General features: G+C 66.9%; 40 protein-coding genes and 1 tRNA gene. 24 read left to right on the top strand and 17 right to left on the bottom strand.

The genetic code is table 11. The features are described from left to right. The 6 genes from ACFQ27_RS13530 to ACFQ27_RS13505 form a co-directional block, all read left to right on the top strand. Positions 1-462, top strand: a 462-nt coding sequence (locus tag ACFQ27_RS13530; RefSeq protein ID WP_377353954.1) for an HlyD family secretion protein, incomplete at its 5' end; no start/stop codon positions are given. Next, on the top strand, positions 459-1,382 hold the full coding sequence (locus ACFQ27_RS13525) for an ABC transporter ATP-binding protein (protein ID WP_377353953.1): 924 nt from the start codon (positions 459-461) through the stop codon (positions 1,380-1,382). The genes ACFQ27_RS13530 and ACFQ27_RS13525, both read left to right, overlap by 4 nt. After that, on the top strand, positions 1,379-2,509 hold the full coding sequence (locus ACFQ27_RS13520; RefSeq protein WP_377353951.1) for an ABC transporter permease: 1,131 nt from the start codon (positions 1,379-1,381) through the stop codon (positions 2,507-2,509). The genes ACFQ27_RS13525 and ACFQ27_RS13520 overlap by 4 nt, the downstream gene beginning before the upstream one ends. A gap of 40 nt (positions 2,510-2,549) precedes the next feature. Beyond that, positions 2,550-2,792 carry a type II toxin-antitoxin system ParD family antitoxin gene (locus ACFQ27_RS13515; RefSeq protein ID WP_377353950.1) on the top strand — a complete coding sequence of 81 codons (243 nt, stop codon included), beginning with the start codon at positions 2,550-2,552 and terminating at the stop codon, positions 2,790-2,792. A gap of 2 nt (positions 2,793-2,794) precedes the next feature. After that, positions 2,795-3,088 carry a type II toxin-antitoxin system RelE/ParE family toxin gene (locus ACFQ27_RS13510; RefSeq protein WP_377353949.1) on the top strand — a complete coding sequence of 98 codons (294 nt, stop codon included), beginning with the start codon at positions 2,795-2,797 and terminating at the stop codon, positions 3,086-3,088. Positions 3,089-3,178: 90 nt separating this feature from the next. Then, complete coding sequence (locus ACFQ27_RS13505; protein WP_377353948.1) at positions 3,179-5,017, top strand: DUF885 domain-containing protein; 1,839 nt, start codon at positions 3,179-3,181, stop codon at positions 5,015-5,017. Positions 5,018-5,219: 202 nt separating this feature from the next. Here the strand turns inward: ACFQ27_RS13505 and ACFQ27_RS13500 are convergent, their stop codons facing one another. Together ACFQ27_RS13500 and ACFQ27_RS13495 are read right to left on the bottom strand one after the other, a co-directional pair. Further along, positions 5,220-6,743, bottom strand: coding sequence for a M20/M25/M40 family metallo-hydrolase (locus tag ACFQ27_RS13500; RefSeq protein ID WP_377353947.1), 1,524 nt, complete (start codon positions 6,741-6,743; stop codon positions 5,220-5,222). Positions 6,744-6,809: 66 nt separating this feature from the next. Then, positions 6,810-8,603, bottom strand: coding sequence for a methyl-accepting chemotaxis protein (locus ACFQ27_RS13495; RefSeq protein WP_377353945.1), 1,794 nt, complete (start codon positions 8,601-8,603; stop codon positions 6,810-6,812). 167 nt (positions 8,604-8,770) lie between these two features. Between ACFQ27_RS13495 and mtnN the strand changes: the two genes are divergently transcribed. The 9 genes from mtnN (at position 8,771) to ACFQ27_RS13450 (ending at position 18,220) form a co-directional block, all read left to right on the top strand. Then, a complete protein-coding gene (gene mtnN / locus ACFQ27_RS13490) occupies positions 8,771-9,502 on the top strand; it encodes a 5'-methylthioadenosine/S-adenosylhomocysteine nucleosidase (RefSeq protein ID WP_377353944.1) in 732 nt (243 codons plus the stop codon). A gap of 55 nt (positions 9,503-9,557) precedes the next feature. Further along, positions 9,558-12,113: a helicase-related protein gene (locus ACFQ27_RS13485; protein ID WP_377353943.1), complete on the top strand. Its 2,556-nt coding sequence runs from the start codon at positions 9,558-9,560 to the stop codon at positions 12,111-12,113. Beyond that, a complete protein-coding gene (locus ACFQ27_RS13480; protein ID WP_377353942.1) occupies positions 12,110-12,391 on the top strand; it encodes an RNA-binding S4 domain-containing protein in 282 nt (93 codons plus the stop codon). The genes ACFQ27_RS13485 and ACFQ27_RS13480 overlap by 4 nt, the downstream gene beginning before the upstream one ends. A gap of 197 nt (positions 12,392-12,588) precedes the next feature. Further along, positions 12,589-15,000 (top strand): penicillin acylase family protein, encoded by a 2,412-nt coding sequence (locus ACFQ27_RS13475; protein WP_377353941.1) that lies wholly within the window; start codon positions 12,589-12,591, stop codon positions 14,998-15,000. A 64-nt stretch (positions 15,001-15,064) separates the two neighbouring features. Further along, on the top strand, positions 15,065-15,406 hold the full coding sequence (gene fdxA, locus ACFQ27_RS13470; RefSeq protein ID WP_374348317.1) for a ferredoxin FdxA: 342 nt from the start codon (positions 15,065-15,067) through the stop codon (positions 15,404-15,406). Positions 15,407-15,894: 488 nt separating this feature from the next. Further along, positions 15,895-16,404 carry a CarD family transcriptional regulator gene (locus ACFQ27_RS13465; protein WP_374348320.1) on the top strand — a complete coding sequence of 170 codons (510 nt, stop codon included), beginning with the start codon at positions 15,895-15,897 and terminating at the stop codon, positions 16,402-16,404. A 70-nt stretch (positions 16,405-16,474) separates the two neighbouring features. Further along, positions 16,475-16,984, top strand: coding sequence for a 6-pyruvoyl trahydropterin synthase family protein (locus ACFQ27_RS13460; RefSeq protein ID WP_374348322.1), 510 nt, complete (start codon positions 16,475-16,477; stop codon positions 16,982-16,984). A gap of 211 nt (positions 16,985-17,195) precedes the next feature. Then, the gene (locus tag ACFQ27_RS13455) at positions 17,196-17,507 is read left to right on the top strand and encodes a TFIIB-type zinc ribbon-containing protein (RefSeq protein ID WP_377353940.1); all 312 of its coding nucleotides are present in this window, start codon (positions 17,196-17,198) and stop codon (positions 17,505-17,507) included. A gap of 53 nt (positions 17,508-17,560) precedes the next feature. Beyond that, positions 17,561-18,220, top strand: a complete 660-nt coding sequence (locus tag ACFQ27_RS13450; RefSeq protein WP_377353939.1) for a GNAT family N-acetyltransferase — start codon at positions 17,561-17,563, stop codon at positions 18,218-18,220. Between the two features lie 45 nt (positions 18,221-18,265). Here the strand turns inward: ACFQ27_RS13450 and ACFQ27_RS13445 are convergent, their stop codons facing one another. After that, entirely contained in the window at positions 18,266-18,649 is a 384-nt protein-coding gene (locus ACFQ27_RS13445) for a nuclear transport factor 2 family protein (RefSeq protein WP_377353937.1), read from the bottom strand. Then, the gene (locus ACFQ27_RS13440; RefSeq protein ID WP_377353936.1) at positions 18,646-19,476 is read right to left on the bottom strand and encodes an enoyl-CoA hydratase-related protein; all 831 of its coding nucleotides are present in this window, start codon (positions 19,474-19,476) and stop codon (positions 18,646-18,648) included. Before ACFQ27_RS13440 ends, ACFQ27_RS13445 begins: the two co-directional genes overlap by 4 nt. Positions 19,477-19,604: 128 nt before the next feature. Between ACFQ27_RS13440 and ACFQ27_RS13435 the strand changes: the two genes are divergently transcribed. Then, complete coding sequence (locus ACFQ27_RS13435; RefSeq protein ID WP_374348333.1) at positions 19,605-20,222, top strand: glutathione S-transferase family protein; 618 nt, start codon at positions 19,605-19,607, stop codon at positions 20,220-20,222. A 7-nt stretch (positions 20,223-20,229) separates the two neighbouring features. Here ACFQ27_RS13435 and ACFQ27_RS13430 read toward each other — a convergent pair whose 3' ends face one another. Next, the gene (locus tag ACFQ27_RS13430; RefSeq protein ID WP_377353935.1) at positions 20,230-21,531 is read right to left on the bottom strand and encodes a dicarboxylate/amino acid:cation symporter; all 1,302 of its coding nucleotides are present in this window, start codon (positions 21,529-21,531) and stop codon (positions 20,230-20,232) included. 61 nt (positions 21,532-21,592) lie between these two features. On the opposite strand from ACFQ27_RS13430, the gene ACFQ27_RS13425 reads away from it, so the two are divergent. Beyond that, positions 21,593-21,669: transfer RNA gene (locus tag ACFQ27_RS13425), tRNA-Arg, on the top strand. A 572-nt stretch (positions 21,670-22,241) separates the two neighbouring features. Here ACFQ27_RS13425 and ACFQ27_RS13420 read toward each other — a convergent pair. From ACFQ27_RS13420 to ACFQ27_RS13405, 4 genes are all read right to left on the bottom strand, one after another. After that, a complete protein-coding gene (locus tag ACFQ27_RS13420) occupies positions 22,242-23,885 on the bottom strand; it encodes a recombinase family protein (protein ID WP_377353934.1) in 1,644 nt (547 codons plus the stop codon). After that, the gene (locus tag ACFQ27_RS13415; RefSeq protein ID WP_377353955.1) at positions 23,882-24,292 is read right to left on the bottom strand and encodes a DUF2924 domain-containing protein; all 411 of its coding nucleotides are present in this window, start codon (positions 24,290-24,292) and stop codon (positions 23,882-23,884) included. Before ACFQ27_RS13415 ends, ACFQ27_RS13420 begins: the two co-directional genes overlap by 4 nt. A gap of 178 nt (positions 24,293-24,470) precedes the next feature. After that, on the bottom strand, positions 24,471-26,000 hold the full coding sequence (locus tag ACFQ27_RS13410; protein WP_377353933.1) for a DNA primase family protein: 1,530 nt from the start codon (positions 25,998-26,000) through the stop codon (positions 24,471-24,473). Positions 26,001-26,126: 126 nt separating this feature from the next. Further along, complete coding sequence (locus tag ACFQ27_RS13405; RefSeq protein ID WP_377353932.1) at positions 26,127-26,630, bottom strand: DUF3489 domain-containing protein; 504 nt, start codon at positions 26,628-26,630, stop codon at positions 26,127-26,129. Between the two features lie 300 nt (positions 26,631-26,930). Between ACFQ27_RS13405 and ACFQ27_RS13400 the strand changes: the two genes are divergently transcribed. Together ACFQ27_RS13400 and ACFQ27_RS13395 are read left to right on the top strand one after the other, a co-directional pair. Then, entirely contained in the window at positions 26,931-28,397 is a 1,467-nt protein-coding gene (locus ACFQ27_RS13400; protein WP_377353931.1) for a site-specific DNA-methyltransferase, read from the top strand. Next, entirely contained in the window at positions 28,394-28,870 is a 477-nt protein-coding gene (locus ACFQ27_RS13395; protein ID WP_377353930.1) for a DUF5681 domain-containing protein, read from the top strand. The genes ACFQ27_RS13400 and ACFQ27_RS13395 overlap by 4 nt, the downstream gene beginning before the upstream one ends. Here the strand turns inward: ACFQ27_RS13395 and ACFQ27_RS13390 are convergent. Continuing rightward, the gene (locus tag ACFQ27_RS13390; protein WP_377353929.1) at positions 28,867-30,087 is read right to left on the bottom strand and encodes a hypothetical protein; all 1,221 of its coding nucleotides are present in this window, start codon (positions 30,085-30,087) and stop codon (positions 28,867-28,869) included. The genes ACFQ27_RS13395 and ACFQ27_RS13390 overlap by 4 nt on opposite strands. Before the next feature lie 69 nt (positions 30,088-30,156). Between ACFQ27_RS13390 and ACFQ27_RS13385 the strand changes: the two genes are divergently transcribed. Beyond that, entirely contained in the window at positions 30,157-30,366 is a 210-nt protein-coding gene (locus ACFQ27_RS13385; RefSeq protein WP_377353928.1) for a helix-turn-helix domain-containing protein, read from the top strand. Between the two features lie 5 nt (positions 30,367-30,371). On the opposite strand, the gene ACFQ27_RS13380 is transcribed toward ACFQ27_RS13385, so the two are convergent. Beyond that, entirely contained in the window at positions 30,372-30,626 is a 255-nt protein-coding gene (locus ACFQ27_RS13380; RefSeq protein ID WP_377353927.1) for a hypothetical protein, read from the bottom strand. Between the two features lie 261 nt (positions 30,627-30,887). Between ACFQ27_RS13380 and ACFQ27_RS13375 the strand changes: the two genes are divergently transcribed. Continuing rightward, positions 30,888-31,535 (top strand): hypothetical protein, encoded by a 648-nt coding sequence (locus tag ACFQ27_RS13375; protein WP_377353926.1) that lies wholly within the window; start codon positions 30,888-30,890, stop codon positions 31,533-31,535. Between the two features lie 529 nt (positions 31,536-32,064). Here the strand turns inward: ACFQ27_RS13375 and ACFQ27_RS13370 are convergent. The 5 genes from ACFQ27_RS13370 to ACFQ27_RS13350 all read right to left on the bottom strand — a co-directional run bounded on the left by ACFQ27_RS13370 (position 32,065) and on the right by ACFQ27_RS13350 (position 39,106). After that, on the bottom strand, positions 32,065-34,620 hold the full coding sequence (locus ACFQ27_RS13370; RefSeq protein ID WP_377353925.1) for a hypothetical protein: 2,556 nt from the start codon (positions 34,618-34,620) through the stop codon (positions 32,065-32,067). Between the two features lie 8 nt (positions 34,621-34,628). After that, complete coding sequence (locus ACFQ27_RS13365; RefSeq protein WP_377353924.1) at positions 34,629-35,171, bottom strand: AAA family ATPase; 543 nt, start codon at positions 35,169-35,171, stop codon at positions 34,629-34,631. After that, on the bottom strand, positions 35,168-35,845 hold the full coding sequence (locus ACFQ27_RS13360) for a hypothetical protein (RefSeq protein ID WP_377353923.1): 678 nt from the start codon (positions 35,843-35,845) through the stop codon (positions 35,168-35,170). Before ACFQ27_RS13360 ends, ACFQ27_RS13365 begins: the two co-directional genes overlap by 4 nt. After that, on the bottom strand, positions 35,842-38,292 hold the full coding sequence (locus ACFQ27_RS13355) for an ABC-three component system protein (RefSeq protein WP_377353921.1): 2,451 nt from the start codon (positions 38,290-38,292) through the stop codon (positions 35,842-35,844). The genes ACFQ27_RS13360 and ACFQ27_RS13355 overlap by 4 nt, the downstream gene beginning before the upstream one ends. 481 nt (positions 38,293-38,773) lie before the next feature. Further along, positions 38,774-39,106, bottom strand: coding sequence for a hypothetical protein (locus ACFQ27_RS13350; protein WP_377353920.1), 333 nt, complete (start codon positions 39,104-39,106; stop codon positions 38,774-38,776). 464 nt (positions 39,107-39,570) lie between these two features. Here ACFQ27_RS13350 and ACFQ27_RS13345 point away from each other — a divergent pair, with 464 nt between their 5' ends. Together ACFQ27_RS13345 and ACFQ27_RS13340 are read left to right on the top strand one after the other, a co-directional pair. Next, positions 39,571-42,084: a hypothetical protein gene (locus ACFQ27_RS13345; RefSeq protein ID WP_377353919.1), complete on the top strand. Its 2,514-nt coding sequence runs from the start codon at positions 39,571-39,573 to the stop codon at positions 42,082-42,084. After that, complete coding sequence (locus ACFQ27_RS13340; RefSeq protein ID WP_377353918.1) at positions 42,074-43,528, top strand: hypothetical protein; 1,455 nt, start codon at positions 42,074-42,076, stop codon at positions 43,526-43,528. Before ACFQ27_RS13345 ends, ACFQ27_RS13340 begins: the two co-directional genes overlap by 11 nt. A gap of 3 nt (positions 43,529-43,531) precedes the next feature. On the opposite strand, the gene ACFQ27_RS13335 is transcribed toward ACFQ27_RS13340, so the two are convergent. Continuing rightward, the gene (locus ACFQ27_RS13335; protein WP_377353917.1) at positions 43,532-44,398 is read right to left on the bottom strand and encodes a TIGR02391 family protein; all 867 of its coding nucleotides are present in this window, start codon (positions 44,396-44,398) and stop codon (positions 43,532-43,534) included. Between the two features lie 123 nt (positions 44,399-44,521). Here ACFQ27_RS13335 and ACFQ27_RS13330 point away from each other — a divergent pair, with 123 nt between their 5' ends. Then, the gene (locus ACFQ27_RS13330; protein ID WP_377353916.1) at positions 44,522-48,292 is read left to right on the top strand and encodes a hypothetical protein; all 3,771 of its coding nucleotides are present in this window, start codon (positions 44,522-44,524) and stop codon (positions 48,290-48,292) included. Positions 48,293-48,957 lie beyond the last annotated feature (665 nt).

The following is a 48,957-nucleotide window of genomic DNA, read 5'->3' as shown; positions in this document are numbered from 1 at the left end:
CTCGGCGCCCGCGAGGGCCAGATCCGCGCCGCCGACGCCCAGGTCGCACAGGCCCGCGCGGGCCTTGCGGCCACGCAGGCCCGCCTGACCGACATCGCCCCCAAGGCGCCGGCCGCCGGCCGCATCGAGGATGTCTTCTACCAACCCGGCGAATGGGTCCCGGCCAACCAGCCGATCCTGGCCCTGCTGCCCGACGACCGGGTGCGCCTGCGCTTCTTCGTGCCGGAACAGGCCCTGTCGGCCTATGGGCCGGGCAAGACCGTCCGCTTCGCCTGCGACGGCTGCGCAGCCGGCCTCACCGCCCGCATCACCTACATCAGCCCCCGGCCCGAATTTACTCCGCCGGTGATCTACAGCCGCGAGGCCCGCGACCGGCTGGTGTACCTGGTTGAGGCCCAGCCCAGCGTGCAGCTGAACCCCGGTCAGCCGGTGGACGTCACCCCTCTGGAGCGCGCCAAGTGAATGAGCCCCTGGCCATCGACGTCCGGGGCCTGAACAAGAGCTTCGGCGACAAGCGCGTGGTCGCCGATGTCGATATCCAGGTGCCCACCGGCCGCATCTGCGGGTTCCTAGGTCCCAACGGCTCGGGCAAGACCACCACGCTTCGGATGCTCTGCGGCCTGCTCACCCCGGACAGCGGGACGGGAACCTGCCTGGGCCTCGACATCATCCGCGACGCCGCCGCCATCAAGCGCCGGGTCGGCTACATGACCCAGAAGTTCTCACTCTATGACGACCTGACCATCGCCGAGAACCTGATGTTCGCCGCCCGCGTCCACGGCCTCGACCGCCGCCGCGAACGGGTCGACCAGGCCCTGGAGCGCCTGGGCCTCGCCGGCCGCCGGGACCAGTTGGCCGGGACCCTGTCCGGCGGCTGGAAGCAGCGGATGGCCCTGGCCGTCGCCACCCTGCACGAACCCCGGCTCCTGTTGCTGGATGAGCCCACCGCCGGGGTCGACCCCAAGGCCCGCCGCACGTTCTGGGACGAGATCCACGAGCTGGCGGGTCAGGGCCTGACCGTGCTGGTCTCCACCCACTACATGGACGAGGCCGAGCGCTGTCACGAGATCGCCTACATCGCCTATGGCCACCTGATCGCCCGCGGCACGGCGGACCAGGTCGTCGCCGGCTCGGGCCTGGTCACCTTCAACGGCGAGGGTCCGGGGATCGACCGCCTGGCCCATGAGATCGCCGCCCGGCCCGGCGTCGCCATGGCCGCCCCGTTCGGCGCATCCTTGCATGTCTCCGGGACCGACCGCGCCGCCCTGGAGGCCGCCATCGCCCCCTGGCGGCGCGAGCCCTTCATCTGGACGCAGACCGCCCCCAGCCTGGAGGACGTGTTCATCCGGCTGATGGACCAGTCACAGGACAACTTCCAATGAGCGGGATCTCGGCCACCCGCATCGCCGCGGTTCTGATCAAGGAGTTCAAGCAGCTCACCCGGGACCGGCTGACCTACGCCATGATGCTGGCCCTGCCGGTGATCCAGCTGCTGCTGTTCGGCTACGCCATCAACGCCGAGCCCCGCCACCTGCCGACCGCCGTCCTGGTCCAGGAGGACAGCGCCTTCGCCCGCTCCATCGTCACCGCGCTGAAGACCAGCGAGTTCTTCGACCTCACGGTCCAGGCGCGCAGCGTCGCCGAACTGGACGACCTGGTCCGCTCTGGCGAGGTCCAGTTCGCCATCACCATCCCTGGCGACTTCACCCGCCGCGTGGTGCGCGGCGACAAGGCTCAGATCCTGGTCGAGGCCGACGCCACCGACCCCACGGCCACCAACGGCGCCGTCGCCGCCCTGTCGGCCCTGCCAGCCCAGGCCCTGTCGCGGGACCTGCGCGGCGCCCTGGCCCAGCGCCAGGCCAGGAGCCCGTTCGAGGTGGTGGTTCACCGCCGCTACAATCCCGAAGCCGTCACCGCCTACAATATCGTGCCCGGCCTGCTGGGCGTGATCCTGTCCATGACCCTGGTGCTGATGACCTCGCTGTCCATGACCCGCGAGGCCGAGCGCGGCACCATGGAGAGCCTGCTGTCGACGCCGGTCGAGCCCATCGAGGTGATGATCGGAAAGCTCGCGCCCTATGTGGCCGTCGGCCTCATACAGACCGTGATCATCCTGATCATCGCGCGCACCCTGTTCCAGGTGCCGATGGAAGCGCCGGGCCCCGGTCTCGGCCTGGGGATCGCCCTGTTCATCCTGGGCTCTTTGGCCCTGGGTTTCCTGATCTCCACCGTGGCGCGCTCGCAGCTGCAGGCCATGCAGATGAGCTTCTTCTACATCCTGCCCTCGATCCTGCTGTCCGGCTTCATGTTCCCCTTCCGCGGCATGCCAATCTGGGCGCAAGTCCTCGGCGAGGCGATCCCGGTCACCCACTTCCTGCGCGTGGTCCGCGGCGCCCTCCTGAAAGGCCAGGCCCTGCCGGACATGTGGCGCGAACTCGCGGCGCTCACCGCCTTCGTCTGCGTCGTCACGGCCCTGGCCATGGCGCGGTATCGCCGGACGCTGGACTAGGCGGCATTGCGCGAATACCAGTTTTTGGTATCAGTCTCGCATGAGCAAGAGCACATCGTTCAGCCTCGGCGATCACTTCAGCAGCTTTATTGAGCAGGAGGTCGCAACGGGCCGCTACGGGTCGGCAAGCGATGTCGTGCGGGCTGGCCTGAGGTTGCTTGAGGAACGGGAGCTTCGCCTCGAGGCTCTGCGGTCTGCGCTGGTCGCGGGCGAGGAAAGTGGCCCCGCGACGCCCTTCGACTTCGACGCCTTCCTCGACCGCAAGGCTGGACGAGGCGCCTGACCGTGACGCCGTCCTATGTCCTCACACCGCGTGCGCAGTCGGACATTGAGGACATTTGGGACTTCACAGTTGAGAGATGGGGCGTAGCCCAGGCCGAGCGCTATGTCCGCCAGCTGCAGCGGACCCTTGAGGGCGTCGCCGCACGTCCCCGGCAAGGCCGCGCCTGCGATGACATCCGGCCTGGCTACTTCAAGATCGGCTCAGGCTCCCACCCGGTCTTCTACAGGCTGACCTCCGACGGCATTGAGGTCGTGCGCATCCTGCACCAGAGCATGGACATCGACAGCCACCTCTGAGCCCGCCTTACGACGATTTAAGGTCACAGGCCGCCCGCCCTGGCGTAACAGGTGTGACAAACTGCGCACGCCCAGGGGACCAAAGACCACATGCACAGCCGTCGCGACCTTCTCGCCACCGCCGCCGCCTTCGGCGCCGCCGCCGCCCTGCCCAAGGCGGCCCTGGCCGCCGCCGCCGCCAAGCCCACGGGCGAGGCCGCCAAGATGTACGCCATGTTCGACCGGGCCATGGCCGAGTCGTTCCGCCGCTCGCCCGAGCTGCCGACATATCTCGGCATCGACAACGGCGTGCTGGCCTGGACCAAGTCCGAGCTGTCGGACTTCTCCCTGACCGCCCTGGCCGAGAACAAGGCCAACACCGCCAAGCAGATCGCCGAACTGCGGGCCATCGACCGCAAGCAGCTGTCCGGCATGGACGCGGTCAACTATGACACCGTGCTCTTCACCCTGGACGTCCAGGACGAGGGCAACCGCAAGTTCGAGTACGGCGGCCAGGGCGCAGGCGCACCCTATGTCCTGTCCCAGCTGACCGGCTCCTACCAGTCGATGCCGGACTTCCTGGACAACCAGCACGTCCTGGAGACCAAGTCCGACGCCGACGCCTATATGGCCCGCCTCGAGGCCTTCGGCCGTCTGATGGACCAGGAAGCCGAGGTGGTCCGCCACGACGTGGGCCTGGGCGTCACCCCGCCCGACTTCGTGCTCGACAAGGCGCTCACCCAGATGAACGCCTTCCTGGCCTACGCCCCCGCCGACGCGCCGGTGGTCAAGAGCATCGTGCGCCGCACGGCCGAGAAGAAGATCGACGGCGACTGGGCCGCCCAGGCTGAGGGCCTCTACGCCGAGAAGGTCCGCCCCGCCCTCCAGCGGCAGGCCGACCTGCTGAAGTCCCTGCGCGCCAAGGCCACCCACGACGCCGGCGTCTGGCGCCTGCCCAAGGGCGACGAGTACTACGCCACCTCCCTGCGCCAATACACGACCTCCAACATCACCCCGGAGGAGGTCCACAAGCTGGGCCTGGAGCTGTGCAAGAGCCTGGGCGCCCAGGCCGACGCCCTGATGAAGAAGGCCGGCTACACCAAGGGCAGCGTCGGCGAGCGCTACCGGGCCATGTACGAGGATCCCAAGCAGCACTACCCGAACACGGACGCGGGCAAGGAGCAGCTGCTGGCCCACCTGAACGAGCAGGTGAAGATCATCTCGGCCAAGCTGCCCAAGTACTTCGGGCAGTTGCCCAAGGCTCCGTTGGACATCCGCCGCGTGCCCCCGGCCATCGAGGCCGGGGCGCCGGGCGGCTACTACAATTCGCCGTCGCTGGATGGGAAGCGCCCGGGGATCTACTGGATCAACCTGCGCGACACGGCCGAGAACCCGTCCTGGACCCTGCCGACCCTGACCTATCACGAGGGGATTCCGGGCCACCATCTGCAGCTCGCCCTCAACAACGAGGCCGGCGACCTGCCGCTGATCCGCAAGGTGATCGGCTTCTCGGGCTATTCCGAGGGCTGGGCGCTCTACGCCGAGCAGTTGGCGGTGGAGATGGGCATGTACGACAACGACGTGCTCGGCCACATCGGCATGATCCACGACGCCATGTTCCGGGCCGTGCGCCTGGTGGTCGATTCCGGCATGCATTCCAAGAAGTGGAGCCGCGAGCAGGCGCTGAAGTTCTTCATCGACACCATCGGTGACAACGAGGCCAGCGCCATCACCGAGGTCGAGCGCTACTGCGTGTGGCCGGGCCAGGCCTCCAGCTACATGGTCGGCAAGATCACCTGGCTGAACGGCCGCGAGCGCGCCAAGAAGGCCCTGGGCCGCAAGTTCGACATCCGCAAGTTCCACGATGCGGGCCTGCTCGCCGGCGGCACCCCGCTGACCGTCCTGGACCAGGTGATCGACAACTACATCGCCAGCGCCAAGAAGGGCTGAGGCCGAAAGGCTCCTCCCCCTCTGGGGGAGGTGGCCCAGAGGGCCGGAGGGGGCGGCTTGCGCCAGCAAGCGGTAGCCGTCTCAGCAGTCCGTCCCTGCGGGCCGGCCCCCTCAGTCGCTCCGCGACAGCTCCCCCAGAGGGGGAGCAACTTGGCGCTCTAGCTCCTCCCCCGCGTTGCAGGGGAGGATGAAGCGCCGCCCCCTACCGCGTCGAGGCCAGCTGGTAGAGGAACTCCACATAGGACTGGGTCGCCCCGTCCATGCCCTCGACCTTCGGGTTCGAGCTTTCGATCACATAGTATTCGTTGGGCGCATGCGCGCCCGAGCCATGGCCCAGTCCGAAGTGACCGGCGGGCTTGGACACCGGCGCGCCGGTGAAGATGTAGCCCGGCCAGGAGCCCGCGAGCCGGGGGTTCATCAAGGGCGTCAGGCCTCGGCGACGATAGACCGCCAGCTCCGACTGGATCAGGCCTGACGTCTCCTCGGTCTGGGTCGGGTCATAGCCCCCCGTGACCTTCACCTCGATATCCCCGAACCCGCGCTTGGCCAGGTGCGCCTTCAGCTTGGCGATGCAGTCGGCCGCGGTCTGGTCGGGCACCAGACGCAGGTCGATCTTGGCCACCGCACGGCTCGGCAGGATGGTCTTGCCGCCCACGCCCGTATAGCCACCGACAAGACCCTGGATGTTCACCGTCGGCTCCGCGGCCAGGCGCTCCATCGCCGCCTGGTAGGGCAGGTCGCGCACCCAGTGCTGCACGCCCATCTGCTTCATGACTTCCTTCTCGTCCTGGGCCGCGACGGCCTGGGCGATGAGCTCTTTCTGGCGGGCGGTGAGCGGCTTCACGTGCTCGTACCAGCCGTCGATGGCCGGGTCGTTACCGTCCGCCGAGACCAGGGTGGTCAGCGCCTGCACCAGATGCCAGGCCGGGCTGTCCAGCACCGCCTTCAGGCTGGAATGGATGTCATTGGCCGGCCCACGGCCCCACTTGGCGCCCGTGGAGATCAGCTCCAGCTCGACCGCCCCCTTGGCGCCCAGGTTGATGCCGACCGAGCCGTCCGGGTCCTGGCCCGCCATGGGCATCCAGACCTCGCCGCACTTGGACAGGGCCTTCAGCACCTCGGGCCGGCGCACGACCTGCGGGAAATGCGGCGAGGCGATCTCCTCCTCGCCCTCGGCCACCAGCACCAGGTTCACCGGCAGCTTCTTGCCGGCCCCGCGGATGGCGTGCAGGGCGGCCAGGAAGGTCGCCTCCGGCCCCTTCTGGTTCACGGCGCCGCGCCCATAGAGCACCTTGCCGAAGCCCGGCTTGTCCATGAGGTTCGCCTCGAAGGGCGGCGAGATCCACTCGGCCGGGTTCACCTGCTTCACGTCGTACATGAAGTAGAGCCCCACCGTGCGCGGTGCGCCCGCGTCCAGGGTCGCGAAGATGCCCGGCGCGCCATCGGTGGGCATGCGGGTCACGGACTGGAAGCCCGCGTCCTTCAGCATCTCCATGGTCAGCTTGCAGCCTTCCTCCATGCCCACGCCCTCGGCGCAGATGGAGGGCTGGCGAATCCAGGTCTGCAGCCGCTGGACCGCCTCGTCGTGACGCTTGTCGATCTGGGCGCGGATCGCCTTCAGGTCCGGCGTCGCGGCGCTCGCCCGTCCCCCGAGCGTCAGCATCGCGCCCCCGGCCGCCGCCCCGGCCAGCAGGCCCCGCCGATCCATCATACCTGCGCGCATCATGATCATTCCCCTCAAGCGATCCGGAGCGGAAGGCTAGGAGACTTCAGGCGCGGCGGAAAGCCGGCTTCAGGCCGCCAGCTGCGAAGCCCGGCCATTGGTGCGGAAACGGTCCATCAACTGCTTCAACAGGCTGGCGTCCTTGGACAGGGCGTCGCTGGCGTGGGCCGCGTCGGTGACCTGGGCGGCGGCCTGCTGGGTGGCGATGTCCATCTGGCTGACCGCCTGGCTGACGCTGGACAGGCCGGCGGCCTGCTCCGCGGCTGAGCGGGTGATCTCCCGCATCAGGGTGTCCATCCGCGCGACCTGGGCGGCGATGCCGGCCAGGGTGTCGCCGACGGCGGCCACCGAGCCGACGCCCGCCTCGACCTCGGCGGCGGCGCTCTCCACCAGCGCCTTGATCTCGCGCGCCGCATCCGCCGAGCGCTGGGCCAGCGCCCGGACCTCGGAGGCCACGACCGCGAAGCCCTTGCCGCTCTCCCCGGCCCTGGCGGCCTCCACGCCGGCATTGAGCGCCAGGAGATTGGTCTGGAAGGCGATCTCGTCGATGACGCCGATGATCTGGCCGATCTGGCCCGACGACGCGCTGATCCGCTGCATGGCCTGGACGGCGTTTTCCGCCACCGCGCCGCTGGCCTCGGCCTGGGCGCGGGCCGCGTCGGCCACCCGGTTCGCGGCCTGGGCGTTCTCGGAGCTGGCCTTCACAGCCGAGGAAATCTCCTCAAGCGCCGCCGCCGTCTGCTCCAGGTTCGCCGCCTGGGCTTCGGTGCGCCGCGAGATCTGGTCCGAAACGGTGCGCACGTCCTCCGCCTCCGCGCCCACGGCGCCGGCGATCTCGGCGACCTCGCCCAGGGTCTGGCTCAATGCATGGGCCGCGGCGTTGAAGTCGGCGCGCAGCGCCTCGAAGGCCTCCGGAAAGGCCTCGTTGAGGCGCTGGGTCAGGTCGCCCTTCGCCAGCCGCGACAGGCCTTCGGCGAGACGCAGCATCACCGCCTCGCGAGCCTGCGCTTCGGCTTCGCGCGCCGCCGACAGCCGGCGCTCGGCCTCGCTCTCGTTCTCCGCCCGCAGGCGGGCGGCCTCGGCTTCGCGGGCCACGACCCCGACCTTGAAGGCGTCGATGGAGCGCGCCACCTCGCCCACCTCGTCCGGGCGCTTCATCGAGGGGGAGCGCAGGTCGAACTCGCCTGCGGCCAGGCGCTGGGTGAAGGTCGACAGGTCGACGATCGGGGCCAGCACCCGCGTGCGCAGGATCATGATCCCGGCGCCCAGCAGGGCGTAGAGCACCAGGCTCATCACCACCATCGCGCCCAGGATCTCAAGGATCTCCGTGCGGGCCAGGGCCTCGTTGCGGCCCACATGGGCCACGGCCGCGCTCACCAGGGCGTCCACGGCCCGGCGATGTTCGAGATAGGCGCCGCGTAGCCCGACCACCGCGGCCCGCGCGGTCTCGGCGTCGCCGCGCTTCAGGGCCGGCAGGAGACGGTCGCCGCAGGCCGCCCAGAACCGGTCCGCCGACGGCAGCACCCCATCGCGCAGCAGGCCGCGGACATCCTTCGGCAGGTCGACCTTCTCCCAGTAGCCGACCCGCTGGTCGTAGTCCTGCCTGAGCCGGGTCAGCTTGGCGTCGGCGTCCTGGGGCGTCAGGTCGCCGCCGGCGGCTTCGCGCGCCGTCAGATAGGCTTCGATGAGATAGAGAGGCGGCGGCAGCACATCGGCCACCAGGTCCTTGCTGTCGACGATCTGCCGATAGAGCGGACCCTCGACCCGCAGGCGGGCGAGGCTCACGCCCCCGACGATCATGGCCGCGGTGATGACAACTAGAAGTGCTAGCGCAAAGCCGTTGATGCACGCCTTGATCGTCATGCGTGTAACCCCTGAAGTTCGCCCCCTGGTGGAACCTTAACCCTGTGCGGGTCGGCGACAACAAGCTTGGCCTTTGGTAGACGTTTTGTCGCAGCGCCGACCCCGCCGACCCTTGACGCCAGAAGGCTTTGAGCGGCTTTAGGCCGGGTTCAGAACGGAGCCCGCCCGTGTACGGCATTCTCTGCGCCACGCCCGAGGAGCGGGACGCCCTGCGGGCCCGCTTCCACACCGAGGATCCGCCCCGCACCTTCGGCCCGACCCAGGTCTGGACCGGAACCCACGACGGCCAGGCGATCGCCGTCGCCCTCTCCGGCATCGGCAAGGTCAATGCGGCGGCCGCGGCGACCCTGCTGCTCTCCGTCTACGAGGCCAAAACCCTGATCTTCTCGGGCGTCGCCGGCGGCCTGAACCCCGCCTATGGGGTCGGCGCCGTCCTGTTGGGCGAACGGCTGGGGATCCACGACTACGGCCTGGTGGCCGGCGAGACCTTCATCCGCACCCTGTCCGGCGGCATTCCAGTAGGCGCTGACGAACTCACCGCCCTGGCGCCCGTCTCAGCCGAGGTCCGCGCCCGGCTCGAGGCCCTTCGTGACCACCTCGCCCCGCGCCTGGACGCCCCCGTGGCCCTGGGTGGGATCACCACCGCCGACCACTTCCTGAACTGCGCTACGACCCGCGACACCCTCCACGCCGCGCTCAGCGCCGACGCCATAGACATGGAGAGCGGCGCCGTCGCCCAGATCGCCGAGGAGTGGGGCGTCCCTCTCTATGTGATCCGCACCCTGTCCGACCTGGCCGGCGAGGACAGCCACCTGACCTATCCGCAGATGGCGGCCATGGCGGCGCGCAATTCCGCCCTCTGCGTCGTCGAACTGCTGGACATCCTGGCGCAGGCTTGAGGATTTCACGCGGCCGCGCTTGTGGCCGGCCGAATCCCGTCCCACTTTCGAGCCCATGAGTGACCGCCCGTCCGGCGCGGCGCCGCCACGGCTCGTGGCGGTCCTGGGGCCGACCAATACCGGCAAGACCCACCTGGCCGTGGAGCGGATGCTCGGCCACGCTTCGGGCATGATTGGCCTGCCGCTGCGCCTGCTGGCCCGCGAGATCTACGACCGGATCGTCAAGGCCCGGGGCGCCAGCCGCGTCGCCCTGATCACCGGCGAGGAAAAGATCGTCCCGCCGCGCGCGGTTTATTTCGTCTGCACCGTCGAGGCCATGCCCCTGTCCCGCCAGGTCGAGTTCCTGGCCGTAGACGAGATCCAGCTGTGCGCCGACCCCGAGCGCGGCCACGTCTTCACCCACCGCCTGCTGCACGCGCGCGGCACCTGCGAGACCATGCTGATGGGCGCCGCGACCATGGCGCCCCTGGTCCGCCGCCTCCTGCCCAAGGCCGAGATCGTCAGCCGCGAGCGGTTCTCGAACCTTTCCTATTCCGGCTCCAAGAAGCTGACCCGCCTGCCCCGCCGCAGCGCCATCGTCGCCTTCAGCGCCGACCAGGTCTACGCCATCGCTGAGCTGATCCGCCGCCAGCGGGGCGGCGCCGCCGTGGTGATGGGCTCGCTCAGCCCGCGCACCCGCAACGCCCAGGTCGCCCTCTACCAGTCCGGCGAGGTCGACTTCCTGGTGGCCACCGACGCCATCGGCATGGGCCTGAACATGGACGTCGACCATGTGGCCTTCGCCGGCCTTCGCAAGTTCGACGGCAAGCGCAACCGCTACCTCCACCCGCAGGAGGTGGGCCAGATCGCCGGCCGCGCCGGGCGCTTCCGCACCGACGGCACCTTCGGCGTCACCGGCGATTGCGACGAGATGGACGAGGACCTGGTCGCCGCCGTCCAGGACCACCGATTCGAGCCGGTCACGGCGGCCGAGTGGCGCAACGCCGACCTCGACTTCTCCAGCCTGCACAACCTGATGCGGTCGCTTTCCCGCCCGCCGGAGCGCGAGGGGCTGAAGCTCTCGGCCGAGGCCCTGGACGAGATCACCCTGCGCCAGCTGTCCTCGGACCCGGAGGTCGCCGATCGCTGCCGCGACCGCCAGGCCCTGATGCGCCTGTGGGACATCTGCCAGACCCCGGATTTCCGGAAGACCAGCCAGGAAGAGCACATCCGCCTGCTGCGCGACCTGTTCGGCTTCCTGACCCGCCGCGACCGCCGCATTCCGCCCGACTGGATGGAGGGCCAGATCCGCCACCTCGACCGGCTGGACGGCGAGATCGACACCCTCTCCAACCGCCTGGCCAATGTCCGGACCCTGGCCTACGCCGCCAACCGCCCCGACTGGCTGTCCGACGCCGCCGGCTGGCAGGGTCGCACCCGCGCCCTCGAAGACAGGCTCTCCGACACCCTGCACGAAAAGCTGATGGCGAGGTTCGTCGACCGGCGGACCAGCGCCCTGATGCGCGGCCTGCGCGTGCGCGAGGACATGCTGGCCGGGGTCTCGGGCGCCGGCGACGTCACGGTGGAGGGCCAGCATGTGGGCCGGCTCACCGGCGTCGCCTTCCAGCCCGCCCGCGGCGCCTCCATGCTGGAGGAAAAGGCCCTGCGCGCCGCCGCGGTCGCCGCGGTGGGACCGGAGATCGCCAAGCGCCTGGGCCAGCTGGCCGCCGCCTCGGACGACGCCTTCAAGCTGCAGCCCGACGGGGTGATCCTGTGGCGCGGCGAGGCCACGGCGTCCCTGGCGGGGGGCTCGGCCTTCCAGCCCCGTGTGCGGCTCTATGGCGAGCTCGGCCACGGCGCCGCACGCGAACGCGCCGCCCGCCGCATCGAGGCCTTCCTGGCCGCCGAGGCCGGCCGCCGCCTGGGCGGACTGAAGCGGCTCGAGGCCGCTGTCGCCGACGGCAAGGTCAAGGGCCTGGCCCGCGGCCTCGCCTACCGCCTGATCGAGGCCGGCGGCGTGCTCGACCGCGCCCTGGTGCGCGAGGAGGCCCGGGCGCTGAGCCAGCCAGAGCGCCGCATCCTGAAAAGCTTGGGCGTGCGCCTGGGCGCCTTCTCCATCTGGCTGCCCGCCCTGCTGCGGCCCGAGGCCATGGCGTTCGTGCAAGGCTTTGTCGGCAAGACCTGGCGGCCGGCCATCGACGCCGTCACCCCCCTGCCCCAGCCGCCGCCCTCGCCCCTGCAGCTCGCCGCCTTCGGCCTGCGCGCCGTCGGCGCCTGGGCGGTTCCGGTCGAGGCGCTGGAGCGGCTGGACGGCCTGCTGCGGGCCGCGCCGAAACAGGGTCCCGCCGTGCTGGTCGCCGAGCAGGACCGCGAAACCCTGGGCTGGACCGAGGCCCAGTTGCGCGAGGTGCTGAAGGCCCTGGGCTACACCACCACCGCCAAACCCAAGCCCGGCGAGCCTCAGGCCTGGCGCCGCCGCAACGACAAGCCCAAGACGCCCAAGATCGAGCCCGCCGCGCCCGCCGCCTCGCCCTTCGGCGCCCTGGCCGCCCTCAAGGCCCCGCCACCCCGCCCGGCCAAGCCCGCCGGGCGCCGGCCGAAACGACGCCGACCTGCGAAGGCGACGTCATGAGCGAGGACGCCTGCCGCGCCGATGTCTGGCTCTGGCGCGCCCGGTTCTTCAAGACCCGGACCCTGGCCGCCAAGTTCGTGGACGAGGGCAAGGTCCGCCTGACCCGCGGCGCCGCGCCGGAGACCCGCCTCGACAAGTGCGCGCGGCCGGTGAAGCCCGGCGACCACCTGGTCTTCGCCGTCGGCGGCCGCCTCATCGCCATCCAGATCGAAGCCCTGGGCGAGCGCCGCGGCCCCCCGGCCGAGGCTCGCGGGCTGTATACGGCGCTGGAGGAATAGCTCCTCGCGAACCTCTGATGTCATCCCGGAAAGCGCGCAGCGCTTATCCGGGACCCATAGACACAGATCCATCCGGCGAGACCCGCGCGTATGGGTCCCGGCTCTCCGCTTCGCTACGGCCGGGATGACACGGGGCAATGCGGCTCTTCCCCGAGCGAGCCCACAGGTCCACCATGGCCAAAACGGGGGAAACACTCATGAAGCGCCTGGCCCTGGCCATCGCGGCCGTCTGTCTGACCACCCAGGCCCAGGCCGCCCCGCACCCTGTCGCCGGCCTGGAAAAGCCAGCCGAGATCCGCATCGACCGCTACGGCGTCCCGCACATCTACGCCGGCAGCGTCCGCGACGCCTTCTTCCTGCAGGGCTACAACGTCGCCCGCGACCGGCTGTGGCAGATCGACCTGTGGCGCAAGCGCGGGTTGGGCCTGCTGGCCAAGGACTTCGGGCCGGCCTACGCCGCTCAGGACCGCGCCGCCCGCCTGTTCCTGTTCCGGGGCGACATGAAAACCGAGTGGGCCAGCTATGGCCCCGACGCGCGGTCCTCGACTGACGCCTTCGTGGCCGGGATCAACGCCTATGTCCGCGAGATCCGGGCCGGCGCGCGGCCCCTGCCCAAGGAGTTCGCCCTGGCGGGCTCAAAGCCCGACCTCTGGTCGCCGGACGACGTGGTCCGCATCCGCAGCCATGGCCTGACCCGCAACGTGACCAATGAGGTCGGTCGCGCCCGCATCGCCTGTGTCGCCGGGATCGACGCCGCCCGGCTCTACAAGAACCTCGAACCCGACTGGGCGCCCAAGCTGCCCGCCGGCCTCGATCCCTGCGACATCCCCGCCGACGTGCTCGACGACTACCAGCTGGCCACCCAAGGGGTGAAGTTCGGCGGAACCCAGGCCCGCGCCGCCCTGGACATTCCGCCCGATGCGCTCGGCTCCAACAATTGGACCATCGCCGGGTCACACACCGCCACCGGCCGGCCGATCCTGGCCAACGACCCGCACCGGGAGCACAGCCTGCCCTCCCTGCGCTACATCGCCCACCTGGAGGCGCCTGGCTTCTCGGTGATCGGGGCGGGCGAGCCGGCCCTGCCCGGCGTCTCCATCGGCCACAACGCCACCGCCGCCTTCGGTCTGACCATCTTCCCGGCCGACCAGGAAGACCTCTACGTCTACGAGACCGATCCGAAGGACGCGAACCGCTACCGCTATGGCCAGGGCTGGGAGGCCATGCGCCTCGTCCAGGAGAAGCTGGTGGTCAAGGGCGAGGCCAAGCCACGCACCATCACCCTGAAGTTCACCCGCCACGGCCCGGTGATCCACGAGACGGCGGACAAGCATCGCGCCTTTTCCCTGCGCACCGCCTGGAGCGCGCCGGGGACCAGCGCCTATTTCGGCTCCACGGGCTACATGTCGGCCACCTCCTGGCCGGCCTTCAAGGGCTCGCTCGACCATTGGGGCGCGCCCACCGAGAACCAGGTCTATGCCGACACCGCCGGCCACATCGGCTGGGTGGCCGCCGGCCTCGTGCCGCGCCGACCCAACTGGGACGGCCTGACCCCTGTGCCCGGCGACGGCCGCTATGAGTGGGCGGGCTTCCTGAAGGCCGACGAGTTGCCCAGCGCCGCGGACCCCGCCCAGGGCTGGATCGCCACCGCCAACGCCATGAACCTGCCCGACGGCTATCCCGTGGCCGAGCGCAAGGTCGGATTCGAATGGTCCAACGCCTCGCGCCTCAACCGCATCAGCGAGGTGCTGGGGGCCAATCCCAAGGTCAGCATCCGCGACGCCGCCACCCTGCAGACCGACCCGACCGACGTCTCAGCCCGCCCGCTGATCGCCCTGCTGCAACCCCTGAAGTCCGATGACCCGCAGGTGAGCCAGGCCCTGAACCTGCTGCGCACCTGGGACCTGCGAACCGGCGCGCACAGCGCGGCGGCGGCTGTCTACGAGACCTGGGCGACAAAGCACCTGGGCGGCGCCGTCATCGCCCGCACCGCTCCCGCCGCCGCCCGCCCGATCCTGGGCCAGGGCGACCTCGCCGCCGTCACCCGCTACCTCCAGGCGCCGGACCAGGCGTTCGGCCCCGACCCGACGGCGGGCCGCGACGCCGTCCTGCTCACCGCCCTGAAGTCGGCCATGCAGGAACTCACCGGCCGCATGGGTCCCGATGTCACGACCTGGAGCTGGGGTCGCTTGCACGTGGCGGAGTTCCACCATGCGCTCACCCCCCTCGCCCCCGCCGACCAAAAGGCCGCGCTCGGCGCAGGACCCGCGCCGATGAGCGGAACCGGCCTGTCGCCCATGGCCGCCACCTGGCGCGAGAGCGACTTCCGCCTCACCGCCGGGGCCTCGTTCCGCATGGTCCTGGACGTGGGCGCCTGGGACAACAGCCTGGTGATCAACACCCCCGGCCAGTCGGGAAACCCCGACAGCCCGCACTTCCGCGACCTGTTCCCCTTGTGGGTCTCGGGCCAGTACGCGCCCCTGCTTTATTCCCGCGCGGCGGTGGAAGCGGCGACCGAGGAGGTGCTGGAGCTGGTTCCAGGCCGCGATCCGCCCGCCCTATCATCGCTTGCAGATAAGTTGCGGGTCGCGACGGACCGCCGCCATTGACATCGGGCGCACGCACATTGAAAACGCCGGCCCTCCCTGGAAGTTCGCCGGAAGAGATCGCCCGATGACCTACATCGTCATGGATGCCTGCATCAAATGTAAGTTCATGGACTGCGTCGAGGTGTGTCCGGTGGACTGCTTCTACGAAGGCGAGAACTTCCTGGCGATCAATCCGGACGAATGCATCGACTGCGGCGTCTGCGAGCCGGAATGCCCCGTCGACGCGATCAAGCCCGACACTGAGGACGATCCGGACGGCAAGTGGCTGCGGATCAATTCCGAGTACGCCAAGATCTGGCCGAACATCACCGTCAAGGGCGAGCCGCCGGCGGACCGCGAACAGTACGAGCGCGAGACCGGCAAGTTCGAGAAGTACTTCAGCGAAAAGCCCGGCACGGGGTCCTGATCCCCACTCCTCCCCCACTGGGGGAGGTGGCCCAGAGGGCCGGAGGGGGCGGCTTGCGACAGCAAGCGGTAGCCGAGTCGGATACCGTCGCTGCGCGCCGGCCCCCTCAGCCCCTTCGGGGCAGCTCCCCCAGAGGGGGAGCATCCTCAAGACGCCCGCTGACTCCCTTATGGCATAAGCCCTGCCGCGGACCTTGGGGAAGGCGCGCGGCAGCCGCCGGGGGCAAGCCTTTCAATCGGCTGAATTTTATGCTATCGTCAAAGACGACACGGTGATCGCGCCCAAGGCGCGCCCTGTCTTAACTGCAGAAGAGCCGTTTCCGGCCGATGTGCGCCTAAACAAGGCGAAGGGTGTCTTAGAGGTCTAATCCCGTTTCAAGAGGTTCGGCGCCGCGCAAGGTTTGCGGAGGGGCCTTATTTGTCTTTGGAGCAAGGGGTTGACCAGGCGTCGCGTAGGCCGGCCGGACGAGGTCGAAAGGACTTGAGCTGATGAGCAAGAGCGGTCTGGAATTCTCGGTTGGCGATCACGTGGTCTATCCCGCGCACGGCGTGGGGCAGGTACAGGGCATCGAGACCCAGGAAGTCGCCGGCTATTCGCTCGAAGTCTATGTGATCACCTTCGACCACGAGAAAATGACCCTGCGCGTGCCGACCGCCAAGGCGCGCGGCGCCGGCCTGCGGTCGCTGGCCGAAGGCAATGTCGTCAGCCAGGCCCTGACCACCCTGAAGGGCCGCGCCCGGGTGAAGCGCACCATGTGGTCGCGCCGCGCCCAGGAATACGAAGCCAAGATCAACTCGGGCGACCTGATCTCGATCGCCGAGGTGGTTCGTGACCTGCACCGGGCCGAGAACCAGCCGGAACAGTCCTACTCCGAGCGCCAGCTCTATGAGTCGGCCCTGGACCGCATGGCCCGCGAAGTCGCCGCCATTGAGCGCATCGACCGCGAAGCCGCGATCACCATCCTCAACAAGAGCCTCACCAAGGCCGCGGCCGCTTAGCAGGCGCCCCGCCGAGCGTATTGCGACGCCCGGCCGAAAGGCCGGGCGTTGTGCTTTCAGGATCCCCCCGATGGCCTTCTATTCGACCAAGGACTACGGCAACGAGCGCGGGCTTTCCTGCGCCATGCGGCAGTGGTCGGCCGACAGCCACTGCAACCTGCTGCACGGCTACTCCCTGGGCTTCAAGTTCGTGTTCGCCGCCGAACAACTGGATCATCGCGGCTGGGTGATCGACTTCGGCAAGGGCGGGTTCGGACCCGTCCGCGAATGGCTGCACGCCACTTTCGACCACAAGCTGCTGGTGGCCGACGACGACCCCCAGCGCGACGAGCTGGTCCGCCTGGGCGAACTCGGCCTGGCTGAGGTCCGCGTGGTGCCGGGCGCGAGCTGCGAACAGTTGGCCGCCTATGTGTTCGAAAACGTCCAGGCCATGATCCACGCCGCCACCAAGGGCCGCTGCTGGGTGGTCTCCGTCGAGTGCTCCGAACACGGCGCCAACAGCGGCATCTACGAGAACCCCGCCCACGTCCTGAAATCCGTCACCGCCGAAGCCCTGCAGGCGGCCATCAAGGGCGCATAGATCCTCCTCCTCCCCCATTCGCATGGGGGAGGAGACGTCCCGCCCCCTTGAAACCCCTCAACCCATCCCTACATCCTAGACGCGGGCCGGGCCCCTCTGACGATCATGGAGATCGTGATGTCGGACCGCATCGGGTGCGCTCGATGCCGGGGTTCCCCTGCCCCCCAGGCCCGCGGCGCGGCGCACCCGATCCAATTCAAGAGGATCGCTCGTGCCCCTTCTGCTCTGGCCCAATTGCAACGCTTCCATGTCCAGCGTGAACCGGCGCGGCGTCGAGTTCGACATGTGCCCGACCTGCCGGGGTGTCTGGCTCGACCGCGGCGAGTTGGAGAAGCTGATGGCCGCCGCAGAGGATGAGGCGCGCGCCGCCGCCCCGCAGGCGCCGCCGTTTCAGACCCATGCGCCGCCACCGCCGCGCTACGAGCGTGACGACGACTACCGCCGCCCCCGCTGGGACGACGACGACCACCGTCACCGCTATCCGAAGAAGAAGAAACTCGACCTGTTCGACATCTTCGACTGACCCGAGCCGCAACTCCGCTGGATCGCGGCGACGGCCCTGGCTAAGCCAGCCCCATGGACGCCGACCTCTCCTCGCTTGTGAAGGGCTATGCGCACGCGCGCGGGCTCATCGGCTCGCGCATCGCCGCCGCGCCCTACGGGGTGTTCGTCGCCTATCCGCCGGGCGCCAAGCAGGTAGCGGAGCACTTCGCGGTCAAGGGCCGTCCGACGCCCGAGCCTCTGGCCCGCGACGTCTGGCTGACCGTCTTTGATCCAGATCGCGGACCGGCCGAGCCGCCGCCGCCCGGTCAGGTGCTGGTCTCCTCCGAATACTTCATGGCCGTTCACCTGCCCCGCCCCGAGGCGGCGCTGTCCTATCCGGTCGAGGAGCTGACCACCGCCCGCGCCCTGGCCGAACTGGAGGCCGACGCGACCTACGCCCGCGCGCCGGCCGCTGACGGGGTGTTCCACTTCGTGGTCCGCCAAGCGGGCCGCATCGCGGCGGCCGCCCACTACGCGTTTGGCGAAGGCGGCGACATCGTGGTGGACAGGGTCGCCACCCATCCGGACTTTCGGCGCCGGGGGCTGGGCCAGGCCGTGATGTCCGGCCTGCTGGCCCATGCGCACAGCCAGGGCGCCACCCGCGCCCTGCTCCTGTCCACCCAGGCAGGCGAAAAACTCTACACCGCCATGGGCTTTCAGACCCTGGCCGCTGTCGCCGTCTACGCCGTCTGATACGTCCGTTTTTGACGCATCGCTTCGGGTTTCAATACCACTTCATCAAGTGGCTAAACTCCAGGCCTTCACCGTCGCGGAGTCCAGGTACTCGTCCAGCCGGGTGATCCGGCCGTTCGCCACCTGGATCACCAGGCACGCCGGCAGCTCCAGGCGTCGGCCGTCCGCACGCTCGGCGATCAGCACGTGCTGCTGCACGAAGCCGTTCTCCATCAGGATCATCCGCCGGTCTGAGTAGCTGCGCTTCGGCGCAATGCGGATGAAGCCGCCCAGCACCTTCAGGTTCGCGGCCTTGTCGGTCTCCAGCTTGTCGTCATTGTGCCAGATCACCACGTCGTCGGCGTAGCAGTCGCCGACCGCGGCGATGTCGCCGGCCTCGATAGCGCTGAAGAAGCGGTCCGCCAGGGCCTGGATCTCAGCCGCGGTCATTGGCCCTCTCCCTTGGTCCGGTAGTCGCCGAAGGCGCTGTCGCGGGTCTGCAGCGCTTGCGTCACGCCCTTGCGCAGCTCGGCCATGTAGGTGCGGCTCGCTGGCGTGTGCCAGCCGAGAGCATGCAGGTCGGTGCCGGCGCGGATGCCGGCGCGCATGCCCATGGCCTCCATCTGCCGATGCACCAGCCGCTTGTTCAGCTGCGCCAGCTCCGGATCGACCTTGGCGATCCGCTGCGCCATCTCCAGCACGCCGGCCTCCAGGTCTTCAGCCTTGAACGCGCGGTTGGCGAAGCCCAGCCGCACCGCTTCCAGCCCGTCGAAGGCGTCGCCGGTCAGCATCAGCTCCATCGCCGCGCGCATGCCGACGATCCAGGCATGGTACTGGTTGTCCGGCGGGCTCATGGTCCGCACCGCCGGATAGCCGATCTGGGCGTCCTCGGCGACGTAGACCAGGTCGCAGGCCACAGCCAGCTCCGAGCCGCCCGCCAGGCACCAGCCGTGCACCTGGGCGATGATCGGCTTGGCCAGGTCCCACATACGGAAGCAGCCCTCGACCACGTGCCTGGCCCATTGCCCCTGTCCGCCGGCGGTATGGAACGGCAGCTCGCCCAGGCTCGACAGGTCGTATCCGGACGAGAAGCAACTGCCGGCGCCGCGCAGGATGATCACCCGCACCTCCGGGTCCCGGTCCGCCGCCTCCAGCGCGTCAAACAGCTCGCCGCGCAGGGCGTTGGACAGCGCATTGCGCTTGTTCGGCCGGTTCAGGGTCAGTCGCCGCACGTGTGGCGCGGGGTCATCGCTCAGCAGAATGGGCTCTTCGGCCATGTGGTCCTCCCGTTTTGGGGAAGCCTAGGCGGTTGACCCAAAGGAGGGAAAGCTTGACGTCGGGTCCGGCTTGACGCGCCCGGATCGGCGCCCGCAACTCGCGACCTCATAACAAGAGGAAACGCGCCATGAAGCTTCACACCTCCGTCGGCCCGAACCCGCACATGGTGCGCATGTTCATCGCCGAAAAGGGCCTGACCATCCCGCAGGTCACCGTCGACATCATGGGCGGCGAGAACCGCCGTCCGCCCTATGCGGACAAGGTCAACATCGCCGGCCAGACGCCCGCGCTCGAGCTCTCCGATGGCGCGACGATCACCGAGATCACCGTCATCTGCGAGTACATCGAGGAGAAGCACCCGACGCCGGCCCTGATCGGCTCGACCCCGGAAGAGCGCGCCGAGACCCGCATGTGGACCCGCCGCATCGACCTCGGCGTCTGCGAGCCCATGGCCAACGGCTTCCGCGCTTCGGAAGGCCGTCCGATGTTCGAGTCGCGCATGAAGCTGGTGGGCGCGGAAGGCGCCGCGGACCTGAAGGCCATCGCCCGCGATCGCCTGCTGTGGCTGGACGGCCAGATGCAGGGCCGCACCTTCATCTGCGGCGACCGCTTCAGCCTCGCCGACATCCTGCTGTTCGCCTTCCTGGCCTTCGGGGCCCAGGTCGGCCAGCCGATCCCGGACGAAGCCGGCTGGGTCAAGGCCTGGTTCGAGCGCGTGAAGGCGCGCCCGAGCGCCGCGGCCTAGGCCCCGCTCAGTCCGCTGCGCCGGCAACCGGCGCGGCGGACGCTGGCCTCGGCCCGTGGGCCAGTTCACGGGCCAGGGTCTGCTGGTCCAGATCCTTGTCCCAGCGCGCCACCACCAGGGTCGCGACGCCGTTGCCCACCAGATTGGTCAGGGCCCGGCACTCGCTCATGAACCGGTCCACGCCCACCAGCAGGGCCAGCGAGGCGATCGGGATGTTGGGCACCACGGCCAGGGTCGCCGCCAGGGTGATGAAGCCGGCGCCGGTCACTCCGCTTGCCCCCTTCGAGGTCAGCATGGCGATCGCCAGCAGGGTCAGCTCCTGCTGCCAGGTGATCGGCGTATTGGTGGCCTGGGCCAGGAACAGGGTCGCCAGGGTCATGTAGATGTTGGTGCCGTCGAGGTTGAAGCTGTAGCCCGCCGGGATCACCAGCCCCGCCGTCGACTTGCCCGCGCCCAGCCGCTGCAGCTTCTCGATCATCTGCGGCAGCACGGACTCGGACGACGAGGTGCCGAGCACGATCAGCAGCTCTTCTCGGATGTAGCTGATGAACTTGAAGATCGAGAAGCCGGCCAGGGCTGCAATGATCCCCAGCACCACGATCACGAAGATCAGCGAGGTCGCATAGAAGGTCGCCACCAGCGCCGCCAGCTTGACCAGGGCCGCGACCCCGTACTTGCCGATGGTGAACCCCATGGCCCCGAAGGCGCCGATGGGCGCCAGCTTCACCACCACCCCGATGATCCCGAAGAATACCTTCGAGGCCTCGTCGAGGAAGTGGGCCACCTTGTGGCCGAACTCCCCCATCCGCGTGCAGGCGAAGCCGGTGATGATGGCGATCACCAGCACCTGCAGCAGCGCGCCCTCGGCGAAGGCGCCGAAAAAGGTGTCCGGGATCAGGTCGAGCAGGTATTCCGACAGCTTCGGCGCCTCGTGGGCCTTCTCGACATAGGTCGCGGCGACGGAGGGATCGAGGGTGGCGGGATCAACATTGAACCCCTCGCCCGGCTTCACCGTACGGCCCACCAGGAGGCCGACGGCGAGCGCGATGGTCGAGACGACCTCGAAGTAGAGCAGGGTCTTCAGGCCCAGCCGGCCAAAAGCCTTCATGTCGCTCATCCGGGCGATGCCGCCGGCGATGGTGCAGAAGATGACCGGGGCGATGGCCATCTTGATCAACTTGATGAAGCCGTCACCCAGCGGCTTCAGCGCCACGCCCGTCTCGGGCCACAGGGCGCCGACCAGGATTCCCAGGGCGATGCCGATCAGCACCTGGACATAAAGCACCTTGAACGGCCGCAAGAGCGCCATCGCAAATCCCCCTCGCCGGCTGTTCCAAGCCCGGCCCCATTGCGCTATCACCGCGCCGCACGGCCCGGTAGCTCAGCAGGATAGAGCAGCGCTTTCCTAAAGCGAAGGTCGGGGGTTCGAGTCCCTCCCGGGCCGCCACGCAGTGACGTTGATTTTTCTCAGTTTTTTGGGAACAAGCGGAGGAGACTCGAACCTCCAACCTTCAATCCGTCAGGCGGTTTCCTACCTCGCGCCTATTTCCCTGTTATGAGAAATCACCGGTTCCGAGGTGACGGATTCGCCGAAATGGCGCCGGAAACTCCGGGCGTTCAGCCCGACCATCGGAATGCGAGAAAAGTTCGAGTCCCTTCCGACCCGCCAAGTAGGCGCACCAACCAGTCTCCGCAGCGCAGCCCGCCCCAAAAAGTCCTGACATTCCAGGACTTGGACCGGTCATATCCGTCAGCCGAGCCGAAATAACGGCCACGAACACCCTGAATTCTGGGCCCCAAATGGGCCCGGTCTCCGCGCCTCGAAAACCGTGACGGATTTCCCTGCAATAGGGAATTCAGTCGGGAAAAACTGAGAAATCCGGTGCCAGGACGGGACGTCAGTCGCGTACAAGTCGCTGATCTTGCGCCATATTTTACGCCCGTGGGCCCTGAATTCCCTATGCAACATTAGGGAATCTGTCGGGCCTCCTTAGGGAATTCAATCAGGCAGAACGGGAACTATCGTTCTCGATCTAGGGAAGCGATCCAATCAGCGTGATCCGCCCAGGCCAAGGGCATCGGAGTCTTCAGTAAAGACCGGAGAGAAAGCCCCGGGTGGTGTCGCCCTTGGAGCAGAGCTTGCTGCACCTCGGGAGCCAGGAAGGCTAGCCGCCCAATCTGCCGCTCATGTTGCGTTGGCGGCGCCTGCGCCTCAACGATCAAGTCTCCAGCCGTGAGCGGCGAGGCGTGCAGAGCAGCAAGGTCACGATGCGCTCGCTTAAGGGCCGCAACGATTGCAGGGTTCGGCGACCTACGCTGATAGGCGTCGCCCCCAAGGACGCGCCGACGCCCACCACGCAACTTCATGCGTATGGGCAGCACCACTCGAATGCAGTCCCCACCATCTCGTTCAGGCACAGCCTGTTCGCCCGCCTTAAGCCCCTGACGGATAGCGGCCAGCGCTAGGTCGGGGTGATCGCCATCGAAAAGGTGCTGGGCATCAATGACCAGGTGCGTTTCTTCGGCGCGGGCTTCTACCTTGCGTAGGTAACGCGCGAGCTCCGCGGTCTGAACACCTCGCCGTCCAGACAATCGCTGCAGGACGGTGACGAGAAGCTCCTCTATGGGCTCGGCCGGAATCCGTCGGATCACATCGGCCGCCGAAGCCATTGGGGCCCCGACCTGAAGGTCCATCGAAATGTAGTAGCGATAAAGCCGGCCGCCCTTGCCGTAGGCAAAACTCGGGCTCATTGGGCGCCCTGTCGCATCGTAGAGCACGCCGGCGAGGGCGCCTGACGTTGCTTTCGCCGCGCCTTGGCGTCGGACAGCGGCCTTGTCGTTCAGAGCCTCGGCGACCTTGTCGAAGAGCTCTCGCGTGACGATCGCGGGATGCAGGCCAGGGTGCGCCTGGCCCTTGTGAGCGATCTCCCCCAGATAGATGCGGCTGGTGAGAATGTGGAAGATCGCGCCCCGGGACAGTGCGACCCCACCTTTCTCGACACCCGCACGGGTTATCCAGCGCTTCGATCGGATCCCAGCAGCCAGGCACTCTGAAGCGAGCAGTCGCGCCGATCCAAGTTCCAGATAGCGCCTGAAAATCCAGCGCACGGACGACGCCTCAGGCTCATTGATCGAAAGCGATCGACCGTTGATGTCGTAGCCTAGGGGCGGCAATCCCCCCATCCACATGCCTTTGGCCTTTGAGGCCGCGATCTTGTCACGAATGCGTTCGCTCGTGACCTCGCGCTCGAACTGCGCAAACGACAGCAGCACGTTCAGCGTAAGCCTGCCCATGCTGGTGGTGGTGTTGAACGATTGGGTGACCGACACGAACGAGACAGATCGCGCGTCGAAGATTTCCACGATCTTGGCGAAATGGGCCAATGACCGCGTCAAGCGATCGACCTTGTAGACCACGACAACGTCAATCCGTCCGGCCTCGGTGTCGGCCAACAGGCGGGCAAGCGCCGGTCGCTCCATCGTCCCGCCAGAGTAAGCCCCATCGTCATAAGCCGTGGGCACCAGCTGCCAGCCCTCCCCGACTTGGCTGCGTATGTAGGCTTCGCAGGCCTCCCGTTGAGCGTGAAGGCTGTTGAAGTCCTGCTCCAGGCCCTCGTCGGACGACTTGCGGGTATAGATCGCACACCTAAGCTTCTTGGTCATTTGTCCGCGCCCTTATCGCGGAGCCCGAAGAAGCGTGGCCCGTTCCACTTCACGCCAGTGATGGCGAACGCCACCTTGGACAGACTGGGGTAGATGCGTCCTTCCCAGCGGAAGCCTTGTTCGACGACGTCGACGGTTTGCAGCTGTCCACGCCATTCCCGCTCAAGCCGCATACCGGGCTTCAGATCCGGCCCGCCTGCTGCACCGCGCTGCCCGAGCAGCTTCAAGGTCTCTGGGCTAAGGCCACCGAACCAAGCTTCCTGTATGCGCCAAGCTAGCAAGCGCGCCAGCAGGTCTGAGGACCGCAATCTGGGTGGCGCGCCGAATCTGCGCCGCCACTCAGCCCGGAGCCCCTCCAGATCGAGCCCCTCCAGAGCGCGTACTTCTGCCCTGATGTCATCTGCCAACTTCGCCAAAACACCCCTCCATGAAGGGCGCGGCCGCTGCGCCGCCCCTACTGGCTGGGCCTCGGCGTGGGCTCACGGCCGAGGCCAGGGGTCAGGTCGATGTCGAAGTACCGCTCATCGGGGGCTTGAAGTCCACGAGATTGGGAGATCTGGGAGGATCTTTTCGAGGTTTCACTGGCTAGGGCTCCCCAGGCTTGAAGGCCAAATCCTCGATGACCATCACGTTGCTCTTGCGGACGATGTATCCCATCGACTCCAGCCGCGGCTTGAGGTTGCGCGCCGGGAACGGCGGACGCTGGCCTTGGCTGCGCGACCAGTGCGCGAAGGCCGCATAGAGCTCGCTGGTCTTGACGCGCTGCCCCGGCGCGTTGGCGCACTTCTCATCCAGGAACGCACGCAACGGGTTGGCGGCCGCGATGAAGCTGTCGCGCGCCTCCAGGCAAGCCTTGGGCGGCTCAAAGTGACCGCGCTCGCGCAGCCGAGACAGGCCCGCGATAAACAGGTTCAGCACCCCTGGGAGTTCCGTCTCGATGATCTGCTGAGCAAGACCAAGTTTGATTTCTTCGGGCTTGAAGTGCCGCTGAAAGGGGATGACGTGGAGACGCCGCATCATGCCCCGGGAAGTGTCATCCAGCTGGGGCACGCCATTCGTCGCGATGATGGGCATCACCATCGAATTGAACGAGGTGCCATGCGTCGAGCGGACCCGACGAGTGTCGATCGCCTTGTTCTCCGAGATCTTCTTCAGAAGCCCGGATTTCAGATTCTCCCCTGCCTCACCGTCGTCCTCGACGAAGAGCAGCTTGTTCTCAAGGTTGGCCAGGACAAAGCGGTCAGCTGACAGCCCGCTCAACGCGCCGCTCCAGATCTGCTCACGCCCCACCACGGCTTCGAGCACACGCAGCAGGGTCGACTTGCCGTTGGCGCCCGCTCCCCAAAGAAACAGGCAGGTGGGGATGTCGCGCCGCCCCTGGCTCGCATAGCCCAGGAGTTCCAACGCGTGCGCGGCAACGCGCTCCGGCTCCAGCAACGGGGAGAAAATGTCGCTGATGAACTGCTCAAAGCGCGGCGCCTTGGCCTCGGGCTCATAAGTGACCGGGGACACATAACGCATGCCGGTCTCAGGCCTATGAACTCTTCGGCAGACGTTCCCCTTGGCGTCGATCCAGACTTCACCGTTGAGGGCATTGATAACCGGCGGCGGGTCACCTGACATGATGTCGTCCGCAGACGGCGCGAGGTCCTTCACCAACTTGATCGCCCGGTCCACGATCGACGCGGAACCGCCATAGGTGTCGGGTCGACACAGAAGCATGGGCGACATGACTCCGCGAAGCTTGTGGTCGCTCATCGGGGCCCAATGCGTACCTACAAACTCCATCAGACTGCGATCTGGGTTCACGGCGAGATGCAGCCCGAGCTCATAGGTTTGAGCCATGGTATCGAGCGCTAAGGCCGCGGCGGGACTACTGCGCTTCAGGTCACACTGCCGCTGAATATGGGCTTCAGCCATCTTGAGTCGGGCCATCGGCAACCCCGTCCGGTCACTCAGGACACCGAGAAGATTGGGCGGCGGCACGGGCAAGGCCTGGGAAGCGGCAATCAGCCGATAGGCCACGCAGGACGGCGTTTCGCTGGTCAGCGTCATCGCTTCTGCAAGCAGGTTATCTGGGGTGGGGGGCGGAAGTTCCGCGCTGTCGAGCGCCATTTGGCCTGTCTCCGGATCGTACCGGGCCAGCCGCTCGCTTTGCCGTTGGTTGGAGGACCAACGCCATTCGGCGGCTGACCCTCCATGATTTCAGCAACGGCTAGGCTCAACGATTCGCAGTTATGGTCAAGGCGCTGACAGGACCTCGGTGTCGGACAGGATCTGATAGATCCGAACCCCCTCGACCTTGGTCGAGATGACATTCAGTCCCCTTGCCTTCTTAACCGTTCCAGCGATTGCGCCGCGCACGGAGTGCGCCTGCCAGCCGGTCGCCGCCATCATTGCGTCAAGCGTCGCGCCGGTCGGTTGGCGTAAGAGATCGACCAGGCGATCGATCTTCCCGGGCCCCTTGCCGGGCTCAGGCTTGGGCTTGTCGATAGCGGACTGTGCCCGCGGCGCGGGGGCGATCGCAGGGCCCTGCACCTCGGGCTCACGCCCAATGGCGACCAGGCCTGCGGTCGTCGCCAGGAGCCGGCTCGGCCCATCGGCCTTGGGCAGAGAGATCAACAGCCCACGCTTGATGAGCGCGCCACTCGTCGCTCGCATTTCGGGCTGAGCCTCAAGGCCGGCGTCGCCCGTGTCGGCCACCAAGGTCAGTAGGCGGGTCTGGGCTTCGGTCAGTTTGGTCATGTTTTCCTCGTCGATTGGAGGCGACCGATGAGGCCGGCCGCTACCGAGACGAGCCCGGGACCAACCGGGGTGAGACGACTTCCGCTTGCCTGCGGCTGAATGTCCAGTCCCAAAGTTCTTGCCGACTCAGCCGCAGCGGAGCGACCACATGGCTTGTGGAGCTTCCGGACTTGGGGAAGCGTCCCATCGGGTCTCGGCATGGAGGGGAGACATCGGCGCTAGGCGTTGGTGAACCCCCGTGGGTCGTTACCCCAGTTTCGAGCAGCGCCACGCGTTGAAACTCGAAACGGGGGCTTACCCATGCCTAGGACGACCCACCGAGACCGCGGACCTGGCCAAGTCCAGCAGGCCATCAGCGCCAGAGATCGGCGCCTGCGCGCCGAGCGCAGGGCCACCGTCGAGACGCGGTCCTTTGCGCCTACGCCGCGCAATGATCTCTTGCCGAACATCCCCAAGGTGATGAAGCGCATCGACGACCTCAAGGTCGCCAAGCGCATGATCCGGAAGGTGACCGAAGACCAGATCGCCAGGGTCATGGTTTCCCTGCAGCAGTTTGGTTTCGTAACGCCGGTCCTGATTGATGGGCAGAACAACATCGCCGACGGCCACAGCCGCTGGGAGGCCGCGCGCAGGCTGGGCCTGACGGAAATCCCCTGCCTGGTCGTGGACCACTTGAGCCCGGCCGAACTCAACTTGCTCAAGATCACCCTGAACCGGACCGCAGAGACCGGAGTCTGGGACTTCGACGCCCTGCAGAAGGACCTGCTCGAGCTGCAGGAAGCGAGCTTCACGCTCGAGGTCACCGGCTTCACCACCCAGGAGATCGATGGCCTGCTGACCTTGGAAGAGCAGCCCCCGGAGCGCGATGAAGTTACCGTGCCTGACCGCAAGGCTTCGCCCGTCACCAGGACGGGCGACATCTGGCGGCTCGGCACGCATCGCGTGATCTGCGGCGATGCGCGGGACCCTGAGGTCTACAAGCAGCTGATGGGCGACGACATCGCCCAGTTGGTGCTGACCGACGAGCCCTACAACGTCCCGGTCGTGGGCCATGTCACCTCGGGCGAACATCGCGAGTTTGCGATGGCAGCGGGTGAGATGACCGAGAGCGAGTTCGAGGCCTTCAACAAGGCCTGGATGGCTCTGTGCCTCGCCTACTTGGCCGAGGGCGGTTTGCTCGGGACCTTCATCGATTGGCGCAGCGTCGAACTGGTGATCCGGACAGGCCGAGGCCTTGGCCTGGCGCTGCTCAACGTGATCGTCTGGGCCAAGACGAACGGCGGGATGGGATCCTTGTATCGGTCCCATCACGAGATGCTCCCGATGTTCAAGAAGGGCGACAAGCCCCACGTCAACAATGTCGAGCTGGGCCGTCACGGTCGCTACCGCTCGAACCTGTGGACCTATCCTGGAGCCAACGTCCTAGGCTCTGACGCCAACACCATGCTGGCTGACCATCCGACGCCCAAGCCCGTGGCGATGCTGGAAGACGCCCTGCGCGACGTCACAAAGTCCAAGGACATTGTGCTGGACCCCTTCTTGGGGTCTGGGTCCACGCTGATCGCGGCCCAGGGCACCGGCCGGCAGTGCCGCGGGATCGAGCTTGATCCGCTCTATGTGGATCTGACCCTGCAACGCTGGGAGAGCCTGACTGGCAAGGTCGCCCACCTAGAGGCGACGGGGCAGACCTTCGCGGAGGTCCGCGACGCCCGCGCCGGCGTGATCGATGTTGACCTTAGCGCGCGCGAACCGGAGGCCGACCAATGAGCCGGGACAGGGAAAAGCCCGAAGGTGACTATGAGGTCGGCTACAAGAAGCCGCCCAAGCACACCCAGTTCAAGCCTGGGGAGTCGGGACGTAGCCGCAAGCGCACCCGTCCTAAGGTGAAGCCCATGATGATGCCCAAGACGCTGGACGAGGTTGTGCGCGAGGCCGCCAGTCGGAAGGTCAAGCTCAAGGACGGCGACAAGGTGCGCGAAGTTCCTTTGTCAGATGTGGTGGTGAGGCGGATCCTCGAGAACGGGATCAGCAGTAAGAACCCGCGAGACGCGCGCCTGGCTCTGGAGCTGCTCACCAGGGCCAACGCGTTCGGAGAACGGGAGCCGACCACAGACGAGATCGCGAGATCGCTGACCCCAGCTGAGCTTCGCTTGATCGAGGGCGTCCGTGAAGACTTTGGCCAGTACTTCCTGGAGCCGGGCGACGACGCCCCTGACCCGGAGGATCGGGAGCAGGACTAGGGCTCCATCGAGGCCGACGATCGGATCTGCTCCTGCAGCGCCGCGATGGTCGCGACCCAGCCGTCAGCGTGATCGAGCAAATCCCTGACCGCCAGGACACGGCCATCGCGGGCGACCCGCCAGGACCAGGGGTCGGGGGTTTCCCGGACAGTTGCGCCAGGCGACAGCGCGGCCACGGCCCGCTGGTAGCCCTGGGCCAGGTCAAGACGGTTGATCTTGCGCAGAGGGTAGTTGGCGTAGTCGGTCTGCAGGCCCCCTGCCCTATCCACTAGGCCAAAGCCAAACACCCGTCCGGCTTCGTCCCGCCATTTCAGGTTCAGGCCGTTCTGGATGTCGGCATAGACCCCCAGGGGCTCCACCTGGGCCAGGAAGGCCTTCAGCCGCTCAGGGACGCCTGGGGCCTTCTGGCCAAGATCTTCCCAGAAGCCTTCGGAGGTGATGGTCATCGGCTTGGCCGAGGCCGCTCCTGGCTGGATCTGGGAGGGGACCACCGTCACCCCGCTGTCCAGCCGAACCACCGCGCGCTCGATCTGCACCGTCCGGGTCACGACCTTCGGCTGGACAAACACCCCACCATCCAAGGGTGACTTCCAGAGCGAGAGCTCCACCAGGGCCAGGGTGAAGTGCAGGCTGACATGGCGCTGTAGATAGCCCGCCAGCTCTTCAGCGCTCTCCTGGATGCCGTCGCCCGCAATCAGGATCAGGAACCGGCCAAGGCGCAGATTGCGGCTTACTGCGTCGACGAAGCTGGCCTCGTCCTCCTGAGCGGCTTCTGCCCCACAGACGAAACGGTAGAGATCAAAGCCAGGATCCTTGTTGGCCCGGCGCACCGCGGCTTGCAGGTCTGCATAGGTCCACCGGGCGAGGTCCTTGGCGTAGTCCAGCACCTGCCCAACTACCTCGCGGCGGGCTTCGCCGTTTCGCCAGAGCTTGGCCTCGACCACCACCACACCCCCGTCTGGGGTCATCAGCAAGTTGTCCATGAAGCCCGAGGGCGCCGGCAGTTCCACACACACCGGAACGACATCCGCCAGCCCCGGCTCGATCTGATCGATCGGCAGCAGGCTGGGGTTTCTCTGGACCAGCATCTGCAGCCAGCGCTCGTCGTAGGCTGCGCCGCTTCCGCGGACCGCCAGCGGCATCCGCTCCAGGGCGTGGACCGCCTCGGTGGCTGATCCCAGGTCGGTGACGACCATCGGCTTTGTGTGTGCACGCATAGGTGTTCCCCCTCAATTATGACTTATAGTCTATGGGCCAAACATCAAGCTTGAACGCGCCATGGCCCCATGGACGTTCGTGTGCGAGTCGGCCGCAACCTGCAGGCCCGCCGTCGGGAGCTTGGGCTCTCGCAGGAAGAGCTCGCCCATCGCGCCGAGGTGCATCAGACCTATTTGAGTGGGGTCGAGCGTGGCCGGCGGAACCCCTCTGTTGTGGTTCTGCAGCGCATCGCCGTCGCTCTTAGCTGTGACATCGAAGACCTGACGCGGAAGCTCTGAGCGGGTCACGGCTCGGCCCTGCGGGCGATGACGTCCAAGGCCTGGTTCAGCGCCTTGGCGTCTGTCAGGAGGCCATCCAAGTAGTCCAGGCCGGAGAGCGCAGATCGCGAGGCGCAGTGTTCGCTGGCGGCTTCGATCAGGCTCGTCAGCACATCCAGCACGTGTTGCTGCGAGGCTTCTGCGATTTCTCTTTCAATGAAGCGCGCCTTACCCATGGACACACCACCGCGTCCTTTGCGGTGGAAGTCCAGTCGGATCATTCCGGCTCGCCTTACTGAAGGCGATGTGGTTCAAGCGAAGTGTCGAGTGTCACGACCGCTTGATGGTGCGCGGGCGTCTTCCGCTTCTGCGGGGGGCGTCCGCGGTGTCTCGGGACAAGTCTGCTCTGCGCCATGAGCAGACGTTGAGGCCTCGCCTACAATTGGACCTTGCCTTGGCCAATTGGGGCCCGCCGCGGGTGCTACACTTCAAGCCGACAATAGCCCGAGCCGGACGCGCCGCCCGAAGCCCTACGATCCCTGATGAGCGTGAGGTTCACCGAGCCACCCTTCCGTGCTTACGCCCTCGCCATCGGCCAGACGACCCTGGCCTGGAACGACCTGCATGAGCACCTAGGTCGGCTCTATGGTATCGTCCTGACGCGGGGCGACCGCACGGCCCAGTTGGAGGAATGGCAACGTTCACGCGTTGATGGCCAGAAGCGCAAGTGGCTCGGCCGGGCCGTGAACGCGATGCCGTATGAACCTTCCGGGTGGACCGAGGAGTTGCGCCTCCATGTTTCTTGGTTGCTTGCCGAGATCAGCGATATCGAGGATCGCCGCAATAATGCCGTCCACGCGCCGCTTCATCTAGTTGCCGATATCGATGCCCTGTTTATCCAGAGCCGCGCGCGCTTCCTCAAGGTCGGCGAAGTCCGTGCCCAAACTTGGGCCTACAATACGCGGGCACAGAGAATTGCGGGGAAGGCGCTGCTCGCCGAATACCGCGCCTGCCGCGACGCCGCCGCGGACGTGCGCGACTTCGTCCGCCTGATCGGCAATTGCGTTGATGAACGCCGCCGCACCAACAGAACTTCGCTTGGCCTAGGGTCCCTAGCCGCCTCCTCAAACGCGCGCCGGCTCCCATCCGTGAACACCAGGCCCGCACGGCGTGGCCGGCCTGGGCGCTAAAGCAGCAGCGGGAGCGCAAGCGCATTTCTCGCCAAGGCTGACGCCGGACCACAAGGGGAGGCCCAGGCTAACCAGAATTGGCAGCTCCGTTCCTACTGGGGCGGGACGGCCGTCTGGGCCGGCCTTACCGACGCTTGGCCCCAAGCACGCTGATGTCCAACGAGGCGCGCTTTGCGCCAGTAGGAGGACTTGTCTCCTTCCCGATAGGCGACCCTTCAAAGGACCGGACACGATATTCTGGTTCCGGCGGAAGGGGCTCTATGGGTTGTAGCTGCATCTGATCTTCTGCAGCCGCTGATATTTTGCCCGTAAGCTGGGGAACTGCCTCAAGCACGGGACGCCGCTTCAAGGCGGTGGCCGGACAAATAGCTCTCGAGAAAGCCCCTGAGGTCCGACTTGCCAACGCCTGGCTAGCCCAGAACCACCATCAGCATGTGTTCCGCCCCGATCGCCCATTTGGGGAGTGTGCGAGACTACCCCAGCGACCTCCAGCATTAGCGTGCAGGGGACGCATAATTTGAGCGAGCGGTCAGCCCGCGCGGAGTTCGGCCGCCTGCAGTGCTTCCCTTGCGATGACGTTGTTGCGCACTTCGTAGGCGACGCCAGTAGGCGAGTCCGAGATGAGCTGGACCACGGTGCAGGGCAACTGTGCTGCCGTGAACTTCCGCTCTAGGAATTCGGTCTCGGCGCGATCGTGGCTCGACATCATCACCTGGTAGCCCTCAAGTTCCACCAAGTTCCGCATGACGTCTGAGAAAGCCGCGGCATGTATGACGTCGTTGTGCTGCAACGGATCGTCCAGTAGCAGGGCGCGCCACCGAGACCAGGGATAGTAGGTGCTTGCGCTACACAGGATACTGAAACCATTCGCCGCCAGCTGCCCCTCGCTTAAGATCAGGCGCGGGTTCACGGGGCGATCCACCGCCTGCTCACCAGCCCGGCTCTTCTCACGCAGGTGGGTATTGAACTCCGAGCGGTCTGCGAAATAGTCGGTGTTCAAAGCGACCGACGTCCCGGGATCGGTGAGCAGCGCGTCGTTGTACGCCGCGATCAACGCGTTCAGTGGTTCCAGGAAGTCCGTTGAATAGGACTGGGTCGCGTCCTTCAGCCGCTCCGATAGACCTAGGATCGCGTTCTGGACAGCGACGACGCGCTGGGAGCCGGCGCGGGCGGCGTCGGCGGCCCCCCTGAGGGCGAGCCGATGGGCCTCGACGGTCTCGCCTGCGCTCTCCTTCTCCATCGCTCGCCGAACATTCTCGAGCTCTTCCTGCCGCGCGGCGACCTGAAGAGCCTCGCCCAGGCGCCGCCGCTCGGCCTCCAACGTCTCCACCGTGGTGCGTCGAGCCTGCAGGTCCGCGACCTGCGCCTGCAGGCTGCCCTGGCGGGGCGGCCCGGTCAGACCCGCGGCCGACCATAGGTCCGCGAACCGGTCCTGCTCCAACCTCAAATCGGCCTGCGCCTGCTGCTTGCCGCTAATTTGTCCCGCCAACCCCATGCCCTCTGCACTGAGGGCCGAGGCCGCCTCCGCCGATACTAGCAACGCGGCCTGTGCGCCTTCGAGCGCCGCCAGCGCCCGATCGTGGTCCGCCTGGGTCTGCGCAGTGAGATCCGGCAGGGTAGCGGGATCCACGCCTTCTTCGCCGAGCCGCACCTGGTACCGCGCCTCCGCCGCTGTGCGGTCCGCATCGGCGCGTACCCGCTCGGCCTTCAGCTGTTGCAGCTGGGCCTCCAGTCGCTGAACGTCCTCGCGGCGCAGTGTGCGCCTTTGTTGGCGCTCAACCGCCAAGGGCTCCTCCGAAGCGAGGGCGCGGCGGGCGGACTCCAAGTCCGTCTTCGCCGAAGAGCGCCGCGCGTGGGCCATTCCGAGCAGGTCGGCAGTGGGATCGAGGACCTGTAATTTCGCCGCAACAAGATTCCGCAAAGCCTCGAGAAGCGCCTGCGACTGGGCCACCTCGGTCTCCGCCGTGGCGAGCGAAGCGCTGGCGCGTGCGGCGCCGTTCAACCCCTCCTGCGCCTCGCGCTGGCGGGCGAGGGCCTCCTCAAGACTGCGCTGCGCCTGGGGCAGGGTCTCGTCGGTCTCCTTCGCCGAAAGCTGGGCGAGCCGCTTGAGTTCGCCTTCCGGGAAGGGCGTGTGGCAGACTGGACAGTCTAGGTCATGATCTGTCAGGTGGGCGGCCAGACTGGCTACGGCCGCCGATATAACGCCGACCCGCTCCCGCAGTTCTAGTAGGTCGGCTTCGCGCGCCTGGACGTCCTTCGCCGCCTCAGCGGTCGCAGCCTCGAAAGCGCTGGCATCGAAAGTCCGGGCTGCGTCGAAGGCGGTCTGGCGGCGCGCCACAGCCGCTTCGTGCGCGGCCTGAAGCTGGGTGAGCGGCGTAGCCTCCGTTACAATTAGCTCCGCCGACGCAAGCCGCGCCTCGGCGACGGCAACAGCCTCCCGCGCCACCCGCCAGGCCGCTAACTCGCCCTCGACCTCGACCAAACCCCTTCGCGCCGCATCCAGTGCTTGCTCCGCCGCAGCGATGGCCGTCTGGATAGATGATGCGCGGGCCTCGGCCTCCGTCTTTTCGCTCAGGTCAGACTGGGCAGCCTGCAAAAGGCGAACGCGCTCGTCTAGACGTTGGGCGCGGTCCTCGTGCTGACGGCGCTCCCGCTCCAATTGTTCTGCACGTGCGATAGCCGCCGCGAGCGCGATCTGGTTCTCGCGATGGCGAGCCTCGAGCACCTGAAGCTCCTGCGTTTCCCTAGCCATACGGGCCTGGGTGTCGGCGTATTGGGCTGGCAGGCCATCCAGAGAGGCAAGAGCCCTCGCACGGGTCTCGATCGCGAGCTTCGCCTCCAGCAACAGATCCGCGATCTGGACCAGGTCCGCGGAGACCTCTGCCGGCGGCTCGATGTCACCCACGCTGGGCTCGATTTCGCTTAAGCGCCGCCGTAAGTCGGCCGCCGCTTCGATGATCTGGGAGCGAGACAGCGCGCCTGCCGCCGCCGCGAGGCCTTCGAGGCGCCGCAGGCGCTGGATCAGTGCGTCCCATTGAGCGAGGCGGGCTTCAGCGTCGCGGACCTCAGCGGCCGCAGCGTCCACGCGTCGATTCAGGGCAATGGTTGGGGAACGGCCCCAAGACGTTTCCAGATCTTCTCCAACCGCTCTACGCCCGAGGGTCCGCGTAAGGTTTCCCACTGCTCGGTGGACTCGCGAGACATGAACCGCTGGTCCGCGCCCTGGCCGAGAAAGTGCGTCAGAGCGAGGTAGACACTCAAGTCGTTTACATCCTCGCGCCAATTCGGACTGACCAGCAGCGCGCTGACTTCCCCTGGGGGGGTCCCGACGGGGCCAGACGGATTTCCAGTGCGTTCCACGAGTCCGTCGCCGAACGCGAGGGTGACGGCATGGGAGAAAGGTTTGGCGCCGTCTCGAGTCAGGTACACTGCTTCAGTGTCGTTGCGCCGCAGATGCTGCGCGAGACGTTTGACCACCCCGGTCAGGCCCCATTCGACAGCGTCGAAGAAGGAGCTCTTACCCAAGCCGTTAGGTCCGGTGATGATCAGGGCACCCGGCCGGTCAGGCAGATCGAGCTGGAAGTCGCCGAAGCTACGGAAGCTCCGCAGGTGGACCTTTGTCAGATACAGGCTCATGGCTCGAGCTCCGGCCAGGCTTCGATGAGGGCGTCCACAAGAGGCGGGCCGTCCTCGTAGTCATCGTCGGCTGCCAGCTTCAGCCAAACGTCGAGGACCTCAGGCGTGATGTTGAGATCTGTGGCCACGGCCACGACCGCGCTCAGGCGGTCGAGCTGACCAGCCGGTTGAGGCGGGAGAGCTTTCCACGGCCGCGCAAGGAAGCTTCGACCGATGAAGGCGGTGAAGGCGGCATCCCGCTCTTCCAAAGCCGCCGGGGGCAGCCAGACAAGCTTGCGCGCCACGCGGTCGTCTCGCTCAACGGCCAGCGCGAGCGCACGCCATTCCGCGTCGACGTCGCTGCCGGGCGGACCCTGAAGCCAGAGCTGCAGGTCCAGGGCCTGCTCAGTTGGCAGGTATGAGCGAGCGACGACGCCCTGGTTCCGATACCGGCGAACCGCCTCCCGCACCAGGGCTACGTCGGGCGCGTCCGGCAGGAGACCGAGCAGCACCGGATAGCGGCCGATGAACAGAGCCCGTATATGGAGGGGGAGATGCGCTCCCTGCAGCGCCTCTTCGCCGGCGCCGCCCCTGAAGTTGCGCGAGGCGAGCTCGGGGCGTGGGTCACACAGCAGGTTCGCCGCCTTTGCGGCGGCCTCAGTTCGCTCTGCTAACTCGGCCAAGCGGTCCGTCATGCCCCCTCCTCCCGCTCTTCGAGCTGCAACACCCACTCCATTTGTCGCCGTTTTTCGGTTCGGGTCAGGTGGTGGCTCATCGCCTCTACACCCTCTCTGAGGGCGGCCATCAACGCAGCGTCGGCGCCGACAATTATCTTGCCCCCCCTGGACGTATCGAGACGAGGCGCGCGCTCATCATCATGCCAGAGCGACCGTTCCGCGGCTTCTTCGACGAAGGCGGGGGCGTTGAGTTCCGAAAGCAACACGATCTCGGCCTCCCAAGCGTGATGCGCAGCCCGGGCGGTAATCGACTCGCCCTCGATAAGCTCCGCGCCCGAGGCGTGGATACGAGCCATCTCGCGGCCGCCAGCGTCCCGGCGCTCAAAGTTTCCGGGCGCGGTCCCTCTGGGGGCCGAGACCGGCCAGGCTTCCGCCGACGCCAGGGTCAGGACCATCGTCCGAACCATACTCGGCAGACGGTGCGGCCCAACCAGTACTTGGCGATCGGTCTGGTCTCCCTGTCCGTCTTCAACGGCGCAGGCAGCTAGACGGAATAGGCGCGCCAGCAACGGTGAATTGCCGCGCAATCGCTCGCGCCAAGTGTTCCAACGCAGGCGCATAGCGTCCCTGAGCGCCGGCTCGATCCGCCAAGCGACCCAGTTCTCAGGTTCGGTTCCTGTTGTGAGGTATTCCGAAAGGTGGACGTCCAGTTTGCGCAGCATCCACCCGTCCATGGCCTCGTGCATTTCGGCGGCGAGTTGGCTAGCGTTGACCTCCTGCATCGCGCAACCGGCACCAGTCAATGGGCCCATGAGTGGCGCTTGGACGGCCTGTGCATGGGGGGACTGGTGCGTCAAACGACTAAACCAATTGGTCCATCGAGGATCGTCGGCCTCCACTCGGACCTGCCGTGCATGGATCGCGAACCGACCGATGGCACAGGCCAGCCCCTCGAGGGCGTCGGGGCCGGCAAGCAGCTCCAGTCGAAGGGGGCGGCGAGGCTCCTCCCACCATTCAAGTAAGGATTGCGGCAGGACGTCGCCGCCCCAGACAACACGCGCCGGACCCTCCCGCCCGATGGCCGCACGACGGGGCTGCTGGGCCATAGCATCCTGCAGCTGCCGCCGAGGGACTGGGAGATCGGCGGCGATCATCGCTCGTTCGAGCGCAGATCTCGCTTCTTCCTCGAGGCTGGGTGGCGCCCGCCGCACTGGATCGGCCTCAAGCCATCGCTCATGTTCGGGCTTGTACGCGTCTCGGATGGCTTCGAATGGCCCGAAGGCCTCGTCTTTGGCCGCACCATGCCTGACGAAGATGTCATCCACGGCGAAAGGCTCCCCACCCGCGACCCGGTAATGGCCGTAGGGTAGTCCATCGGCGCTGATGCGCCCGGGCATGTGCTGGATGGGATGCTCGACTAGCTCGGATGCGCGAAACAGCAGGAAGGCCAAAAGGCGATTCAATGTGGAGGTGTACGGCTCCAGTACGAGGGGTCCTTCGGTGTTGAACACTACCTGGACCCGGCTTCGCAGACGCTCTGCGATCACCTCAAGCAAGCCGTCGGAGCGCAGAATCGGACCAATGTTCCGGTCATAAGCATGCATGTAGTCGAAGCCTGGGCCGTCTCGATCGGCTTCGGCATCGATGTCGAGCAGCTCGTCCGTCAGGCGGTGGATCTCGGGCCATTTGGTCACCAGCTCGATTAAGCGGGTGTGGTCAAAGTCTGTTAGTGCCGCCGCACACAGGTCGATCAGACCTCCGTCTCCTCCACCCGTGACCAGCACCCGCGGCACATTGTGTGCGTACCTTGGACCTTGGGGAACGCCGGCATCGCTCCAGTACGAGCGCAATGGAGCTCCTTCCAACGCGCGTTCGCGGCCGAAGCCGATCGTCAAGAACACGGCGTGGTACAAGGCGGATCCGTTGGCGCCGCCGCTATCCCGATGATGTACCCGATACGCCGAGCCGACCCGCTCGATCTGAGTCACCTCTCGCATCAAGTTGACAGTCACGTTCTGTTGGTAGGCCTGCAGCATGCCGAACTGGCGCATGATGTCTGCGGCGACGTTGCTCGCTGATCCTTGAGTCCAGTCCAGGAACGGAAGTCCGGCTCGCAGGCTGCGTGCCACGGCTCGGGGCCACTCGTAGATGTGCGGATGCAGATTCCGATCATCACAATCCCTCTGGAGATGCAGCGGATGCTGTTCCCGCTCGAACACGTCCACGACCGCCCCTGGGACGAGGAGGCTCAGTGCTGATCCGGAAGCCAAGCCCGCTGCGCCCGCGCCGACCACGGCGAATCGGGTTCGGTCCCCGAGCACCCGATTCTGCGCCAGAGCGTGGACCAGGTTGAAGCCGCGCACCTGCTGCGAGAAGAAGGTGATGCGCCGGTCGAAGGAGCCTACGACGTAAACGTACGGCCAGCCCGGCACGGTGGCGGCGTCAATGGGCTCGAACGAAATCATGGCAGATGAGCACCTACACCCGCAGAATCTACGGGACCGATCCGGGCTCCGCCCGGCTCGTCAAAGGACTCAACCTAGGTTGCACACCTCACTATATCGCATTCAACGCGCATCGGAAGGTCTCCACTTCATCGCGGGTGCAGAGACATAACTGCAGAAGACAGGCACTATGTCTGCCTGATGCTCGGGGCAGAGGCATCTGAGGATCAGCGTAGCATACATCAACCATCAATTCCGATGCGGACATTCTGACGGTCGTCAAAGTGTCCCCTCCTGACGTTCCTGACGTCCGCTATGGGCTCTTGGCTGGCATTGGGAGCGTCCGCTTCCAGGCACCTTGGTGTCCCCCTCCCAGAACCATGCGGTCCGGGCTCTATGGGCGGACCTGACTCTTCGCCGACCTTGGGAACCTCCGCTGTCAGGCGCTGGTCCAAGCCTAGCCATGGCGCGTGGTATTCAAAGGCAACGTTTGGAGGGTCAGCTAGGTTCGCCCGATCACCCGGCAAACGGGGCGAAAGACGGTCACGGCGGGAGACTGGCCCGCCCCGCCGCGCTGCATGTGGCCTTCGGCCTGGGCAAGCTCGAGAAGGTAGTCACGGTATTGAATTGGCCCCGCGGAGCTGAAGTCAGGGCCGATCGTTATGGTGGCGAAGCACCACATTCCAGCCCTGACTTGGCGGGCGCAAACCACTGATCCCACCCGCTTGCCGGCCTTCAGGATCGCATCGAGCTCGGGCGATGGTCGCTGCGGCGCCTTTAGCGCCGCGTTCTCGGCCTTGAGGTCGGTAATCGTCTGAAGGAGCTCTGACTGCACCTGGCACCCGCCACTGAAGCTTCTTCGAATGCCTGAGCCCCTCCTGCCTCCGCGGCTTCAGATCGCTGACGCTCCCCAACGGCCATGTGAGCCGGCACTGACAGGAGCTTCCAGGCGTAGATGGCGACGCCGGCGAAGAGCAGCGCGCCGGCAGAACTCAAGGCGCGTAAGATCGCATCGAACTTCGGTGTCGCGGCATAGGCAGCGACCGCCGGGAGGATGATGGTCGACAGGGTGACGAAGACCCGGCCGCGGCGATCAAGACGCATGAGCTCCCAGGCTTCTTAGAAGTCGCACCGATGAACCTCCCCCTAATAGGCCATCTGCCCTTCAGTTCTCCTACCGCTGGCTGACAGTTTGCTCTGCGCGACTTTCCACAGATGTAGGCTGTGAGATGCACCACCGCCGGTGGCTGATTATCATCGGCTGAACTATATAGAACATCCTAGCAACTCGGAATGGGCATGGGCGCAGACCGCATCGAACGTGTCGCGGCCCAAGGGCGGGCAAACCAGGCGAACTTCCGCCTGGTCGAGAACTGGTGCGCGCACATCCGGATCGAGCGCTGGGGCGGTGTGGGCATGATAGAGAAGATGACCGGTGACCCGATCGGTCACTTCGGCCCGGCCTGCGATCACGCCGGCGCCGATGGCATGATGAGCTGGGATATCCGCGACTCGGCGATCGACTTCTACGATCGTCACTGCAGCAAGTGCACGCTGCGCCAGCCTGTCCGCGACCCCAACCTCAGCCAATGGGTGGCGCAGCGTGATGCTGTGATGGCCGAACAACGGACAAAGGTTGCGGCGGCCGAGCAGGCCGCGGCCGACGCGGCCGCGCTGCGCCGACAGGAACGGCAGGCGCTTCGGGCCGAGCTCTTGCCCGCGGCGCTCGACGTGGTCGAGCAGCTGGATGAGATGGACGGCCCAGGTGCCCGCGAACACTTACAGAGGTTTGTCCTGACAGCACGGCTCGCGCCGGAAGCTTTCCCCGAGCCAGTGCGCGAACACCTGTTCAGCCTGCTCGAAGCGCGCCAGGGGTGGGCCCAGGACGCCGCGCTTGCTGCTCTGACCGAGCTCAGGGCCGACCCGCAACGCACGGCGCGATTCGCCGCCCAGGCGCTTTCCGAGGGAAATGACGGAACTATTCCCATCAGGGCCTTGGTGAGATCCTTGCCGGCCGCCAGCGAGGCTGATGTCGCCGCGGCCTTCAACGCGCTCGTTGAGGTGGCTGACCCACAGCGGGAGCCGTTTTCGGAGATACGCCGCCCGCGGCCGGGGCCTCTCGTCCTGGTGGCCCGCGCGTTCCCGGAGGTGGTCAAGGCGCGGATCGCTGCGCTCTTCTCCGAGGGTACGCCCAGGAGTGTCTCGGTGGCAGCGCGCGCCGTCAAGGCCCTCGCCCGGCGGGCGCCTTCGCTTTCGATGGGTTTCACCCGCGATCTGGTCTCCGCCCTGGTGCGCGCAAAGTGGATGCCTGGCCGCCACGATTTGGAGCGCGACGAGGCTCTCGAAGCGGCGCGCGATGTCGAGACCGCGATCCTCGTGCTCTTCCGCAAGGCGCCGGACGCGATCGACAACCTCCTGCAGAAGTTCCTTGTCGGCGCCTCCAGCGAGGGAGAGACGCGGGTCTACAGGACCTACCACTGGATCTTTTCCAAGCGGTCCTACGACGAGAAGGGACCCGCCGATCCCGCGGAGCGCTTGGCGTTCATCCGCCTGTTCCGGGCGGCACCCACCGCCATCAACTGGGACGTCCTGAACGAGATCATCCAGGGGATTCACAACCGGCCGGAGCGTTACGCCGGCTTGGCCGAGGAGTTCACCGACGAACTGCTGGGCGCGGCGATCGCGATGAATGAGCGGCTAGTGGCCTTCGATGCCGAACCCGAGGCCACGACTCTTCTCGACAGCCTCGAGCGGGGCAACAGGCGCAACGCGCTCTGGCGACTGCGGTCGACTTTCGTGGCCTGGGCCGCAGCGGGAGTGGCGGCCAAGGGAGATCCATCCGCCTACGTCTCAGTGATGCAGAACATCCCTGAGGCCCGCGACAGCTTCGCCGGCTGCATGGTCGAGCATTCGGTGAGGCTAGCGACCTCTGTCGACGGACTGAACGCGATCCTGCCGTCGCTCTATTCCGGCCTGGTCGGCGCCTCGGCCTACCGCCGGGGCGCCGCGGCCACTGCAATCGGCAAGCTGCCTGCGCGGCTTCGGCGCCATGCGCCCGACCTGCTGTTCGAGGCCTTCATCCCGACCCTGACCGATCCATACCGCCACGTGCATGGGGCGTCGCTGAAGGCGTTGGAGCGCATGACGCTTCCCGACGCGCTGAAGCCCCAGGTCCGACATGCCGTCAGCGCCTTAGTCGCATACTACGGCGAGCGGAACGAAGAGCCAGAGATGGTGGTCGACGGGATCGAGATCCTGGTCGGTGACCACCTTTCCGAAGCCGAGCGCGCAGGTCGCCCAGGCGCATATCTGGTTGCCCAGCTTGCGAGGCTTGAGTGGTGGAGATTCTCGTCGAGCATCGTCTACCTCGCCCGCCAGCTCGGCCGCGCCAAAGGGCTTGTTGACCTTCTGCTGAAGAGGCTGTCCGATCCCAACATCACGGACCACGACATCCACGACGTTTTGGACGCCCTTGGCGGTGTCCCGAACGAGGTGCTCTACGAACACCGAGCGGCGCTTGCTGCCGTCCCCGCCGGCTCGGTCTGGGAGGTCCGCCGGCGGGTGCACGGGCTCGTCGAACTTCTGAGTCGTTGTGGCGCCTGGAAGGAGGCGGTGGAGCTGGCTGAACGCGCGATTGCCGAAATCCCGGACACCCGCCGCGAGCGCGGACAGCGGCAGCTGATGCAGCTGCTGGCCAGTGCCACGCGCTATGAGCTCGCCCTGGCGAGCGGCGACGAGACAGCGGCCGCGGCGGCCGCAGAATCCTGGCGCGAGCTGCACGCGCAGATGGGGCGCGGCCGCGATGCAGCGTAACCAGGTGGTGCACCAGTCCACCTTTCCCGCGCGACTGGAGGCCGTCGACCAGCTCCGCACCGCGGTGAGGCGGGATAGGGGTGATCCCGATGGCCTGCGCGCTGCCGCCACGGCCATCGACGAAGCCACCACGCGTTACTCTGACAAGCAGATCGCCGTCGTCCACTCCGCCTTCGCTGAGCTGCTGCGGGTCGTGGCGCAGCTCGTAGAATGGCGCGCCGCTGTGCTCGCCGCTGGCGTCGAGGCCGACCGGTTCCAGCGCGCCGCGCAGATGCGACTGGCTGGCTGGAAGGACGAGTATGGCGCGCGTTTAGAGACCAAGGCGCTTACCCCAACCGCCGAGGCCCTCGCCACGGTGCCGGACCCGCTGCAGCTAGGTGAGCTTTGCCGCCAACTGGCGCTGATCGCGCTGCCGGTTGCCATCGACGGCGATGAACGACGGTGGCCGCGGCCCTGGGCGCGAAGCGACAACGCCGAGAAGAAGACGCCGCCTCCGGTCGAACTCAGTGTAGTGTTCGTCACCTTCGAGGTGGATGGCGCTCCCGCTTCGTCGCTGGACTACCTGACGCCGAATGAAAGCCACGACCTCGAAATTGAGGTGCGGGTATCGCGGTGGCCAGATGAGGCCACGACGCTGCGCCTGTCGCCGGTGAGCATCGAGGCGCCCGGCAGCTTCGAGCTGCCGACTTTCGAGCTGCAGCGTCCGAAAGGCGATCCTCCTCTTGAGGTCCGCCAGCGCGGGCGCGCGCGGATCCTTGGCGGCCAGGCGCTGCGCGCCCGGCCTTTCGAGTTCAGGTTCGCCGCCGAATTCGCGCCCCTGGCGGCGGAACAGCCGGTCAACGTGGTCGGCCATCGCACGCTTAGGTTCGAGAGCATTGATGTGGCGCGTTCGCCGTTGACCGGCGACGAGGCCGTGGATCGGCGGCTGATCGAGATCCGCAATGAACTGCGCCAGACCCCCGGGCTCGCACAGGCCGATCTTGAAGCCGCCATGTCGCTGGCCCAGAGTCTCAGCCGACTGGCCGTCCGGTCGCTTGCCGACAACATCTTCCCCGAGCCGATCGCCGAAAAGGCGTTTCAGGAGCAGGTGCGTGACGAACTGCGCCGCGACCCGGTCGTCGGCCCAAAACTCGCCGTCCACGGTAATGTGGCCGCTGGCATCCGCGATCTTTCCCTAAACGCGGTGCCGATGGAACTGAAGGTCGACCACGACCGGGTCTTGGCCCTGGCCGAGGGCCAGGATTACGTCGAACAGGCGATCTCCTATGCGGTGGGTGCGGGCAAGCGCGTCGCGGTGCTGGGCATCCTGAATGCGCCGACGCGAACGGCGGCCGCCAATCCGGCTGAAACCGGCATCGGCGTGTTGCGATCGAAGTCCGGACTGCCGGTCATCACAGTGCTGATCCAGGGTGCGCTGCCCCGGCCAAGCGACCTGTCCCGCTGAACCCTAGGCCCCCCTCCGGTCGGCGGCGTCTTCCGTAAGGGCGGGCGCCTCGTCGAACGGAACGGCTTCCGCCTCCAAGCGAAAGAGATGGTTCAGCAGCAGGAACTCGGCGAGCGTATCGGACTGCGGATGCTCCCGGTGCTGCCGCGGATTGCGATAGGCGCCGAACACGCCAGTGAAAAGTTCCCGCCGGCCCACCCGCTCAGCCCGATGAGGCGTGGGCCAGGCGAGCTTGCCCTTCGCCGGTTCGAAGGCGGCGTGAAACAGCTTCTGGCCGTGATCCGCCAGGCCAGTTCTGCTGCGAACCGAGTCCTCCAGACGACGGTAACCGACGGTGAGGCAATGGTCGGGCCGATCCCAGAAGTCGCGGGCCAGGTCCGCCAGACGTGGATCGATCACCGAATATGGCAGGACGGAAGGGAACTGCCGCCAGAGCTTTCCGTGGTGTGCGCGGTCTAAGTCGCGCGCCGCAATGTATTCGTCGCCCCAACGAGACGGCCGAACCACCGGCCCTTCATTGCAGCGCTCAAGGTCGCGGCTCGTCAGCGCCGAGCGGTCCAAGCGGGTCATCTGCGCCTGGGTGATCTTGCATTCGTCGATCTCGATGTCCTGGGCGAAAAGGACGGCAAGCACGAAAGACAAGGCCTTGCAGCCGGTCCCGCCATAGCCGGAGGAGAAGCCCGACTTGATGGCGATCTGGTCGCCGATGGCGTCGGTGAGCAGCAGCGCGTGGCGGTTGGTGTGGCTGAGGATGCGGGCGTGCACAATGTGGCCGCCGCATTGCACAAGGCGGATGACCGCAGCTTCGCATTCTGCCGAGGCGCCGGCGATCCCGTGATACTGAATCCCCGCCGCCGTTGACCTGGCCATCCTTGCGTCTCCACTCTCGATCTCGGCCCAGCACAGGCGGCTGGTCGTGCTCTCAAATCTGGGGTCATACGCGCCGCAGGCCAAGCGCTCGCTCGGCGGCCAGAATCGGTGAAGCTTCAGACCATGGCCTGGGCGCTCGCGCCAAAGTCTATCGATGTCCAGCGCCTGGGCGACGTCGCGCTCCGGGAGTTGGTCGTGCGCCTGATCACTGGCGACCTGGCCGCGGCGGGCCTGCCGACCACCGCCGTGAAGGCCGGCGGGGACCAGACTGCGCCCGACGGCGGCATCGACGTGCGCGTCGAGGGAGATTTCACGACCCTGGACAATGTCCCGGCTATCCCGCTCGGGGTGCAGGTGAAGGCCGAAAAGATGCCGGCCGCCAAGATCGGCAAGGAAATGCGGCCAAAGGACAAGCCGCGGGCAGTGTTCGCCGAGCTTGCTGCCGCAGGCGGCGCTTATGTGATCGTGTCCGGGCGCGACAATACCAGCGACGAACAGCTCCGCCTTCGCGAAGCGGCGATGCGGCTGGCCCTGCGCGACGTTCCGGGCGGCGAGAACCTGAAGGTGCGCTTTTACGATTCCGACCAGGTGGCGCGCTGGGCCGCCGGCCAGCCGGGGGTGTCGCTCTGGCTAGCGCGGGAAGTCGGCGCGCCGCGTGACGGCTGGATCGCCCACGGCCGGTGGGCTTCGCCCAATGACGCCTCCGACTTGGGATACCTTGGTGACTCCACTTCGCGCGCCAGATTCAGCGACAGCGATGGCGCCACGACGGTTACGGAGGCGCTGGCGCGGCTGAAGACCCACCTTGCCGAACCAAAGGCGGTTGCCCGCCTGGTCGGGCTATCGGGGATGGGCAAGACCCGCCTCGCCCAGGCGCTTTTCGAGGAGCAGGGCGAGGCGGCTAAGGGTCTTTCCGTCGACTTGGCCGTGTACGGCGATGTCGGTGGAGCGCTGGGCGTCACGCCGGAGCTCCTGGCCGCGCAGTTGGCCGAAACTGGCACCCGCGCCGTCCTCGTGGTGGACAATTGCAATGCCGAGCTTCATCGGCGGCTGACCCAGATCGTGAGAGGGGCCCGCGGGGCGCTGAGCCTACTGACAATCGACTTCGATGTCGGCGACGACCGGCCGGAAGACACCCTCATCCTGCGTCTGGAGCCGGCGGCCGACGATCTGATCGAGCGGCTGTTGCACCGCCGCTTTCCGCGGCTCGGCCTGCAGGACCGGATGCGGATCGCCCAGTTCTCCGGCGGCAACAGCCGCGTGGCGCTGGCGCTGGCGGCTGCCACCCGCGGGGTGTCGATCGAGAAGCTGAACGATCGAGAGCTCCTCGACCGTCTGTTCCTCACTGGGCGGCGAGGCATGGATGACGACCTGCGCCGGGTCGCCCGGGCCATGTCCCTGTTCGGGGCCATCGACCTGAATGCGGAGCGCGGCCCTGAAGAGATCGCCACGATCCGCCGCCTGTCAGAGGTCTCCGAAATCGTTTTTCACGAGAAGGTGCGGGAACTTCTGGACCGGGGGCTGGCGCAGCAGCGCGGGACCCAGCGCGCCGTGTTGCCTCAGGCCCTGGCCCTCAGGCTCGCCGACGATGCGCTCAACAACCTACCGCCGCGCCTTCCCGAGAGCGCGATCATGGTCGAAGGACCCGCCCGTCTGGCAGATTCGTTCCTGAAGCGGTTGGGTACCATGAGCCAGAATCCCGTGGCGCGTCAGCTCGGAGCTGACCTTCTTGCGCCAGGCGGCAAGCTCGTACCGGTCGACCTCTCGCATGAAGACCCCTGGAACCGCCTCGCCCACCTGGCGCCGCTTGCTCCGCAAAGGGCGCTAGAGATCGCGCTCGAGGCCGTGGGCCGCGCGGACCCCGAAGACGATCACTTCCGCTACATGGTCGCGGACAAGCTGGCACGCCTTCTGATGGCGCTGGCCTTCGACGACGCCCTGTTCTGCCGCGCTACCCTCGGCTTGGCCGATCTCCTTCAGCGCTTGCCAAGTCCGCATGGCCTGGGCGCTTACAAGAACGACTTCCTGTGCCTCTTCCAGGCGCGGCAGTCCGGGACCTTCGCCTCGCAAGCCACCCGCAACGCCGTGATCGATGAGCTCCTGAGGTCGCCAGTTCTGAAGCGCCAGAACCTTGGTATCGAAGCACTCTGCGCGTCCCTTCGCACCAGCTTCGAACGAATGTCCCGATCCCTGGCCTTCGGCGACCGCCTGCCGGAGGCGGGCTGGAAGCCGCAAGGCACAGAGGAATGGCGGGCATGGTACGCCTCGGCGCTTTTGGCCACCGAGGCTGCCCTCGCCAGACCGGAGTACGCTGACCGCCTCATGCCGCGGCTCGCCACCCTGATTGGCGAGATGCTGCGCTACGAGGACATTCGTGACCTTGGTGTCGCGGCCATGCGGCGGATCGCGGGCGGGAAATTCTGGCGGCAAGGCTGGGTGGAAGTCAGCCGGTGCGTCGCCGGCTTCCGCAGGCACGGCAAAGACCCGCCGGAAGAGCTCTCAGCGTTGGAAGGTGAGATGCGGCCGAGCACCATCGCGGACCGCTTCGAGGCGTGGGTCCAGGGCTATCCCAATCATTATATCGAGGCCCTGCCTGACCACCAGAACGGCTGGGCGGCCTTCGAAAATCATGGGCGCGCCCTGGGCGCCGAGGCGGCGGCCTCTGCAGAGGCCTATGACTACGTGGTCCCGCGAGCGCTTCGGAAGCCCGCCAGCTATCCCCAGGCGGTTGGTGAGGGGTACGGCGCGGCCATCCAGGACTTGAACGCCGCCTGGACACGGCTGGTCGCCGAACTGGAGACGGTAAACGCAACTGAGCAAGAGCCACGGTTCCTGGTCGGCTTCCTGCAGGCCGCCGCTAAACGCCAGCCTCAAGCCATCGGGCCCTGGCTGGACGCGGCCCTGGCCGGCAAAGGTCTGCGCAGGTGGACCGTTGAGCTCAACAGCGCGCTCGGCCCCTTGGCTGAGCCGGAGGCGCGCCGGGTGCTGCGAGCGCTCGAGATGGGCGCAATGACCGCGGCATCGTTTGAGGGCCTAGTGTACGGCCGCCGGACTTTCTTTATCCCCAACCCGTTGATGGCGGACATCTTCCGGGGTCTCATGAAACTCCCCGGGGGCCTCGCCGTCGCCGCGGCGCTGGTGGCCATGCGCTACCACGGCGGCAAGGAGGCCCCACTCGACGCGGGCCTGCTGGTGGTGGGCCGGGAACTGCTGGATGCGATCGCCGAAGACGGCGGCGAGCCGCTGCGGAGCACCGATCTCATGCTGATCGCGACGACCTGTCTGGTCGGCGCCGCGGGGGCGAAGACGGCGCGGCGCATCTCCCGACGGATGGTCAGCGCCGCCGATCAGGAGTTTCAGGGCGGCTGGGTCGACAACCTGCCGAGCCTGATCCTGGAACGCTTTCCCGCCGTCGGGCTGGACGAGTTCCTGGGCGGCAGGCCGTCGCCCAATTCCTACAAGCTTGAGCACCTGCTTGGTGGCGGGGATTCCGACGACCACCCCAACAATCGGCCGTTGAACGGTGTCGACGATCAGCTACTGCAGGCCTGGGTCCTGAAGGCGCCGGACAGCCGCGCGGCGCGGCTGGCCAGGTTCGTCGGTTACTTCGAGGCGCAGAACGACACCTTCCGGTGGACCCCGATCGCCTTGTGGCTGCTCGACCTGCGCGACGCCGGGGATGTGGGCCGAATCTTCTCCGACCGCTTCCACGTGGGAAGCTGGAGCGGCTCCGAAGAGAGCCGCTTCGTGCGCCGGCTCAATCTGACGGCCGCCCTTGTGGACCATCATAACCCGTCGGTGGCCGCCTGGGGGCGTGAGCAGCACGAGATGCTTCTTCGGATCATCAAGGAGATCGAACAGCGCAAGCGGGCGGCCAATGAGAAGTTCGAGTGATCCACATGGATGCTGAGCTCGATCGCCGCTGATAGCGACGGGGCCTAAGGCCAAGGGCTGCGAATGGCGCAAACCTGACGCCCGTCATCCTCGCATAATATGTATTGTCAGAACTTGAAGGCGGCTCCTCCGCCACCAACGGGCTGGTTAAGTGAGGAACCTTTCACGGTAAGGGCAGGCCCCTCCTAAGAGCTGCTTCACAGAGCCATGACCGACTGGCCCCAATGGGACCCGAGATCCAGCGCCGGCAGCATCTCAGCGCCAGAAATCGGTATGCTCGAAGCGATCCAGGCCGCAGCACACTGTGCTATCTCAGATACTTCCCCTCGGCCCTATTGCGCAAATGAGAAGCGCCATCCCGCCGCCAGTCACCATCTGCTGGGCGCGCGGCGGGCCTCGGGTCCGCATGAGCCGGCCGAACCTGGAAGTTTGACACTGGCGATCTAAGCCCTTGGAAAACCACGAGCCGCCTGAAGCGGGTTTAACAGTCCAAGCCCCTAGACACGCTTACTCTCAGCACTCACTCCCGGGCCGGCACAACGTCTATCGTGCTCCCTCAGCAGAGACAGCGCCCGATTTTCCTCGCTTTGACCTGCCCCCTTCCTGATCCCTCGATTTGAGTGAGAGTCCGTCACCCAAGGAGACGGACGTGAAGAAGAGCAGGT

Source organism: Phenylobacterium conjunctum, assembly GCF_042679085.1.
GTDB lineage: Bacteria > Pseudomonadota > Alphaproteobacteria > Caulobacterales > Caulobacteraceae > Phenylobacterium > Phenylobacterium conjunctum.
Note: the sequence above shows the minus strand (reverse complement) of the source record. Positions and strands in the feature narration are given on the sequence as shown.

Coding starts and splice junctions, on each gene's coding strand:
- ACFQ27_RS13360 (WP_377353923.1), bottom strand. CDS start 35,845: ATGACGGACCGCTTGGCCGAGTTAGCAGAGCGAACTGAGGCCGCCGCA.
- ACFQ27_RS13385 (WP_377353928.1), top strand. CDS start 30,157: ATGGACGTTCGTGTGCGAGTCGGCCGCAACCTGCAGGCCCGCCGTCGG.
- ACFQ27_RS13515 (WP_377353950.1), top strand. CDS start 2,550: ATGAGCAAGAGCACATCGTTCAGCCTCGGCGATCACTTCAGCAGCTTT.
- ACFQ27_RS13340 (WP_377353918.1), top strand. CDS start 42,074: ATGCAGCGTAACCAGGTGGTGCACCAGTCCACCTTTCCCGCGCGACTG.
- ACFQ27_RS13345 (WP_377353919.1), top strand. CDS start 39,571: ATGGGCGCAGACCGCATCGAACGTGTCGCGGCCCAAGGGCGGGCAAAC.
- ACFQ27_RS13505 (WP_377353948.1), top strand. CDS start 3,179: ATGCACAGCCGTCGCGACCTTCTCGCCACCGCCGCCGCCTTCGGCGCC.
- fdxA (WP_374348317.1), top strand. CDS start 15,065: ATGACCTACATCGTCATGGATGCCTGCATCAAATGTAAGTTCATGGAC.
- ACFQ27_RS13495 (WP_377353945.1), bottom strand. CDS start 8,603: ATGACGATCAAGGCGTGCATCAACGGCTTTGCGCTAGCACTTCTAGTT.
- ACFQ27_RS13435 (WP_374348333.1), top strand. CDS start 19,605: ATGAAGCTTCACACCTCCGTCGGCCCGAACCCGCACATGGTGCGCATG.
- ACFQ27_RS13365 (WP_377353924.1), bottom strand. CDS start 35,171: ATGAGCCTGTATCTGACAAAGGTCCACCTGCGGAGCTTCCGTAGCTTC.
- ACFQ27_RS13485 (WP_377353943.1), top strand. CDS start 9,558: ATGAGTGACCGCCCGTCCGGCGCGGCGCCGCCACGGCTCGTGGCGGTC.
- ACFQ27_RS13430 (WP_377353935.1), bottom strand. CDS start 21,531: ATGGCGCTCTTGCGGCCGTTCAAGGTGCTTTATGTCCAGGTGCTGATC.
- ACFQ27_RS13395 (WP_377353930.1), top strand. CDS start 28,394: ATGAGCCGGGACAGGGAAAAGCCCGAAGGTGACTATGAGGTCGGCTAC.
- ACFQ27_RS13410 (WP_377353933.1), bottom strand. CDS start 26,000: ATGGCGCTCGACAGCGCGGAACTTCCGCCCCCCACCCCAGATAACCTG.
- ACFQ27_RS13440 (WP_377353936.1), bottom strand. CDS start 19,476: ATGGCCGAAGAGCCCATTCTGCTGAGCGATGACCCCGCGCCACACGTG.
- ACFQ27_RS13480 (WP_377353942.1), top strand. CDS start 12,110: ATGAGCGAGGACGCCTGCCGCGCCGATGTCTGGCTCTGGCGCGCCCGG.
- ACFQ27_RS13335 (WP_377353917.1), bottom strand. CDS start 44,398: ATGGCCAGGTCAACGGCGGCGGGGATTCAGTATCACGGGATCGCCGGC.
- ACFQ27_RS13405 (WP_377353932.1), bottom strand. CDS start 26,630: ATGACCAAACTGACCGAAGCCCAGACCCGCCTACTGACCTTGGTGGCC.
- ACFQ27_RS13380 (WP_377353927.1), bottom strand. CDS start 30,626: ATGATCCGACTGGACTTCCACCGCAAAGGACGCGGTGGTGTGTCCATG.
- ACFQ27_RS13420 (WP_377353934.1), bottom strand. CDS start 23,885: ATGACCAAGAAGCTTAGGTGTGCGATCTATACCCGCAAGTCGTCCGAC.
- ACFQ27_RS13460 (WP_374348322.1), top strand. CDS start 16,475: ATGGCCTTCTATTCGACCAAGGACTACGGCAACGAGCGCGGGCTTTCC.
- ACFQ27_RS13375 (WP_377353926.1), top strand. CDS start 30,888: ATGAGCGTGAGGTTCACCGAGCCACCCTTCCGTGCTTACGCCCTCGCC.
- ACFQ27_RS13330 (WP_377353916.1), top strand. CDS start 44,522: ATGGCCTGGGCGCTCGCGCCAAAGTCTATCGATGTCCAGCGCCTGGGC.
- ACFQ27_RS13450 (WP_377353939.1), top strand. CDS start 17,561: ATGGACGCCGACCTCTCCTCGCTTGTGAAGGGCTATGCGCACGCGCGC.
- ACFQ27_RS13355 (WP_377353921.1), bottom strand. CDS start 38,292: ATGATTTCGTTCGAGCCCATTGACGCCGCCACCGTGCCGGGCTGGCCG.
- ACFQ27_RS13390 (WP_377353929.1), bottom strand. CDS start 30,087: ATGCGTGCACACACAAAGCCGATGGTCGTCACCGACCTGGGATCAGCC.
- ACFQ27_RS13520 (WP_377353951.1), top strand. CDS start 1,379: ATGAGCGGGATCTCGGCCACCCGCATCGCCGCGGTTCTGATCAAGGAG.
- ACFQ27_RS13475 (WP_377353941.1), top strand. CDS start 12,589: ATGAAGCGCCTGGCCCTGGCCATCGCGGCCGTCTGTCTGACCACCCAG.
- ACFQ27_RS13500 (WP_377353947.1), bottom strand. CDS start 6,743: ATGATGCGCGCAGGTATGATGGATCGGCGGGGCCTGCTGGCCGGGGCG.
- ACFQ27_RS13445 (WP_377353937.1), bottom strand. CDS start 18,649: ATGACCGCGGCTGAGATCCAGGCCCTGGCGGACCGCTTCTTCAGCGCT.
- ACFQ27_RS13465 (WP_374348320.1), top strand. CDS start 15,895: ATGAGCAAGAGCGGTCTGGAATTCTCGGTTGGCGATCACGTGGTCTAT.
- ACFQ27_RS13400 (WP_377353931.1), top strand. CDS start 26,931: ATGCCTAGGACGACCCACCGAGACCGCGGACCTGGCCAAGTCCAGCAG.